General features: G+C 41.4%; 59 protein-coding genes (1 of these 59 running past the window's edge). 22 read left to right on the top strand and 37 right to left on the bottom strand.

Annotation, left to right across the window (positions count from 1 at the left end; genetic code table 11):
• From D8872_RS06795 to D8872_RS06850, 12 genes are all read left to right on the top strand, one after another.
• Nucleotides 1–1,351, top strand: a 1,351-nt coding sequence (locus tag D8872_RS06795) for an McrB family protein (protein ID WP_260471686.1), incomplete at its 5' end; no start/stop codon positions are given.
• Nucleotides 1,314–2,618: an McrC family protein gene (locus D8872_RS06800; protein WP_125390398.1), complete on the top strand. Its 1,305-nt coding sequence runs from the start codon at nt 1,314–1,316 to the stop codon at nt 2,616–2,618. The genes D8872_RS06795 and D8872_RS06800, both read left to right, overlap by 38 nt.
• A 129-nt stretch (nt 2,619–2,747) precedes the next feature.
• A complete protein-coding gene (locus D8872_RS06805; protein ID WP_125390399.1) occupies nt 2,748–3,191 on the top strand; it encodes a MarR family winged helix-turn-helix transcriptional regulator in 444 nt (147 codons plus the stop codon).
• A gap of 3 nt (nt 3,192–3,194) precedes the next feature.
• Nucleotides 3,195–3,959 carry a nuclear transport factor 2 family protein gene (locus D8872_RS06810; RefSeq protein ID WP_125390400.1) on the top strand — a complete coding sequence of 255 codons (765 nt, stop codon included), beginning with the start codon at nt 3,195–3,197 and terminating at the stop codon, nt 3,957–3,959.
• A gap of 14 nt (nt 3,960–3,973) precedes the next feature.
• Nucleotides 3,974–4,702 (top strand): ABC transporter ATP-binding protein, encoded by a 729-nt coding sequence (locus D8872_RS06815; protein ID WP_125390401.1) that lies wholly within the window; start codon nt 3,974–3,976, stop codon nt 4,700–4,702.
• Nucleotides 4,695–6,215: an ABC transporter permease/substrate-binding protein gene (locus tag D8872_RS06820; protein ID WP_125390402.1), complete on the top strand. Its 1,521-nt coding sequence runs from the start codon at nt 4,695–4,697 to the stop codon at nt 6,213–6,215. The genes D8872_RS06815 and D8872_RS06820 overlap by 8 nt, the downstream gene beginning before the upstream one ends.
• Before the next feature lie 137 nt (nt 6,216–6,352).
• Nucleotides 6,353–6,670, top strand: coding sequence for a TfoX/Sxy family protein (locus tag D8872_RS06825; protein WP_125390403.1), 318 nt, complete (start codon nt 6,353–6,355; stop codon nt 6,668–6,670).
• Nucleotides 6,671–6,766: 96 nt separating this feature from the next.
• Complete coding sequence (locus tag D8872_RS06830) at nt 6,767–7,432, top strand: SatD family protein (protein WP_125390404.1); 666 nt, start codon at nt 6,767–6,769, stop codon at nt 7,430–7,432.
• Nucleotides 7,429–8,166, top strand: coding sequence for a DUF3307 domain-containing protein (locus D8872_RS06835; RefSeq protein ID WP_125390405.1), 738 nt, complete (start codon nt 7,429–7,431; stop codon nt 8,164–8,166). Before D8872_RS06830 ends, D8872_RS06835 begins: the two co-directional genes overlap by 4 nt.
• A gap of 74 nt (nt 8,167–8,240) precedes the next feature.
• Nucleotides 8,241–8,822 carry a GrpB family protein gene (locus D8872_RS06840; protein WP_125390406.1) on the top strand — a complete coding sequence of 194 codons (582 nt, stop codon included), beginning with the start codon at nt 8,241–8,243 and terminating at the stop codon, nt 8,820–8,822.
• Between the two features lie 180 nt (nt 8,823–9,002).
• Nucleotides 9,003–9,854 carry an alpha/beta hydrolase gene (locus D8872_RS06845; protein ID WP_125390407.1) on the top strand — a complete coding sequence of 284 codons (852 nt, stop codon included), beginning with the start codon at nt 9,003–9,005 and terminating at the stop codon, nt 9,852–9,854.
• Nucleotides 9,855–10,023: 169 nt separating this feature from the next.
• Complete coding sequence (locus tag D8872_RS06850) at nt 10,024–11,004, top strand: DUF1002 domain-containing protein (protein ID WP_125390408.1); 981 nt, start codon at nt 10,024–10,026, stop codon at nt 11,002–11,004.
• A 60-nt stretch (nt 11,005–11,064) separates the two neighbouring features.
• Here the strand turns inward: D8872_RS06850 and guaA are convergent, their stop codons facing one another.
• Nucleotides 11,065–12,624, bottom strand: a complete 1,560-nt coding sequence (gene guaA / locus D8872_RS06855) for a glutamine-hydrolyzing GMP synthase (protein ID WP_125390409.1) — start codon at nt 12,622–12,624, stop codon at nt 11,065–11,067.
• A gap of 240 nt (nt 12,625–12,864) precedes the next feature.
• Here guaA and D8872_RS06860 point away from each other — a divergent pair, with 240 nt between their 5' ends.
• From D8872_RS06860 to xerS, 6 genes are all read left to right on the top strand, one after another.
• Nucleotides 12,865–13,563, top strand: coding sequence for a GntR family transcriptional regulator (locus D8872_RS06860; protein ID WP_045497347.1), 699 nt, complete (start codon nt 12,865–12,867; stop codon nt 13,561–13,563).
• Nucleotides 13,564–13,679: 116 nt separating this feature from the next.
• Nucleotides 13,680–14,012, top strand: coding sequence for a putative DNA-binding protein (locus D8872_RS06865; protein WP_005590307.1), 333 nt, complete (start codon nt 13,680–13,682; stop codon nt 14,010–14,012).
• A gap of 55 nt (nt 14,013–14,067) precedes the next feature.
• The gene (gene ffh / locus D8872_RS06870; protein ID WP_125390410.1) at nt 14,068–15,636 is read left to right on the top strand and encodes a signal recognition particle protein; all 1,569 of its coding nucleotides are present in this window, start codon (nt 14,068–14,070) and stop codon (nt 15,634–15,636) included.
• 61 nt (nt 15,637–15,697) lie between these two features.
• A complete protein-coding gene (locus D8872_RS06875) occupies nt 15,698–16,486 on the top strand; it encodes an alpha/beta hydrolase (protein WP_125390411.1) in 789 nt (262 codons plus the stop codon).
• Nucleotides 16,487–16,539: 53 nt separating this feature from the next.
• Nucleotides 16,540–16,983 carry a MepB family protein gene (locus tag D8872_RS06880; protein ID WP_125390412.1) on the top strand — a complete coding sequence of 148 codons (444 nt, stop codon included), beginning with the start codon at nt 16,540–16,542 and terminating at the stop codon, nt 16,981–16,983.
• A gap of 180 nt (nt 16,984–17,163) precedes the next feature.
• Complete coding sequence (xerS, locus tag D8872_RS06885) at nt 17,164–18,234, top strand: tyrosine recombinase XerS (protein ID WP_125390413.1); 1,071 nt, start codon at nt 17,164–17,166, stop codon at nt 18,232–18,234.
• Between the two features lie 72 nt (nt 18,235–18,306).
• Here the strand turns inward: xerS and D8872_RS06890 are convergent, their stop codons facing one another.
• From D8872_RS06890 to D8872_RS07070, 36 genes are all read right to left on the bottom strand, one after another.
• Entirely contained in the window at nt 18,307–18,939 is a 633-nt protein-coding gene (locus tag D8872_RS06890) for an ABC transporter ATP-binding protein (RefSeq protein WP_125390414.1), read from the bottom strand.
• 1 nt (nt 18,940) lies between these two features.
• The gene (locus D8872_RS06895; RefSeq protein ID WP_125390415.1) at nt 18,941–20,950 is read right to left on the bottom strand and encodes a DUF1430 domain-containing protein; all 2,010 of its coding nucleotides are present in this window, start codon (nt 20,948–20,950) and stop codon (nt 18,941–18,943) included.
• Between the two features lie 158 nt (nt 20,951–21,108).
• On the bottom strand, nt 21,109–22,098 hold the full coding sequence (gene lplA / locus D8872_RS06900) for a lipoate--protein ligase (protein ID WP_125390416.1): 990 nt from the start codon (nt 22,096–22,098) through the stop codon (nt 21,109–21,111).
• 59 nt (nt 22,099–22,157) lie between these two features.
• Nucleotides 22,158–23,861 carry a dihydrolipoyl dehydrogenase gene (lpdA, locus tag D8872_RS06905; RefSeq protein WP_125390417.1) on the bottom strand — a complete coding sequence of 568 codons (1,704 nt, stop codon included), beginning with the start codon at nt 23,859–23,861 and terminating at the stop codon, nt 22,158–22,160.
• A gap of 72 nt (nt 23,862–23,933) precedes the next feature.
• Nucleotides 23,934–24,977, bottom strand: a complete 1,044-nt coding sequence (locus D8872_RS06910; RefSeq protein ID WP_125390418.1) for a dihydrolipoamide acetyltransferase — start codon at nt 24,975–24,977, stop codon at nt 23,934–23,936.
• Between the two features lie 220 nt (nt 24,978–25,197).
• On the bottom strand, nt 25,198–26,190 hold the full coding sequence (locus tag D8872_RS06915; protein ID WP_125390419.1) for an alpha-ketoacid dehydrogenase subunit beta: 993 nt from the start codon (nt 26,188–26,190) through the stop codon (nt 25,198–25,200).
• Between the two features lie 18 nt (nt 26,191–26,208).
• Nucleotides 26,209–27,177, bottom strand: a complete 969-nt coding sequence (locus D8872_RS06920) for a thiamine pyrophosphate-dependent dehydrogenase E1 component subunit alpha (protein ID WP_125390420.1) — start codon at nt 27,175–27,177, stop codon at nt 26,209–26,211.
• Between the two features lie 391 nt (nt 27,178–27,568).
• Nucleotides 27,569–28,735: an ATP-grasp domain-containing protein gene (locus D8872_RS06925; protein WP_125390421.1), complete on the bottom strand. Its 1,167-nt coding sequence runs from the start codon at nt 28,733–28,735 to the stop codon at nt 27,569–27,571.
• A gap of 27 nt (nt 28,736–28,762) precedes the next feature.
• Nucleotides 28,763–29,503: an esterase family protein gene (locus tag D8872_RS06930; RefSeq protein WP_125390422.1), complete on the bottom strand. Its 741-nt coding sequence runs from the start codon at nt 29,501–29,503 to the stop codon at nt 28,763–28,765.
• 26 nt (nt 29,504–29,529) lie between these two features.
• A complete protein-coding gene (locus D8872_RS06935; protein ID WP_045497379.1) occupies nt 29,530–30,354 on the bottom strand; it encodes an alpha/beta hydrolase in 825 nt (274 codons plus the stop codon).
• 115 nt (nt 30,355–30,469) lie between these two features.
• Complete coding sequence (trmFO, locus tag D8872_RS06940) at nt 30,470–31,804, bottom strand: methylenetetrahydrofolate--tRNA-(uracil(54)-C(5))-methyltransferase (FADH(2)-oxidizing) TrmFO (RefSeq protein WP_125390423.1); 1,335 nt, start codon at nt 31,802–31,804, stop codon at nt 30,470–30,472.
• Nucleotides 31,805–31,897: 93 nt separating this feature from the next.
• Nucleotides 31,898–32,392 (bottom strand): phosphoribosylanthranilate isomerase, encoded by a 495-nt coding sequence (locus tag D8872_RS06945; protein WP_125390424.1) that lies wholly within the window; start codon nt 32,390–32,392, stop codon nt 31,898–31,900.
• Nucleotides 32,393–32,452: 60 nt separating this feature from the next.
• The gene (topA, locus tag D8872_RS06950) at nt 32,453–34,546 is read right to left on the bottom strand and encodes a type I DNA topoisomerase (protein WP_125390425.1); all 2,094 of its coding nucleotides are present in this window, start codon (nt 34,544–34,546) and stop codon (nt 32,453–32,455) included.
• A gap of 84 nt (nt 34,547–34,630) precedes the next feature.
• Nucleotides 34,631–35,473: a DNA-processing protein DprA gene (gene dprA, locus D8872_RS06955; protein WP_125390426.1), complete on the bottom strand. Its 843-nt coding sequence runs from the start codon at nt 35,471–35,473 to the stop codon at nt 34,631–34,633.
• A gap of 105 nt (nt 35,474–35,578) precedes the next feature.
• Nucleotides 35,579–36,142, bottom strand: coding sequence for a sugar O-acetyltransferase (locus D8872_RS06960; RefSeq protein ID WP_125390427.1), 564 nt, complete (start codon nt 36,140–36,142; stop codon nt 35,579–35,581).
• A 29-nt stretch (nt 36,143–36,171) separates the two neighbouring features.
• A complete protein-coding gene (rnhB, locus tag D8872_RS06965) occupies nt 36,172–36,939 on the bottom strand; it encodes a ribonuclease HII (protein WP_125390428.1) in 768 nt (255 codons plus the stop codon).
• Nucleotides 36,926–37,777 (bottom strand): ribosome biogenesis GTPase YlqF, encoded by an 852-nt coding sequence (gene ylqF, locus D8872_RS06970; protein ID WP_125390429.1) that lies wholly within the window; start codon nt 37,775–37,777, stop codon nt 36,926–36,928. Before ylqF ends, rnhB begins: the two co-directional genes overlap by 14 nt.
• Nucleotides 37,778–37,882: 105 nt before the next feature.
• Nucleotides 37,883–38,797 carry an MBL fold metallo-hydrolase gene (locus D8872_RS06975; protein WP_125390430.1) on the bottom strand — a complete coding sequence of 305 codons (915 nt, stop codon included), beginning with the start codon at nt 38,795–38,797 and terminating at the stop codon, nt 37,883–37,885.
• 3 nt (nt 38,798–38,800) lie between these two features.
• Nucleotides 38,801–39,913 carry an acyl-CoA dehydrogenase family protein gene (locus tag D8872_RS06980; RefSeq protein ID WP_125390431.1) on the bottom strand — a complete coding sequence of 371 codons (1,113 nt, stop codon included), beginning with the start codon at nt 39,911–39,913 and terminating at the stop codon, nt 38,801–38,803.
• Between the two features lie 12 nt (nt 39,914–39,925).
• Nucleotides 39,926–40,840: a LysR family transcriptional regulator gene (locus D8872_RS06985; RefSeq protein WP_179856417.1), complete on the bottom strand. Its 915-nt coding sequence runs from the start codon at nt 40,838–40,840 to the stop codon at nt 39,926–39,928.
• Between the two features lie 183 nt (nt 40,841–41,023).
• A complete protein-coding gene (locus D8872_RS06990) occupies nt 41,024–41,677 on the bottom strand; it encodes a 3-oxoacid CoA-transferase subunit B (RefSeq protein WP_005590348.1) in 654 nt (217 codons plus the stop codon).
• Nucleotide 41,678: 1 nt separating this feature from the next.
• Entirely contained in the window at nt 41,679–42,404 is a 726-nt protein-coding gene (locus tag D8872_RS06995; protein WP_125390432.1) for a CoA transferase subunit A, read from the bottom strand.
• A gap of 16 nt (nt 42,405–42,420) precedes the next feature.
• Nucleotides 42,421–43,200: an enoyl-CoA hydratase/isomerase family protein gene (locus tag D8872_RS07000; protein WP_005590351.1), complete on the bottom strand. Its 780-nt coding sequence runs from the start codon at nt 43,198–43,200 to the stop codon at nt 42,421–42,423.
• A 283-nt stretch (nt 43,201–43,483) separates the two neighbouring features.
• Nucleotides 43,484–44,662, bottom strand: a complete 1,179-nt coding sequence (locus D8872_RS07005; RefSeq protein ID WP_125390433.1) for an acetyl-CoA C-acetyltransferase — start codon at nt 44,660–44,662, stop codon at nt 43,484–43,486.
• A gap of 17 nt (nt 44,663–44,679) precedes the next feature.
• Entirely contained in the window at nt 44,680–45,528 is an 849-nt protein-coding gene (locus D8872_RS07010) for a 3-hydroxybutyryl-CoA dehydrogenase (RefSeq protein WP_061908982.1), read from the bottom strand.
• A 94-nt stretch (nt 45,529–45,622) separates the two neighbouring features.
• Nucleotides 45,623–46,831: an acyl-CoA dehydrogenase FadE gene (gene fadE, locus D8872_RS07015; protein ID WP_125390434.1), complete on the bottom strand. Its 1,209-nt coding sequence runs from the start codon at nt 46,829–46,831 to the stop codon at nt 45,623–45,625.
• 303 nt (nt 46,832–47,134) lie between these two features.
• A complete protein-coding gene (locus tag D8872_RS07020; RefSeq protein WP_125390435.1) occupies nt 47,135–47,473 on the bottom strand; it encodes an ATP cone domain-containing protein in 339 nt (112 codons plus the stop codon).
• A 15-nt stretch (nt 47,474–47,488) separates the two neighbouring features.
• The gene (locus D8872_RS07025) at nt 47,489–47,923 is read right to left on the bottom strand and encodes a GNAT family N-acetyltransferase (protein WP_260471687.1); all 435 of its coding nucleotides are present in this window, start codon (nt 47,921–47,923) and stop codon (nt 47,489–47,491) included.
• Between the two features lie 291 nt (nt 47,924–48,214).
• On the bottom strand, nt 48,215–48,814 hold the full coding sequence (locus D8872_RS07030; RefSeq protein WP_125390437.1) for a hypothetical protein: 600 nt from the start codon (nt 48,812–48,814) through the stop codon (nt 48,215–48,217).
• Nucleotides 48,815–48,867: 53 nt separating this feature from the next.
• Nucleotides 48,868–49,803, bottom strand: a complete 936-nt coding sequence (gene dapA, locus D8872_RS07035; protein WP_125390438.1) for a 4-hydroxy-tetrahydrodipicolinate synthase — start codon at nt 49,801–49,803, stop codon at nt 48,868–48,870.
• Between the two features lie 79 nt (nt 49,804–49,882).
• Complete coding sequence (locus D8872_RS07040) at nt 49,883–50,959, bottom strand: aspartate-semialdehyde dehydrogenase (RefSeq protein ID WP_125390439.1); 1,077 nt, start codon at nt 50,957–50,959, stop codon at nt 49,883–49,885.
• A gap of 242 nt (nt 50,960–51,201) precedes the next feature.
• The gene (locus tag D8872_RS11040; protein ID WP_260471688.1) at nt 51,202–51,327 is read right to left on the bottom strand and encodes a hypothetical protein; all 126 of its coding nucleotides are present in this window, start codon (nt 51,325–51,327) and stop codon (nt 51,202–51,204) included.
• A gap of 197 nt (nt 51,328–51,524) precedes the next feature.
• Complete coding sequence (locus tag D8872_RS07055; protein WP_125390440.1) at nt 51,525–52,178, bottom strand: DNA alkylation repair protein; 654 nt, start codon at nt 52,176–52,178, stop codon at nt 51,525–51,527.
• A gap of 3 nt (nt 52,179–52,181) precedes the next feature.
• Entirely contained in the window at nt 52,182–52,793 is a 612-nt protein-coding gene (locus tag D8872_RS07060) for a DUF5052 family protein (protein ID WP_125390441.1), read from the bottom strand.
• Complete coding sequence (locus D8872_RS07065; RefSeq protein ID WP_125390442.1) at nt 52,790–53,332, bottom strand: hypothetical protein; 543 nt, start codon at nt 53,330–53,332, stop codon at nt 52,790–52,792. Before D8872_RS07065 ends, D8872_RS07060 begins: the two co-directional genes overlap by 4 nt.
• A 133-nt stretch (nt 53,333–53,465) precedes the next feature.
• Complete coding sequence (locus D8872_RS07070; protein WP_125390443.1) at nt 53,466–55,136, bottom strand: formate--tetrahydrofolate ligase; 1,671 nt, start codon at nt 55,134–55,136, stop codon at nt 53,466–53,468.
• Between the two features lie 209 nt (nt 55,137–55,345).
• Here D8872_RS07070 and D8872_RS07075 point away from each other — a divergent pair, with 209 nt between their 5' ends.
• From D8872_RS07075 to D8872_RS07090, 4 genes are all read left to right on the top strand, one after another.
• The gene (locus D8872_RS07075) at nt 55,346–56,038 is read left to right on the top strand and encodes a phosphopantothenate--cysteine ligase (RefSeq protein WP_125390444.1); all 693 of its coding nucleotides are present in this window, start codon (nt 55,346–55,348) and stop codon (nt 56,036–56,038) included.
• Nucleotides 56,035–56,586 (top strand): phosphopantothenoylcysteine decarboxylase, encoded by a 552-nt coding sequence (gene coaC / locus D8872_RS07080; RefSeq protein ID WP_125390445.1) that lies wholly within the window; start codon nt 56,035–56,037, stop codon nt 56,584–56,586. Before D8872_RS07075 ends, coaC begins: the two co-directional genes overlap by 4 nt.
• Entirely contained in the window at nt 56,570–57,133 is a 564-nt protein-coding gene (locus D8872_RS07085; RefSeq protein WP_125390446.1) for an ECF transporter S component, read from the top strand. Before coaC ends, D8872_RS07085 begins: the two co-directional genes overlap by 17 nt.
• Nucleotides 57,134–57,325: 192 nt before the next feature.
• Nucleotides 57,326–57,671, top strand: the 5' end (the start) of a protein-coding gene (locus D8872_RS07090) for a phospho-sugar mutase (protein ID WP_125390447.1). It continues 1,373 nt past the right edge of the window; the window shows 346 of its 1,719 coding nt (coding positions 1–346); it begins with the start codon at nt 57,326–57,328; its stop codon lies beyond the right edge, outside the window.

Below are 57,671 nucleotides of genomic sequence, written 5' to 3' on the forward strand. Positions count from 1 at the left end.
GCATTGTATTGGTGTTAATTGGTTGAAAGTAGATGGTGGATGGGAATACCAAGGTAAAAAAGGTACAAGACAAACCATCAACTGGGATAGAAATTCCGAACGTATCAATTTATATAAATCTATTCTAAATGGTACATATAGAAAAAATATAGAGAAAGTTGTTATGAATAAAAATATTAATGATTATTTAGATAAATTAAGAAAATCCAAAAACCTCATCCTCCGTGGCGCTCCTGGTACAGGTAAAACCTATCTTGCTAAAGAAATTGCCAAAGAAATAACGGGTAGCAACGAAGACCAAATCGGCTTTGTACAGTTTCACCCGTCTTATGACTATACAGATTTTGTAGAGGGGCTGAGACCAGTTTCAAATGTGGATAGAGCTATTGAGTTTAGATTACAAGATGGTATTTTTAAGAAGTTCTGTCAGAGAGCGAAAGAAGTTCAAAAAACTGGAGGCCAAGATAATTTTGAGGAAGCGTGGGGTAAGCTAACGGATGCTATCAATAAGGAACAGGGGCAATATTTGTTCCCTCGTAGTTCTGTTCCAGCCAGCCTAAACAGTCAAGGGAATGTGAAGTTTGGCTCACCTGTTGCTACTAAAGAAAAAGTTTATCTATTATACAAGGGTGAAGAGACTAATTTAAAGGTCAAATTTTATCAAAAAATTGTTTTGGATCACATGAAAGAAAGTTATGGCTTATCTGATTATGTATCCCCAACGATTGACACAGACAAGAAATTCGTATTCATCATCGATGAAATTAATCGTGGTGAGATTTCTAAGATTTTTGGCGAACTTTTTTTCTCCATTGATCCGGGCTATCGTGGTGAAATGGGGAGTGTTTCTACCCAATATGCTAATCTACAGGAAACTGATGAAAAGTTTTATATCCCCGAAAATGTTTACATCATCGGAACAATGAATGATATTGACCGTTCAGTAGATACCTTCGATTTTGCTATGCGTCGTCGTTTCCGTTTTGTTGAAGTTACTGCTGAAAGCCAGCTATACATTCTAGATAAGAAACTAGACGGACATGAGGAAGAAGCGAAAAAACGTCTAAGAAACTTGAACGCTGCTATCGAAAACGTTCAGGAGTTAAACAGTCATTATCATATCGGACCAAGTTATTTCCTTAAGTTGAAGGATGTAGACTTTGACTATGAATTACTCTGGTCTGATTACCTCAAACCGCTTTTGGAAGATTACTTACGAGGTTCTTATGAAGAAGTTGAAACTTTGGAAACTTTGAAAAAGGCATTTGATAAGACAAGTAATGAGCAAACCAATCAGTCAATAACTAGTGACAATGAAAGCGATGGAAATGACGATACGGATAACAGATAATCAGCAACTTATAAAAAAAGAGGATTTTGTTGAAATCTACCCAAAAATTAGTCAGGTACTTTTAGATAGAACTTTAGAAAGTCTTTCTCAAGAGGATAGTATTTTCATTTTTCCAAATGATTTGAAAAATACTTCTGACTTGGACAAGGGACATAAAATTTTTGAAACTGTCAATCAGAACATTAAGACAGGAAATGTGATTGGTTTTCTGGGTTACGGTCAGGAAAGATTAACGATTTCCTCTCGTTTTTCAAATGCTAATAACGACTATTTTTTACATTATCTCTTGCAGAAGGTCCTCAATATCAATCTCACTAATTTGGATGTTGGTTTATCTAGCGAAGATGAACTCTATCAACTATTGGTTTACCTCTTCCCAAAATATCTGCAAGCGGCTTTGAGAAAAGGGCTTTATAAGGAATACCAGAGGTTTTTCCATAATGATAGCCATGTAAAAGGAGCGATTGATGTAGGAAATCATCTTAAGAAAAATGTTCCTTTTATGGGAAATATTTCCTACACTACTAGAGAGTTTGCTTATGATAATCTATTGATGCAACTGATTCGACACACTATTGAGTATATTAAGAATCAGAAAACAATTGGAAGCGGAGTGTTTGATGCTAATCGTGAAAATGTAACAGAAATTATCCGCGTGACTCCGTCTTATAAACTAGCTGATCGTATTAAGATTATCAGACTGAATCAAACTAAACCTGTTCGTCATGCCTATTTTCGAGAATATAGAAAATTACAGGAACTCTGTCTGTTGATTCTAAGTAGAGAAAAGCACGGTTTAGGACTTCGAGAGCAAAAAATACACGGTGTTCTCTTTGATGTTGCTTGGCTTTGGGAAGAGTATGTCCAGACATTATTGCCAGAAGGTTTTATCCATCCACGAAATAAAGAAAAGACAGATGGCATTTCTGTATTTAGCAGTCATGTTCGAAAGGTTTATCCAGACTTCTATCAAAAAGATTTAAAAATCGTACTAGATGCCAAATATAAAAAGCTAGAATTTACTGAAAAAGGAATCAATCGTGAGGATTTATATCAACTGATTTCCTATGCATACATTTTAGAAGCAAAAACAGCCGGTCTTATTTTCCCAAGCGTGGAGAAGGTTGTTGATAACGACATAGGTAAATTATCAGGTTACGGGGCGCTCTTGAAAAAGTGGTCTATTCTTATTCCTCAAGAAGCTGAAAATTATGACCATTTTGTTCAACAGATACATCAATCGGAAACAATAAATTTTAGATTTTAAAGCAGGTTTAACCTGCTTTTTTTCTTTACCCAGTTTAAAATTATTTCCAAATCGAAATAGTTGACAGTTGAAATGATAAGTGTTACAATAACTTTATTCATTTCGATATAGAAATAAATTGGAGGAAGTATGAAAGACAGTCATTTAGTAGCCTATCATATTCGTTTGTTGAATGGGCGGATTTTTCAAAAGTTACTGAGCCAGGATCCTGAAGCCCTTTATCGCAGTGAACAGGGCAAGATTCTCACCGTTTTATGGAATAGTGAGACAGGTTGCGCTACGGCGACAGACATTACGCTGGCGACAGGACTGGCTAATAATACGCTAACAACCATGATTAAGAAGCTTGAGGAGCAAAATCTGATCACCATCAGTCCATGTGGAATAGACAAGCGAAAAAAATATGTCAAGTTGACGGAGCAAGGTTGGTCCCAGAAAGAAGTTGGCCATCGTGTCAGTCAAAAGTTGGATGCGATTTTTTACAAAGGTTTCTCAGAAGATGAAATTCGCCAGTTTGAAAATTATCAGGAACGTATTTTAGCCAATCTGAAAGAGAAAGCAAATGAGGCATAAATCATGTCAAAACAAGTTGAAAATGCGCAAAATTTATATATTCATGCCATTCAAAACGGTCGTGTTGCCGAGGCTCAGGCTCAGTCTGTAGGAGATATCTACATTCAGCACTCGACAGGTGTGCCAGATGGGAAAGAAGGGTTTGCGGCTTTCTTTGCAAATTTCTTTGAGCGTCATCCCGAGCGTGAGATGAAAATTGTTCGCACCATTGAGGATGGCAATCTGGTCTTTGTTCACGTCCATCAATTTCTCAATGGTGGGGAAGCGCAATGGGTGACGACAGATACTTTACGTTCTGATGAGAATGGACGTATCGTTGAGCATTGGGATGTCATTGACTACTATCGCGCTCCAGAAAATGGCCAATTAGATCAGATTTTTGGGGATTTTGAAATCACGGATTTGGATAAGACAGCAGAAAATAAAAAAAACGTTCGTCGTTTCTTGACAGAAATTTTCCAAAATGGCGAACTAGAGCAGTGGAGTGATTATGTGGCAGAAGATTTGATTCAGCATAATCATGAGATTGGACAAGGAAGTCAGGCTTATAAAGACTATGTAGCTGAGCACGGGGTTGCTTTTGACTTTGTTTTCCAACTTTTGGGACAAGGAAACTATGTGGTCAGCTATGGGCAGACTCAGATTGATGGCGTTGCCTATGCCCAGTATGACATCTTCCGTTTGGAGAATGGCTTGATTGTTGAGCATTGGGACAATAAAGAAGTCATGCCTAAGGTAGAAGACTTGACCAACCGAGGGAAGTTTTAAATTGAGGACAAAGAATGATTGAATATAAAAATGTAGCGCTACGCTACACAGAAAAGGATGTCTTGAGAGATGTCAATTTACGAATTGAGAATGGTGAATTCATGGTTTTAGTTGGGCCATCTGGGTCCGGTAAGACGACCATGATTAAGATGATTAATCGTCTTTTGGAACCTACAGATGGCGATGTTTACATGGATGGCAAGCGCATCAAAGACTATGATGAGCGTGAACTGCGCCTTTCCACAGGGTATGTCTTACAGGCGATTGCCCTCTTTCCCAATTTAACGGTTGCGGAAAATATTGCTCTGATTCCTGAGATGAAGGGATGGAGCAAAGCAAATATTGAGCAGAAGACCGATGAATTGCTAGAGTTAGTCGGCTTACCTGCTGAAGACTATGCTCACCGTATGCCCAGTGAGCTGTCAGGCGGTGAGCAGCAACGGGTGGGAATTGTCCGTGCCATTATCGCACAACCCAAAATCCTGCTGATGGATGAACCTTTTTCGGCCTTGGATGCCATTTCGAGAAAACAACTACAAACTTTGACCAGAGAATTGCACAATGAATTTGGGATGACGACAATCTTTGTGACTCATGATACGGACGAGGCTTTAAAGTTGGGGAATCGGATTGCCGTTCTGCAGGACGGGGAGATTCGTCAAGTGGCGACACCTGAGGAAATCTTATCTGCACCTGCAACCAGCTTCGTAGCAGATTTATTTGGAGGTGTTCAACATGGCTAATTTAATTTCTACCTTTCAAGAGCGCTTTGGTGATTGGGTAACAGCCCTTGGTCAGCACCTCCAGCTCTCTCTTCTGACCTTACTAGTGGCCATCTTCCTGACCATTCCACTCGCTATCTATCTCAATAGTCACAAAAAAACAGCTAATTGGGTACTGCAAATTGCAGGAATCTTTCAAACTATTCCTTCAATGGCCTTGCTGGGACTCTTTATCCCCCTCATGGGGATTGGCACACTGCCGGCACTGACTGCCCTGGTGATCTACGCTATTTTCCCAATTTTAGAAAATACTGTCACGGCTTTGAATGGGATTGATCCTAGTTTAGAGGAAGCTGGAATCGCCTTTGGGATGACCAAGTGGGAACGACTCAAAAAGTTTGAACTGCCTCTAGCTATGCCCGTCATCGTATCAGGAGTTCGGACGGCAACGGTAATGATTATCGGAACAGCAACTCTAGCAGCCCTCGTCGGAGCTGGTGGATTAGGTTCTTTTATCCTTCTAGGAATTGACCGTCGCAATGCCAGTCTAATCTTGATTGGAGCTATTTCCTCTGCAGTTTTGGCCATTCTTTTCAACAGTCTCCTTAAATGGATGGAAAAGGCTAAGCTTCGGACTGTATTTACAGCTTTTGCGGTCTTAATCCTCGGACTAGGCGCTTCTTATACGCCGAGTTTATTACCTAAACAAAGCAAGGATCATCTGGTCATTGCTGGGAAATTGGGGCCAGAGCCAGAAATTCTCATGAATATGTATAAACTCCTCATCGAGGAAAATACGGATATGACTGTGACAGTCAAACCAAACTTTGGTAAGACTGACTTCCTTTATCAAGCACTGAAAAAAGGTGATATTGATATCTATCCTGAGTTTACCGGTACGATTACTGGAACTCTCTTGCAGCCTGCTCCAAAGGTCAGCAATGATGCTGAAGAAGTTTTTGAAGCAGCGCGTGATGGAATCAAAAAACAGGACAATCTAGTCTTGCTCAATCACATGGCTTATCAAAATACCTATGCGATTGCTGTACCCAAGAGTGTCGCCAAAGAATACAATCTTAAAACCATCTCTGATCTTAAAACAGTTCAAGACAAGCTCAAGGCAGGGTTTACCTTGGAATTTAACGACCGTGAAGATGGGAATAAGGGGCTTCAGTCGGTCTATGGACTCAATCTCAATGTATCAACTATGGAGCCAGCTCTTCGCTACCAAGCTATCCAGTCGGGTGATATTCAAATCACGGATGCCTACTCGACTGACGCAGAACTTGCGCGTTATGATTTACAAGTTTTAGAAGATGATAAGCATCTTTTCCCTCCTTATCAAGGAGCGCCTCTCATGAAGGCTGAACTGCTAGAAAAACACCCTGAATTGGAAGGTATTCTCAATAAGCTGGCTGGTAAAATTACAGAAAGCCAGATGAGCCAGATGAATTATCAAGTCGGCATTGAAGGCAAAAAAGCGGAAGCTGTCGCGCGTGATTATCTGGTCAAGGAAGGACTTTTAAAAAAATAAGAAGTAAAAGAGTTAGACTTGTTAGGTCTAGCTTTTTTGCTTACCCGAGGATAGACAGACTACGGATTGAAGAAGATACATCAGCAATCTTCATCCATTTTTGGTATAATAAAGTATCAATTCATGGAGGTGTTCCGATGGCATCTAGTCAAGAATATTTGGATTTGATCCTGAAGCAGCTGCAAGGCTTAGGCCAAGAAATTAGCTTTCGAAAGATGATGGGAGAGTATTTGCTCTATTATCGAGATCGCTTATTCGGCGGGATTTATGACAATCGCTTGCTACTCAAGCCAGTCCAGCCAGCTCTGGTTCTCTTAGAAAATCCAGTCTATGAACTGCCTTATCCAGGTGCAAAGCCGATGCTTTATATAAAAGAAGTAGAAGATGCTGCCTTTCTCTGTAGTTTGATTGAGGCTATCTATCCTGTCTTGCCAGCAGCTAAAAAGAAAAAATAGTCTTTCCGTTCTAATGGATATTTCTAAAATTTTCCGTTTTAATAGACATTTTAAGAATTTTCCTTTATAATGGACTTAAAGGAGGTTTGATCAGCTATGCTTTATATTGCTCTTATTGGAGATTTGATTGAGTCCAAACAGCTAAAAAACCGCAAGCAGGTGCAGCAAGAGTTGCAGGAATTGATGGCGGTGCTAAATCGGGATTATCGAGATTATCTGGTGTCGCCTTTTACAGTAACGACTGGAGACGAGTTTCAGGCTTTGCTGCGGCCTAATCCTGAGATCATGCGGCTCATTGATCAGATTGCCTTAGGCTTTCCTCACCCGATTCGCTTTGGTCTTGGTCTGGGTGAGATTGTGACGGATATCAATCGAGAGCAAAGTATTGGCTCGGACGGTCCAGCCTACTGGAGGGCACGCGCAGCTATTAACGCAGTCCACGAAAAAAATGATTATGGAAGCAGTCGCATAGCTGTATCCTTAGGAGATGAAGAGCTCAGTCAGGCGGTCAATACGGTGCTGGCGGCTGCGTCCTTTATCCAGAGCAAGTGGAATGCTAGCCAGAGAGAGGTGCTCGAGCGGATGCTCATGGAATATATCTATGACGAGAATTTTTCTCATGGGGAAATAGCAGAGCTGCTGCAGATTAGTCCCAGTGCGCTTAGTAAGCGGCTCAAGTCGTCTGGTCTGAAGATCTATCTGAGAAATCGCCGTTTAGCTATGAGAATGATTCTACAGGCAGCAAAGGAGGCTGAACAATGACAAATTTTATGGGATTTTCAGAATTTTTCATGCAGAATCCGATTCTTGTATTGACTTTGCTGGCTCATGTACTAGCTGATTTTCAGCTTCAAAGTCAGAAAATGGCAGACCTCAAAAGCCGGCGGTTGAATTTTTTGATTCTCCACTTGGGAATTGTTCTATTACCCTTGTTTCTCTTGGGGATAATTTCACCTAAGTATCTGCCATATTTCGCCTTGGTCTGGCTCAGCCATGCGCTTATTGACTTCTTGAAATATAAGCTGAATTCTTTGATTGTCCATCGCCAAGCTCAAAAGTCAGCCTTTTTACTGGATCAGCTCTTGCATCTGATGAGCATTTTTACTCTTTATTTTCTCTTAGGACAGCGGCACATTCCAGCTCCTAATTGGCTGTCTGAGCGCTACCTCATGCTGCAGGCTCTCTTTTTCTTCGCCCTTACTGGCAAGCCGATTAATATCCTCTTTAAACTCTTCTTCAGCAAGTATCAGGCAGGAGAAGACAGTGGGGAAACTATTGCGGGGGCTGGTGCCATGATTGGGATTTTGGAACGCTTGATTATGGGACTTTCCCTTATTTTCGGGCAGTTTACTGCCATTGGGTTAGTTTTTACAGCTAAATCTATTGCCCGCTATAATAAGATCTCAGAAAGCCAGTCTTTTGCAGAATACTATCTGATCGGTTCACTCTTTAGCATGATCAGCGTTTTACTGACTTATGGCTTGCTTTATTGGTAATAAAAACTGAGGCTGGGATAGGATTCCCGGTCTTTACTCTAATTCTCGTTTGATACAAGGTAAGGAGAAGTCACATGGCAAAGGCCCTAGAAGATATGTCTTTAGAAGAATTATGGCAGTTGTTCCCGATTTTCTTAGAGGAGCACAATAAGGATTGGGCAGCTTGGTATGTAGAGGAAAGCAGAAGAATAGTAAATTTTTTGCCAGAAAATCAATTGTATAAGATGCATCATATTGGTTCCACATCTATTGAGGGGATATGGGCTAAGCCGATTATAGACCTTCTTTTAGAAATTCCTCGAAGTGAAGATATGGGGAGCATCAAGAGAGAATTGCTAGAGCATGGCTACCTGCTTATGTCAGAGTCAGAAGGTCGCATGTCTTTTAACAAGGGCTATACACTGCAAGGTTTTGCTGAACGAGTTTTTCACTTGCATTTGCGCTACTATGGAGACAATGATGAACTCTATTTCCGAGACTATCTGAAAGATCATCCAGCTGTCGCTAAAGACTACGAGCAGTTAAAATTAATCTTATGGAAAAAGCACGAGCACAATCGTGATGCCTATACAGAAGCTAAAACTGATTTCATCAGGCAGCACACGCAAAAAGCTAAAAAACATTATAAAAGAAAGTATGACGATAAAATTGAATAGCATGATAGTTCTTGGTGCGATGATTGTCTATTCAAGTTAATACGAATAAAAACAAAATAGATCCGATTTAATACAAATTGGATTTCTTTAAATTCTTTTTAAATAGAACACTGTCTTCTTTAGTTGTTTAAGGCTATTAGAAATGTTATAATACGATCCATACAAGATAGGAGGTGGAAAATGAGTAAACGGTCTATCATAGCACTCTCAACTTTTCTGTTCATTGCTCTTGTTAGCTTATTTCTAATCTACAATCGGGAAACCAAAGGATTAAATAGTAGAGACTATATTCAGTCAAGCATACCTACCTTGTTTTTCCACGGTTATGGATCGAGTGCTAATGCTGAAAAGCATATGGCAGAAGCGGCCAGAAAAGCTGGAGTTACTCAAACCATCATCACGGCTACAGTTGATAGTCACGCTCAAGTAACTCTTAAAGGAGAGATAACAAAAGATGCTATCAATCCAATTGTTATGGTTGAGTTCAAAGACAATCGAAATGCCAACTATGCTCAGGATGGAGAGTATGCGGCAGCAGTTGTTAGAGAGTTGCAAGCAAGGTATGGCTTTAGAAAGATGAATTTTGTTGCACATTCTATGGGAAATATGTCTATTTTATTTTACCTATTAGAGCATGCTCGAAATGAAGAACTTCCTCAGTTACAAAAGCAGGTAAATATCGCCAATCATGTCAATGGTTTGGAGGGCATGGATTTGCCAGCTAATTTGACCATTCTAGATAACCATACAGGGCAGCCTAGCGCCATGAGTGATAGCTATCAAAAACTTCTGGGCTTGCGCGAAATTTATCCGCAAGATCAAGTGGATGTTCTCAATATCTATGGAGATTTTAAAAATGAATCGGATGGTTCCGTCTTAAACGTTTCTTCTCGCAGTCTCAAGTATCTTGTAATTGACAATGCCAAGTCCTATCAGGAAAAAAGAGTGACTGGCTCTCTGGCTCAGCATAGCCAGCTGCATGAAAATCCAGAAGTCGATAGATTATTGATTGATTTTCTTTGGGGCAAATGATTTTAAGAAAAGCAGGCTATTCTTCGTCTGTAAGAAAACTTTAAGCATTTTGTACTATTTTGTTCTATGGAAAGTTTTCCTTTCCTAATTTAGTGTGACAGCGCAATCCGCTGATTATAATCGAAGCTTCTCTAAAACCTTATTGTTTAGAGATAGATTGAGGAGTTAAATGAAATTTAAGAAAACATTACTGACAGCAGGAGCTTTTCTAGCTACTCTCTTTACCGTTTCTACAGCAATGGCTGACACAAACGTTCAAAAAGTCATTGACGAAACCTATGTTCAGCCTGAGTATGTCTTGGGCTATTCCTTGGATGACAGTCAAAAAGAGCAAACGCTTCAGCTCTTAGGCTACAATGCATCGAGTGATTCTAAACCTCTGAAGACAATGACACCTGATGTCTATTCAAAGATTATGAATGTGGCAAATGATCCTAGTTTGCAGCTATATTCTTCTGTTAAGATTAAGAAGTTGGGCAACAAGAAGCCGCTTCAAGTTAAGATTGTTACGCCGCAAAACATCACCAAGGTTACAGAGGATATGTATCGCAATGCGGCAGTCACCTTGGGCGTACAGCATGCAGAAATCACAGTAGCAGCACCGATCCCTGTAACTGGAGAAAGCGCCCTGGCTGGTATCTATTACTCACTGGAGGAAAATGGAGCAAGCGTCCCTCAGGAAAATAAAGATTTGGCTCAGGAAGAATTATCCGCACTTTCAAATATCAACGCTGAGAACCAGGGCAAGGAAGGTTACGATGCTGATAAATTGAATGTGGCTTTGACAGATATAAAAACAGCAGTTGCTAATGCTAAAAAGAATAACAGCAACTTGACAGAAGCTGATGTCCGTAAAATCGTTGAAGAAACACTGAAAAACTACGGTCTCAGCAGTTCCGTCACAGCTGACCAAATCAATCTGATTATTAACTTTGCTGTCAATCTTTCAAACAGCGGAGTCATCACAAATTCTGATTTCACAAAGACGCTCACCGACCTGAAAAACAGTATTGTTTCAAAGGCTGGTGACACATTCAATAATATCAACCTTAACTTTGATGCAAACGGACTTCTTGAAGATGGCGGTAATTTCTTCAGCAATATCTGGAATGCAATCGTCAATTTCTTTAAGGGCCTGCTAGGTCAATAAGACTGTCTTTAAAATATAACTAAAAAACCAGCTAGAATCTAGCTGGTTTTTGCGTATTTCTTATTCCCACTCAACAGTTGCAGGTGGTTTGCTGGTAATATCGTAGACGATGCGGTTAACATGGTCAACTTCATTGACGATACGGACAGAGATCTTTTGCAGAACATCCCAAGGAATCTTGGCAAAGTCAGCTGTCATACCATCAATAGAAGTGATAGCGCGAATTGCAATTGTGTAGTCGTAAGTCCTACCGTCGCCCATAACACCTACTGAGCGAACGCCAGTGTTGACAGTGAAGTATTGCCATATGTCGCGGTCAAGACCAGCCTTGGCGATTTCTTCGCGGAGAATAGCGTCTGACTCACGGACAGTTTCCAATTTTTCCTCAGTGATTTCACCCATGACACGAATTGCAAGTCCAGGACCTGGGAATGGCTGCCGCCAGACAATTTCATCCGGCATGCCAAGTTCTGTACCCAAAGCGCGCACTTCATCCTTGTAAAGTGTATTTAGCGGTTCAATCAGCTCAAACTGCATATCTTCTGGCAGGCCGCCAACATTATGGTGAGACTTGATCGTTTGAGCAGTGTCAGTACCAGATTCGATAACGTCAGTATAAAGTGTACCTTGAGCCAAGAATTTTACATCTTTCAGTTTGCTGGCTTCGTCGTCAAAGACATAGACAAACTCGTTTCCGATGATCTTACGTTTTTGCTCAGGATCAGATACGCCAGCAAGTTTGTCAAGGAAACGCTTCGCTGCATCTGCTTTAATGATGTTAAGACCAAATTTTCCGCCCAGCATATCCATGACCTGATCTGCTTCGCCTTTGCGCAAAAGACCGTGATCTACAAAGATACAGATCAATTGATCGCCGATAGCTTTCTGCAAGAGGACACCTACAACAGAAGAGTCAACACCACCTGATAGGCCAAGCAGGACACGTTTGTCACCGACTGTTTCACGAATTTTTTGAATCTGCATATCAATGAAGTTATCCATAGACCAGTCGCCCTTAGCTCCACAGATATTAAGAGCGAAATTGCGCAAAATATCGTAACCGTACTCAGAATGACGAACCTCAGGGTGGAACTGGATTCCGTAGATTTTCTTGTCAGGATTTTCAATAGATGCAAAAGGACAGTCTGCAGATGTACCAGTACGAACAAAGTCTGCAGGAATCTCTGTCACCGCATCACCATGGCTCATCAGGACAAGCTGCTCATCTGGTGTGCCTTCAAAAAGAGGAGAAGTAGCACGTGTCAGTTTGGATTGACCATATTCACGATTGCCGGCATCACCTGCTGGCAATACTTTCCCGCCTAATTTATGAGTCAAAAGCTGCATACCATAGCAAATCCCTAAAATTGGAATCCCCAACTCAAAGATCTCTGGGTCAATATCAAATGAACCTTCTTCATAAACTGAGTTAGGTCCACCTGAAAGGATAATACCAACAGGATGGATAGCACGGACTTCATCCGCTGTGATCTTGTGGCTCTTGAGTTCAGAAAACACACCAATTTCACGGATACGACGTGAAATCAGCTGGTTGTACTGGCTGCCGTAATCAAGCACGATGATTTTTTCAACATCTTGCAATTCAGTTGTAGTTGTCATCTTTTCCCTTTCTTAAAAGAAGTAATCTTTTCCCCTCATTCTATCACAAAAATCGAATTTTTCCAAGGTTATAGGGCTAGCTGCAAGTAAAATAAATGAAAAGCTAGGACATTTGTTCTAAAAAATGATAAACAAATAGGATTTCCCTACATTGATTGATATTTAGTTTGACTTTTAAACTAATTGATAATACAATAAATGTATAAAAAAGCTGCTTAAAATCAGAAAAGAGGGCTATTGATGTTACCTGCTTATGTGAAAATACATGATCAAATAAAAAAAGATATTGACGAGGGTATTTGGGAGATTGGCGAGCGTTTGCCAAGCGAACGTGATCTTGCTGAAACTTTCGAGGTTAGCAGAATGACCCTGCGCCAAGCTATTACGCTTCTGGTGGAGGAAGGGGTGCTAGAGCGGCGAGTCGGCAGCGGGACTTATGTCGCAAGTACACGCGTTCAGGAAAAAATGCGTGGAACAACTAGTTTTACAGAAATTATGAAGTCTCAAGGGAAAATACCATCCAGCCAGCTGATTTCCTACCGTCGGACGCTGCCTAGCGAGCGAGAAGTCGAAAAGCTGGGCATCCATAAGACAGAGAACATCATCCGCATGGAACGGGTTCGCTACGCTGACGATATCCCCGTTGTCTATGAAGTTGCCTCAATTCCAGAGAAATTTATAAAAAATTTCAAAAAAGAAGAAGTGACCAGCCATTTCTTTCAAACCCTGCAAGAGCACGGCTATAAAATTGGCAAGTCCCAACAGACCATTTACGCCCGTTTGGCCAAGGAGAAAATCGCTAAATACCTAGGAATCCCCCGTGGTCATGCCATTTTAGGCTTGACACAAGTTTCTTATTTTGATGATGGAACGGCCTTTGAGTACGTAAAAAGCCAGTATGTCGGCGAACGCTTTGAATTTTATTTGGAAAACAAATAATTACATAATTTAAATTATGTAAAAAAACTGTCGGTCGGCAGTTTTTTTACAATTCTCTATTTTCAAACCTACCGAAAGAGTGGAGTTTAAAGGGATTATTTGGTATAATATTCTTTATGGAAATTGAAAAAACAAATCGAATGAATGCTCTGTTTGAGTTTTACGCGGCTTTGCTAACCGACAAGCAGATGAACTATATTGAGCTCTACTATGCGGATGACTACAGCCTTGCTGAGATTGCCGAGGAGTTTAATGTGAGCCGCCAAGCTGTCTATGACAATATCAAGCGGACAGAGAAAATTCTGGAAGACTACGAAATGAAACTGCACATGTACTCTGACTATATCGTCAGAAGTCAGATTTTCGACCAGATTATGGAGAAATACCCTGATGATCCCTATTTGCAGGAGCAGCTTGCGGTTTTGTCAAGTATTGATAACCGAGAATAAGACGGATAGAAACCTGTCCATTTCCATTATTTGATAATTAAGAGGAGAAACATTTATGGCTTTTGAAAATTTAACTGAACGCTTACAGAACGTCTTTAAAAATCTACGCAGAAAGGGAAAAATTTCTGAAAGTGATATCCAGGAAGCGACCAAAGAGATCCGTCTTGCTCTCTTGGAGGCTGACGTTGCCCTGCCTGTTGTTAAAGATTTTATTAAAAAGATTCGTGAGCGGGCTATTGGACACGAAGTTATTGACACGCTCAATCCAGCTCAACAGATCATCAAGATCGTAGATGAAGAACTAACAGCCATTCTAGGTTCTGATACTGCCGAGATTATCAAGTCACCAAAGATTCCGACTATTATCATGATGGTTGGTTTGCAAGGGGCTGGTAAAACGACCTTTGCAGGTAAATTGGCCAATAAACTCAAGAAAGAAGAAAATGCCCGTCCTTTGATGATTGCGGCGGACATTTACCGTCCAGCGGCTATTGATCAGCTGAAAACACTGGGCCAACAGATTGATGTGCCAGTCTTTGCCTTGGGGACAGAAATTCCAGCAGTAGAGATTGTCCGTCAGGGTTTGGAGCAAGCCAAGGCTAATCACAATGACTATGTCTTGATTGATACGGCTGGTCGCCTACAAATTGACGAGAAACTCATGCAAGAGCTAGCTGATGTCAAGGCTTTAGCACAGCCAAATGAAATTCTGCTGGTTGTCGATGCCATGATTGGTCAGGAAGCAGCAAATGTAGCCCGTGAATTTAACAATCAACTCGAAGTGACCGGGGTTATCCTGACCAAGATTGATGGGGATACCCGTGGTGGTGCAGCTCTGTCAGTCCGTCAGATTACTGGCAAACCCATCAAGTTCACTGGTACCGGTGAAAAGATTACTGATATCGAAACCTTCCACCCAGACCGTATGTCTGGCCGTATCCTCGGTATGGGGGATATGCTGACCCTGATTGAAAAGGCCGCTCAAGAGTACGATGAGAAGAAATCTCTTGAAATGGCTGAAAAAATGCGGGAAAACACCTTTGATTTCAACGATTTCATCGACCAGCTGGACCAAGTGCAGAACATGGGTCCTATGGAAGAATTGCTCAAGATGCTGCCTGGTATGGCCAATAATCCTGCTCTTAAAAACATCAAAGTAGATGAAAAAGAAATTGCCCGTAAACGTGCCATCGTATCCTCTATGACACCAGCCGAGCGGGAAAATCCAGATCTGCTTAACCCAAGCCGTCGTCGTCGGATTGCAGCTGGTTCTGGTAATAGCTTTGTCGAAGTAAATAAGTTTATCAAAGACTTTAACCAAGCTAAACAGATGATGCAGGGCGTCCTATCTGGAGATATGAACAAAATGATGAAACAGATGGGGCTCAATCCTAACAATCTGCCTAAAAATATGCCGGGTGGCATGCCGGATATGTCAGCTTTAGAAGGCATGATGGGCCAAGGCGGTATGCCTGATTTATCTGCTTTAGGCGGAGCAGGTATGCCAGATATGAGTCAACTTTTTGGCGGTGGCCTCAAAGGTAAAGCAGGAGAATTCCTCATGCGCCGCAGCATGAATAAAATGGCCAAGCAAATGAAGAAAAACAAGAAAAAACGGAAGTAATCGCAAACAAGTTACATAATTTATTTTATGTAACTTGTTTTGTACACTTAGGAAAAAAGAAATGAAAAAGTTTATTAAGTACCTGATTCAGCTTTACACCAAAATACAAAACAAACTCCCTTCCCATCCTATCAGCCATCTTCCCTTGAGTAAAGTTGATATTCAGCCAATCATCATGATTCCGGGCAGTTCAGCAACAGAGAATCGTTTTAACAAAATGGTCCAAAAACTCAATCACGGCCAGCATCCACACCATAGTCTGATTCGTATAAAAGTCTGGAATGACAGCCGCATGACTTATCGAGGGCATTTGAAGCTCAAGGATAGAAATCCCATTTTTGTGGTTGGTTTTCAGAATAATCGCGATGGTTACAAAAATATCAAGAAGCAGGCTGCTATGTTCAACGCCGCCATAACTGTTTTGCGAGAGAAGTACTCTTTTACCAGCTTTAAAGGGCTGGGACATTCTAACGGAGGCCTAGTATACACAGCTTTCCTGCAGCAATACCTAGCAAACCATTCTGGATTGGAGATGGAAAAGCTCCTGACTATTGGCAGTCCTTATAATCTGAACAAGAAAAATCTTAATCGTCGAGTCCCAATGTTAGATGACTTTGTAGCCAATCAGGAAAAACTGCCTAAGAAGCTGCAGCATCTATCGATTTTAGGAATATTTTTCCGGGATGGTGACGGAATTGTCCATAGAAGCAGTGTAGAAGCAGGGCGCCTGATTTACAAAGGCAAAATTGCTTCATACAGAGAGACTATCATCGCAGGAAAGGATGCTCATCATTCATCTCTGCCGCAAAATGATCAAGCCATTGATTTAATTAGGGAGTTTTTATTCTAATAATTATATTACATAATTTATTTTGGTGAAAAATTTAGAAAGACAATAAAACAATGAAAATGACAGACATTCTTCATAGGTATTATGGTGACTTTGATCTGATAAATGAAAGATGGAATGAAAACTATGAAAGCATTTTGATTAAGCCAAAGGATGATCAAGAATATAAAAGATGTCGTTTGGCAAAGAAAACACCTAAAAAAGAAGGCTACTTTACAGTCTTTTGGAAAAAAGACCAAGACAACAAAAATATTTCTTATACCGATGAGGACTTGGGTGATGAACTGCTTATTGTCGTGATAGACGGCTGTCATTGCGGTTTATTTATGATTCCCAAAGAGGTGACTATCAGTAAAAAAATTCTTTCTACAAAGGATTGTAAAGGAAAGATGGCTATGCGGTTTTATCCGTCCTGGTGCACAAATTTAAATAAAACAGCTCGGGCAACACAAAAATGGCAACTGGATTATTTTCAAAAAATCGAATTAGAAGAATAAGTTTTAGTGAAACAAGACAGAGTTTAGTTTCTTAATTCTGTCTTGTTTTAATTATCTGTTTTGTAGTAAAGTTAGGTTGCTTACTTCCCTCCAACATCTTTCCGAAAAACTATAATTTTCTTGAAAAATATATCTAGATATGCTATACTTCTTTTATAGAAAAATCATGAGGAAGATAGAATGAAACGTGAAATTTTATTGGAAAGAATTGATAAACTCAAGGCCACTATGCCCTGGTACGTTCTAGAATACTACCAATCCAAGCTGGCGGTACCTTATAGTTTTACGACCTTGTACGAATATCTCAAAGAATACGATCGTTTTTTTCGCTGGGTTTTAGACTCTGGTATATCTGATGTTTCAGAGATTGCTGAGATTCCTCTCTCGGTCTTGGAAAATATGACCAAAAAAGACATGGAAGCCTTCATTCTTTATCTGCGCGAGCGACCGCTTCTCAATGCCAATACAACTCAAAATGGTGTTTCCCAGACAACCATCAATCGGACTCTTTCGGCTTTGTCCAGCCTCTATAAATATTTGACTGAGGAAGTGGAAAATGATCAAGGTGAGCCCTACTTCTATCGAAATGTGATGAAAAAAGTTGCTACTAAGAAGAAAAAGGAAACTCTGGCAGCCCGTGCAGAGAATATTAAGCAGAAGCTCTTTTTAGGGGATGAGACGGAAGAATTTCTCCAATATATCGATACGGAGTACCCTATGAAGCTCTCTAATCGAGCTCTGTCCTCTTTTAACAAAAATAAAGAACGAGATTTAGCCATCATTGCCTTGCTGCTAGCCTCTGGTGTGCGTCTGTCTGAGGCTGTTAATCTGGATCTGAAAGACATCAATCTAAAGATGATGGTTATTGAAGTGACAAGAAAAGGCGGAAAAAGGGACTCTGTCAATGTTGCTGCTTTTGCCAAGCCTTATTTAGAAGAGTATCTGAATATTCGTAGCAAGCGATACAAGGCCGAAAAGACGGATACAGCCTTCTTTTTGACTGAATACCGTGGCACTCCTAATCGAATCGATGCTTCCAGTGTCGAAAAAATGGTGGCCAAGTATTCTGAGGACTTCAAGGTGCGGGTGACGCCTCACAAACTCCGCCATACACTTGCTACACGTTTGTATGATGCAACTAAATCTCAAGTTCTTGTCAGCCACCAGCTAGGACACGCCAGTACACAAGTCACTGACCTCTATACTCATATCGTCAATGACGAGCAAAAGGATGCTCTGGACAAGCTCTAGTTTACAGAACTAAAATTATGACACATGCAACAGTAAATGCTCTATGAACAAAAAATCATAGAGCATTTTTACTTAAATAGTATTTAACCGAATCACTTCATCGGCCTTTTCCCAAATCGCTGGGTTATGCGTTGCAAGAATCATCAATCGGTCGGGCTTTTTCAATGATAAAAGCAAGTTCATAATTTCTTGTGAAGTTTCTGGATCGAGTGCTGCAGTCAATTCATCTGCCAAAATCAAGGGAGGATCCTTGAGGATGACTTTAGCTAAGGCGACACGTTGCGCTTCTCCGCCTGATAATTCATAGATTTTTTGATCGAGTGTGAGATAATTCAATCCCACCTTTTCTAAGACTTCTTCTTCTCGCTGCTTCTTCTCTTGTTTAGTCAATTTTTGACCAATCATTCCAAGTTCTAAATTGGCAGCTACGGTCTCGTTTTCAAGAAGACCAAAGTTTTGAAAGAGATAGCCTAATTCATCCTTAAAAAAGTGATGAGATTTGATTTGCTTAAGCTCTTGCCCTCGGTAGTTGATGATTCCCTTATCATAAGGTTCTAGTTTGGCTAGAATATTGAGTAAGGTTGTTTTGCCACAACCGCTATTTCCGATTAGAGCATAGACCTTTCCTGCTGCAAATTGCAGATTGATATCCTGAAAGACAGTCCGTTCTCCAAATGATTTTGTCAGGTGTTCTATTTTGATCATATTAGGCTCCTTTCAGAATAATGGGCAAGAAATGATCTTCTTTATGCGAGCGGTAAAGGAGAATCAGCCATGCATTGGTCGCAAATAATAAGAGCGTGACGAGAGCGATCCACCATTCCTGTGTGAGAAAGAAAATCAGGACACTACCTAATAGCAGCATGACAATCTCTGATATGAGCATGCTTTGGTGAATTTTCAAAAAGTCCATACCCGCAATCTTCTTCAGGAATATCGGTCTTCTAAACTCTTCAAAATAGAGGAAATTCATGGTGTTAAAGAGTAGAATGGAGGTCGCCATTCCGAAGACACCGCCAGCAATGGCCATGAGGTTCTCTAATTGAATGGATTGCATCATCTGCTGATAGACAGCTGCTGCATAGTCGTATTGACTCACGTTTTTTTCAAGCCCATTCTCAGCTACTAGCTTCTTGCTTTTTTCAAGTCCATCAAAATACAGATAAGAATTGAGTTGAGAGAAATAAGGATTGTCGTAGCCACCAAAGCTTTTAGGTTGAACAACAACCAAAATCGGATCGGTCAAGAATTGCTGATAGTTCATAGGTGTATTGTTATAAATAAAGCGTTTTCGGTTGTTAGGAAGATAGGTCACCCGTGCTTTCATGGGCAACTGACTCTTTCCTTTATCATCTCTAGGAGTCAGATAATCTTCATACCGTTTTTTCAACTCCTCTTCTTGACCCTTCAACTTTTCAGGGAGCAAGAGTCCAAATTCTCCAGCTTGCAAGTGATTCAAGCGCTCTTTTTCCTCAGGGGAAACTGAGATCCTTTGGATATCAAGATAATTTGGAGTGACATACAGGGTATTGGCAAGAGGATCGTAATCTGTGATCGAAAGATTTTTCCCTGTTCTAGGGTCATTCATGAAGCCTTTTGAATCAAAAGATGTGAGCTGATGATGGACCAAGAGACTACCTTTTTCGATGCCAGACTCGATGAGCTTAGACCATTTGGCTCTTTTTTCACTTTGCATCTCTTTATTTGTATTCTGTGAAAGATCCTCCCGATTTACACCAATTTGAACCCAATTCGTCTCTTTAGACCAAGCTACTTTCCCCTCTTGGTAAGTCTGCCAGCTAGAACCATAGATACTGACCCGATGAATAGCAAGGCCAATGAGAGCAACAGCGAGAAATTGACAGGTAAAGAGAAAAACTAAAATCCTTTTTACTGGAATTTTCCCTTTTAAAAGGCTAACCAAGTGCACCGTCTGGATGCTGAATGNAAATATAAAGGACAGGAGAGCAGATACGATGAGCAAGAGCGTATTATAAATGATACTACTTGAAATAATGAAGGAATAGGCAAAGGGGGTTAATTGTAAGCAATAAATCAAAATGATTCCTAGGGCACTGGCTCCAATACATCCTAAAAGCAACTCTCTGCTATCTTCCATGAGAGAACGTCCAAAGAGTTGGTACCGTCTCATCCCTGCAATGTAACGAATCCCTGCACTCCTCAATTCAAGTGTTTTTTGAATAATGGCCAATGCACTAAAGCTAAGAATAAAAATAACCAAGGCTAAGGATTGGGAACCGGAACCAAAAAATGCCATAAAATTCTGCAAGAGATTAGGCTTATTCATGAAAGTCTTTGAGAAACCAAGTTCGTGTAGTTTTTGATCCAACTTTTCGAGTGGTAACTTCCCTGATAGGATATAGTAATTGGTAAGTAAGCTTTCCTTGGAAGCAAATTCTTTACCTGCTTTTTTGATGCCCTTTGGCATCTCTCCCTCTCCGTAGAGATCATAGGAGAACTTGACCTGACCTTGCGAATCCGTTTGTTGAATCTGACGAGCGATTAAACTATTATTTTCCTTTGCTAACTGATCTAAGTTGGACGAAAGCTCCTCATGGGTGGCAGTCCTTTCTTGTTTAAAGACTCCTATCACAGGTAGGCTTCGGTGGATGAGCGTATTTGGTGAAATAAAGGCAATCCAAAGAAGAAAGCTGGTGACAAAAAGATTAGAAAGGATAATAAAGACTCGTTTCATAAGCTCACACTTTCTAAAGAGAGGTTGAAGACAGATACTTCAAGCTTTTCAAACGATTCTATACATCTATAGAATACCATAAAAACAATATATTATAAACTATTTATAGGTAAAACTGAGTTTAAAAAAAGATCCGCAAAAGCGAATCTCTTATGTTTTTATCCCACTACTGCTTCAGCGATTTCTTCACGACTAATACCAGCAAAGTAGCGTGTGATGTCAATAGTTTCTAAAGCTTTAAGGACATCTTCACGTTCGTATTTCACTCCACGAAGGACATCTTCTACAGCTGCAACGTCCTCGATACCAAAGAAGTCACCGTAAATCTTGATATCTTGGATTTTTGATTCAATGACGTTGGCAAAAACTTCAACCTTACCACTGGTGAATTTTGTTCCACGACGGACGTTAAATTCAGGTGATTTGCCGTAGTTCCAGTCCCAAGTACCAAACTTGGTATCCTTGATGCGGTTGATTTCAGCTAATTCTTCTTTTGAGAAGACGTATTCAGTCATCTCTGGGTACTCTTTTTTCATGTATTCCAATAGCAAATCACGAAATTCTTCAACTGTAATTTTCTCTGGTAATTCATCGATAATATTGGTTACACGGGCACGGACGGATTTCACGCCTTTTGATTCAAATTTATCTTTTGAAACCTTGAGGGCATTTGCTAGGACTGACAAATCAACATCAAAGAGCAAGCATCCGTGGTGCATGATACGGCCATTGATATAGGCTTGGGCATTTCCACAGAATTTCTTGCCATCAATCTCAAGGTCGTTACGGCCTGTGAATTCAGCCTTTACACCAAGTTGAGCCAAGGTATTGATTACTGGAGTTGAGAAGCTCTTGAAGTCAAAGGCCTTGTTTTCATCTTCTTTTGAGATGATCGTGTAGTTAAGGTTGTTTAAATCGTGGTAAACGGCTCCACCACCGCTAATGCGGCGCACAACTTCAATACCATGTTCCCGCACATAGTCGCGGTTGATTTCTTCAATAGTATTCTGGTGACGCCCAACAATGATAGATGGTTTATTGATCCAAAGCAGGAAGATTTGATCCTCATCCAAAAGGTGTTTAAAGGCATATTCTTCCAAGGCAATATTAAAGGCAGTGTCGTTTGAATGATTGATAATATATTTCATGATATCCCTTTATACGATAGAGACTGGAAAATATCTTTCCAGCCTAGTCTATCTTTAAATTATTTTTTCTTAGGTGAATGGATGGCCATTCCTAGTACATCTGCAAATGCTTCGTACATCACTTCAGAGTAGGTTGGGTGTCCGTGGATGGTCTTCAGCATTTCTTCAACAGTGATTTCCATTTCGATAATACTTGATGCTTCGTTGATCAATTCTGCAGCTGCAGGACCAATGATGTGAACACCAAGGATTTCTCCGTATTTCTTATCGGCGATAACTTTTACGAAACCTTGAGCAGCATCAGATGCAATGGCACGACCGTTAGCTGCAAAATTGAATTTACCAATGGCTACATCGTATTTTTCACGAGCTTGTTCTTCTGTGAGACCTACTGCTGCTACTTCAGGAAGAGTGTAGATGGCTGCCGGAGTCAAGTTCAATTTAGCAACAGCATGGTTTCCTTTGAGGGCATTTTCAGCAGCAACTTCACCCATACGGAAGGCTGCGTGNGCCAACATCTTAGTACCATTGATATCACCTGGTGCGTAGATACCTGGAACAGAAGTTTCCATGTATTCGTTGACCTTGATACGTCCACGATCCAATTCAAACTCAACATCTCCAATACCTTCAAGGTCTGGAACACGACCAATTGAGAGAAGAGCTTTGCTTGCGATGATATCATCTTTACCTTCAACCTTGATACGAAGGTGACCATTTTCCTCGATGATTTCTTGGAGCTTTGTGCCTGTCAAGATAGTCATGCCTTTGCGTTCCAAAATCAAGCGAAGATTCTTAGACACTTCCGCATCCATAGCTGGAACAATACGGTCCATCATTTCGATAACAGTTACTTTTGAACCAAATGTCATGAAGGCCTGACCGAGTTCGATACCGACAACTCCACCACCGATGATTACGAGGCTTTCTGGCACTTCGTTCATTTCAAGAATGTCATCGCTGGTCATCACAAGTGATGATTCCATACCAGGAACGTTAATCTTGCTAACTTTTGAACCACCAGCAAGGATGATCTTTTTGGTTTCAAGCAATTCTGAACCATTTACCAGTACATTCTTGTCTTTAGTAATGGTACCCACACCCTTATGAACATCTACGCCATAGCTGCGGAGAAGACCAGCAACTCCACCAACCAAGGTATTAACAACTTTAGACTTGGTTGCCAGGAGCTTGTCCATATCAACAGTAAAGTTTGGATTTTCAATGACAATACCACGATTTGCTGCATGACCGATATTTTCGATAATTTCAGCATTGTGGAGGTAAGTCTTAGTTGGGATACAGCCACGGTTCAAGCAAGTTCCGCCGAGTTCAGACTTCTCAACCAAGGCAATCTTGCCACCAAGTTGAGCCGCTTTGATGGCAGCTACGTATCCAGCAGGGCCACCACCGATAACAACGATATCGTAAGCATCATCGCTCTTACCATCTTCATTTGAGGCACTTGCTGCAGGTGCAGGGCTAGCTGCTGGCGCTGCTGCTCCTGCTGTTGGGATATTTTCGCCTTCTTCACCAAGGTAACCGATAACTTCCGTTACAGGGACAGTTTCGCCATCACCCTTTAGAATGGCAATCAGGTAGCCATCTTCTTCTGCTTCCAATTCCATGCTGACCTTGTCAGTCATGATTTCCAAAAGGATTTCCCCTTCTTTGACAAATTCGCCGACTTTTTTATTCCATTGGACAATTTGTCCTTCGGTCATATCCACGCCGGCTTTTGGCATAATTACTTCTAAAGCCATTTTTCTTTCCTTTTCTAATTAGTTCTTCATTTGCTGAGCGATTCTTTGCTTTTCAGACTAGCAAAGAAAATCTTATACCAACATTGAAATTGGGTCTTCAATCAGAGCTTTCAAGTCCTTCATAAACTTAGCTCCTGCCATTCCATCAACTACACGGTGGTCAATGGTCAAGCCCAAGCTCATAATTGGACGGATAACGATTTCTCCATTCACAACGACAGGTTTTTCAACCGTTGAGCTGACACCTAAGATAGCAGAGTTTGGCTGGTTGATGATTGGTCCAAAAGACTGTACACCAAACATTCCCAAGTTACTAATTGTGAAGGTCGAGTTTTGTAGCTCGCTCGGTGCCAACTTACCATCCAAGGTACGTCCAATTACATCTTTAAAGGCTACTACAAGCTCGGATAGGCTCATTTTTTCAGCGTTGTAGACGACTGGTGTCATCAGGCCATTGTCCATACCAACCGCCATAGCCAAATTCACATAATTGTGAGTGATGATCGTCTTACCTTCGTCCGTCAATGAAGCGTTGAGATAAGGGTGCTTCATCAATGTCTTGACAACAGCAAGAGAAAGCAGGTCTGTCACAGTTACTTTCTTGCCAGTTGCTTCCATGATTGGCTCTAGCACTTTTTTACGCAAGGCCAGCATTTCTGTCATATCGGCATCGTAGTTGAGAGTGAAGGTTGGTGCCGTCAGGTAAGATTCTACCATCCGTTGTGCGATAACCTTCCGCATAGGCGTCATTGGAATCCGCTCGATTTCACCGTAAGGAGTGAGGTTGTCTGGAACTTCTTCCACTTTCTCGATTTGAGCAGGAGACTTAATCGTATCCGACTCAATATTTTCAGGCAGAAAGGCAAGGACGTCTTTTTTCATAATCTTGCCACGATGGCCAGTTCCTTGAATTTCTTGCCAAGCGATATTATGTTCTTGGGCAATTCGTTTTGCCAGTGGTGAAATCCGCACCACGTTTGTATCTTTATAAGTTTCCACGTCTTCTTTGTGGACACGACCGTTTGCGCCTGAGCCAGAAACATCATAGAGGTTGATTCCCAAATCATCCGCTAACTTTCTAGCAGCAGGAGTCGCTCTTAGCTTATCATCAGCCATGACCTCTCCAATTCTAATTATGATACTAAGGGCACTGACTGCAAAGAAAAAATAGTTTCAATTCCTTCCAGTCGTAACCCTACAAGTTGTTTTAGTGCTATTTGTAACGACTATCAGCCATCACAAACGTTTTAACATCTTTGACCCTCTACACAAGATTAGATTACATAAAATAATCTATGTAATCTAATCCACGAGAAAGCCTTTTCTTTATTATACCTTATTCTTTATGATATGTCTTCCGAATAGCGTCTTTGATGCTTTCAACAGTCGGAATCATCGCGTTTTCCAAGTTTTGTGCATAAGGCATTGGGACATCTTCACCTGCACAACGGCGGATTGGTGCATCTAGATAGTCAAATGCTTCAGACTCAGCAATAATCGCTGAAATTTCACCAATGAAACCGCTAGTTTTGTGAGCATCATTGACCAGAACGACCTTACCAGTCTTCTTAACAGAATTGATGATAATATCCTTATCAAGCGGCACCAATGTACGTGGGTCAACGACTTCTACAGAAATACCTTCTTCTTCCAATTCTTCAGCCGCCTGCATGACACGACGCAGCATTTTTCCGTAGGTAACAACTGTTACGTCGGTACCTTCTTTTTTGATTTCACCAACGCCAAGCGGAATAACATACTCAGGATCGACTGGCACTTCGCCTTTTTGATTAAATTCAGACTTGTATTCCAAGATAATGACTGGGTTATTATCTCGAATAGAAGCTTTGAGGAGGCCTTTCATATCAGCAGGCGTGCCCGGAGCTACCACCTTAAGACCTGGAATGTGGGTAAACCAAGATTCCAAAGACTGTGAGTGCTGAGCTGCAGAGCCAACTCCGTTACCAGCCGCACAACGAATGGTCATCGGAACTTGCCCTTTCCCTCCAAACATGTAGCGCGTTTTAGCTGCTTGGTTGACGATATTATCCATGGCAATCACAGCGAAGTCCATGAAGGTCATATCGACGATTGGACGAAGGCCAGTCATGGCAGCCCCTGCTGCTGCACCTGAGATGGCCGCTTCTGAAATGGGACAGTCGCGTACACGCTCAGGTCCAAACTCTTCCAGCATACCAACAGATGTTCCGAAGTCTCCACCGAAAACTCCGACATCCTCTCCCATCAAGAGTACATTTTCATCGCGACGCATCTCCTCAGACATAGCGAGGATAATGGTGTCACGAAAAGACATAGTTTTAGTTTCCATTTTGATTTTCTCCTCTCTTTAATCTGCGTAAATATCTTCAAAGGCAGATTCAAGCGGCGGGAATGGGCTCTCTTCTGCAAACTTAACAGATGTTTCTACTGCTTCTTTGACTTGTGCTTGAATTTCTTCCAATTCTTCTGCACTTGCAATATTGTTTTCAATGAGGTATTTGCGAAGATTTTCGATTGGGTCTTTTTGTTTCCACAATTCCACTTCTTCACGAGTACGATATTTACCAGGGTCAGATGATGAGTGACCAAGCCAGCGATAAGTGATACTTTCGATCAAGACTGGTCCTTTACCACTACGAACGTGCTCGACAGCCTTTTGGAAGCCTTCATAGACATCCAGAACATTATTTCCGTCTTCGATGAACATGCCTGGAATACCATATGCAGCGCTACGTTGATGGATATGTTCTAAATTGGTCATTTTCTTAATGTCAGCAGAAATTCCATAACCATTATTGATGCAGTAGAAAATAACTGGCAGATTCCAGATAGAAGCCATGTTAACTGCTTCGTGGAAAACACCTTCGTTGGTCGCACCGTCACCAAAGAAGCAGACAACAATCTTGCCTGTCTTCTGCATTTGCTGAGTAAGAGCCGCACCGACAGCAATCCCCATACCGCCACCTACGATACCATTAGCACCAAGGTTTCCAGCGTCCAGATCGGCAATATGCATAGAGCCGCCTTTCCCTTTACAAGTACCATTGTACTTACCAAGGATCTCGGCCATCATACCATTTAGGTCAATGCCCTTGGCAATGGCTTGACCATGTCCACGGTGATTAGAAGTGATTAAATCATCCGGATTTAAAGCTAACATTGCACCAACGTTGGCCGCTTCTTCACCCACTGAAAAGTGAGTCATGCCTGGAACTTTCCCTTTTTTTACAAGTTGTGCAATTTTTAAGTCCATACGACGGATTTCTTCCATCTTACGAAACATCTCTAATAAGAGAGATTTATCTAAAGTTGCCATTTCTTTGCCTTTCTAAAACCCCATTCAATCGTGTGTACGGGCAACTGCAACTGTTTAAGTTGAACTAGGACACATGAATATTCCAAGCGCTCTAGCTGTCCTATCATTCCGAATGATACAGGGTATAAGCATTATTTATTTCCCTTCTATTCTAACGAATATTGTAAGCACTGTCAAAGTTTTTGCTCAAATTTTTTCACAAAGAAAAATCAGCATATCGCATAGATACGCTGATTGATAAAATAAAAATAAATATTTCACAAACTATCATTCTTAGATTTTTTGAATGGTTCAATAGATTCAAAACTATCTTCTCATTCTATTTCCGCAACATTATTATATATGCTGACTGGATGTTCACCGCTGTAAGGAAACTTTTTACTATAAAAGATCATTCTGCTTTCTTTCCAAAGTCAGCAATCATCTCTTCCATCTGCTCTCGACTTGGAGTGGTCAGCATGTAGAGGTAGTCACCTTGCAACTCTGCGAAGGCTGCTGGCATGTCTTTTTTGACTTTAAAGTTATCTCGATACTTCTCTAACAACTCCGCCTCTGAATAGGCATAATGTGAGCTTGCGCGACGAGACGTTGCCAGACAGAATAACGGCTCCATGTCTGACTCAGGGAAGGGCTCACCCGAAACAATATTCGCGTATCCACGATAGAGATCAATCGAATGAGCATAATTATAAACATCAATGGTGAAACCACCTGCTGGACGGTTATTGTATTCGATAGCTATGTAATCATCGTCTTTACGGAAAAATTCGATATGGAAAAAGCGCTCTTTCATGCCAAATTCTTGGACGATGGCTTCCCCATAAGCACGAAGTTTTGGATCCATCTCCTTGAGGACATAGTATGAATTATCCATTTTATAAAGCATGAGGTCTAGCGGTGTGTAGGCGTAGTCGAAAGTCGTTGAAAAGACTATATTTCCTTCGGAATCAATCAGGCCATCAAACGTACAGATCTCGCTAGAAGTCACAAATTTTTCAAAGAAATAGACAGTTTCCTGATCCCACTCAGCCTTGAAATGCTCGACATCTGCAGCTGTTTCAATTTTAAACGTGGCTGCAGCTCCTACCCCATTGTCTGGCTTGGCAATCAGAGGCAGGCCGATTTTTTTGACAGCCTGATCCACGTCCGATAGATTTTCGATAACTTGGCCTGGAACGACTGGCACACCAGCTTTCTGGAAGAGTTTCTTCATTTCAGACTTGAATTTGGTCTTTTTCAGGTCATTTGGCTTGGCTCCAAAAACGTTAAATTGTTCCCGCAACTGGGCATCTTGCTCCAGCCAATATTCATTATGAGATTCAATGCGGTCAATTGGTCCATGTTTGTAGAAAAGGAAGGCTACCGCACGTTTAACTTCGTCCAAATTTTCCAAATTGTCAACACGGAAATACTCTGTCAAAGCGTTCTGGAGACCTGGGCCCAACTGCTCATAGGGCTCCTGTCCGATACCAAGCACTGTAATACCCTTGTTAGCCAGCTCAATCGTAAACTGCTGGAAATTTTCTGGATAATAAGGTGAAATAACAATATAATTCATAGTAAGACTTCCTTTCTACTTAACATTTTAGAGGTTTAACTGGCTCAAGAAATAAGGCATCTGCTTGCGCCACCAAATCCAATCATGAGAGACATCATGGCCCCATTCAGCAAACCAAGCTGGAATATTTTTGTGCTCGCAGGCTTCTTTCAGTGTGTAGAATGAAGGCAGGCCATCCTGCTCCCAGTCGCCCAAACCAGTACAAACAATAATATCAGCTTGTCGATAGCGGTCAATAAACCAACCATCATTTTGATTCCATATATAGTCAGCTGGTGAGTTTTGATAAATGGCTTCGTCGTTCAAATTGTCACCGACAAAGAAACGTGCATCATAGACACCACTGAGGGCGATTACTTTATTGAAAACATCTGGATGCTGGAGGAAGAAATTGACGGCATGATAAGCGCCCATAGAGCAGCCTGTCGTCATCATTGGATCAAACCAGCCTGTCTTATGTTTGATAAAAGGAATCGCCTCTTCAATAACATAACGCTCATAAGCACGGTGCATCTCAGCACGGTCATGGGGATGTTTCCAGTCCGCCAGCCAGCTTTCGCTATCTACGCTACTTAAGGTAAAAAATTGCACCTTCCCTGTCTCGATGAACCAAGAGCAGGCCTCAATCATGCCGAAGTCAGCATATTCATTGTGAGAACCACCTGACGAGGCAAATACTACCACTGGAACGCCAGCATGACCGTAACGATTGATATACATTTCACGGTTCAAATGACCGCTCCAATGACTTAAAAATTCTACATGCATTTGTTTTCTCCTTTTAGCTTCTTTTCCTACCACTTTTCACTGATAAAGCGGAAACAGTCAGGTAGATTTTCCGCCCAGTCCACTTCATTGTGAATCGCTCCAGATTGGATTTTAATGTGCAGATTGTCCAGCACCACACCAGCAGCAATCAGCTGACGGTAATAACTGAGTGAAGAATCAATATAGGCTTGTTTGATATTGCCTGCCATGAGGGTCTTGTCAGTATCATCAGCTTCCTCTGTTCCAACATAGATGAAAACTCGCTGGTCTGGATGCAACTTCTGACGCTCTATGTAACGGTCAAAAGCTTCTTGGTGGAGCCAGTTGGCCGATGAAAAAACACCTAGACAGCCGACCTGATCCTGATATTCAATGCCGATAAACTGGGTAATATTGCCCCCCAGTGAAGAACCAATCATAGCCGTATGCTGGCGGTCAGGCTTAGTCCGATAGTTTTCGTCAATAAAAGGTTTGACGACATCCATGACAAACTCTGCGTACTCTGTGCCCTTGCCGCCAAACTGGACACCAGGAATATTGGACTCCTGAAACTTCCAAGCGGAATACTCATCCATCCGTCGTGGTCCATCATTATCAATGGCCACGACTATCATTTTTTCAATATCGGGATTGCGCTTGATTGTTGGAATCACTTTCCAAGAATGCCCACTGAAAGACTCCTTGCTATAGAGGACATTTTGTCCATCGTGAAAATAGACGACAGGATAGGTTTTTTTAGTATCTTGTTCATAATTTTTAGGGAGCAGCACTCGCACGCGCCGTTTTTGTTTGGTGTAAGGAACTACCAACTCATGAGTTTTCATATCAAGATAGAAATAGGATTTATTCATTTTCAGAAAACTTTCTATTTTCAAAATTTTTATTTATTATATCACAAATTAAGCAAAAAAGTTAGGAAATTCCTAACTTTTTAATGATTTTTATTAGATAATGATAGAAAATAGATTATTTATCCAAATAAGGCTGTAAATCCTTCAAAGCGCGTTCAGCAATCTTCTCATAGCGCTCTTTCTTATCACGAATCCGAGGCCCATCTAGCTCTTTGATAATACCGAAATTGACATTCATCGGTTGGAAGTGCTTGCTATCGGCGTGAGTGATATAATGCGGCAGACTGCCGATTGCTGTTGTTTCTGGGAAAACAAGTGCTTCTTCTCCATTGAAGAGTCGAGCGGCATTGATACCAGCAACCAGCCCAGAAGCTGCTGATTCGACATATCCTTCGACACCCGTCATTTGCCCTGCAAAGAAAAGATTGGGCTGTTTCTTAGAGCGGAAAGTCTGCTCTAGCAGATTCGGAGAGTCCATATAGGAGTTACGGTGCATGACACCGTAGCGGACAAATTCTGCATTTTCAAGACCAGGAATCATCTGAAAGACCCGCTTTTGCTCGCCCCACTTGAGATGAGTCTGGAAGCCGACAATGTTGTAAAGGCTACCTGCTGCATTATCCTGACGAAGCTGCACTACAGCGTATGGCGTCTTATATTCACCATCCCGAGGGCCTTGGTAATCATCTGGGTATTCCAAGCCAACCGGCTTCATCGGTCCATAAAGCATGGTTTTAATGCCTCGCTTGGCCATTACTTCAATAGGCATACAGCCTTCAAAGTATTTCTCTTTTTCAAAGGAATTGAGCGGTGCTTCCTCCGCATCGACCAAAGCTTCATGGAAATCCATAAATTCTTGCTTGGTCATCGGCGCATTAAGGTAGGCTGCTTCCCCCTTATCATAGCGGGATTTGAGATAGACCTTAGTCATATCAATGGTATTGACATCGATAATAGGCGCTGCTGCGTCGTAGAAATAAAAACCGTCGCCACCGTTGAGCGCGTGGATTTTTTCTGCCAAAGCATCGCTAGTCAGCGGACCTGTCGCAATGACTGTAATGGCATCTTCTGGAATTTCTGTGATTTCTTCACGAATGACCTCAATCAATGGATGATTGGTCACCAACTCCGTTACCATCTGAGAAAAAACTTCTCTATCAACCGCTAGAGCACCACCTGCTGGTACCCGAGTCGCTTCCGCTGACTTTAAAATGACCGAGTCCAACAGCCGCATTTCTTCCTTGAGCAGACCGACTGCATTGGTCAGTGCATCTCCTCTTAGAGAGTTAGAGCAGACCAGTTCTGCAAAGTCAGCAGTTTTGTGTTGAGGCGTTGATTTGACACCTCGCATTTCATAAAGTTTAACTGGAATTCCACGCTTAGCAATCTGATAAGCCGCTTCGCTGCCAGCAAGACCAGCACCGATAACATTGATATAGGATGATGACATGATACTCTCCCTTGGTTATTTCTAGATTTTCACTCTGACCATTATAACAAAAAGACAGTAAAAAAGACAGACAGGAGGATTCCCGTCTGTCCATCACTTTGTCATTTTTTCTAAATAAGCAATCTTAGCAAAATCCTTATGATTATTATTTTCATTTCGATAAGAATCTTGGGAAGAGGCACGGTAGATTGCTAAAAATTGCTCCGCAGTCGGCAGCAAAAACTTGACACCTTCATCTTCTTTTCGAGTCAGCTTCTCTAACGGCACACCTGAAAATGCCTCTAGCGTTTCCATGACCCCGAATTCAATAGACAAATCTTCTTTTTGAAATTCGTGCTCGTGCAGATCGACTAAACGATAACCTAGACGCCCCATCATGGGCTCGATCTTGTCCATATCATAAATACGCTCTTCGTCTGGTGCTTCCCAGCCACGCTCATCACCATGAACATGAATATCAATATCCCGCGCCTGCCAGTCCTGACCAGTAACCTGCTCCAGCCCCAAGGAGCCCATCAGCAGTGGAACAATTCCTATCTTGTTCAGTTGAGACGCGATTTTTAGAAATTCTGCAAATTTATCTGTCATAAAACTGCTCCTCTTCTTCAGGAGAAAATATTTTACGTAATATAAATTATGTAATAATAACTATTTCACTTTTTCTTCTTCGTAATCGCCATTGCTGCAGACCACTTGTTTGCCGCCACCACGAACTTTCTTTTCAATCAGATAATGGTCACATTTTGGACAGTTACGTCCAACCGGCTTGTCCCAAGATGTGAAATCACAGTCAGGATAACGATCACAGCCATAGAATATGCGATTTCGCTTAGTCTTACGCTCGATAACTTGCCCTTTCTGACACTGTGGGCAGGTCACGCCGATTTCCTTGACAATAGCTTGGGTATGACGACAGTCTGGGAAATTGCTGCAGGCATAGAACTTGCCAAATCGACCCAACTTGATGACCATGGGACTGCCACAGACCTCACAGTCAAAACCAGCTGGCTCATCCTTGATTTGGATTTTCTCCATTTCAGACTCAGCTTTAGCCACTTCCTTTTCAAAAGGCTTGTAAAACTCATCAATAACCTTCTGCCACTGTTCTTTTCCAACTTCTACATCATCCAGTTTTGCTTCCATTTCGGCTGTAAATTTCACATTTACGATGCCTGGGAAGAATTCGACAATCAGAGCATTGACTATTTCACCCAATTCTGTCGGTTCAAAGCGCTTGGAAACCAGTTTAACATAGTAGCGTTTCTGAATAGTCTCAATGGTCGGAGCATAGGTAGATGGACGACCAACGCCATTTTCTTCCAAAGTCTTGATGAGCGTTGCTTCAGAATAGCGAGCTGGCGGCTGGGTAAAGTGTTGTTCTGGATTGGTATTGACACGCTTGACGGTATCACCTTTTTCCATGTCCGGCAGCATTTTATTCTTGTCAGAGTCATTATAGATAGCCAAATAACCATCGAATTTAACTTGACTACCGTTAGCTGCAAATTGGACACCGTTTTGCTCTAATTTGACATTCATGGTGTCAAAGACCGCTGCTGTCATTTGGCTGGCTACAAAGCGATTCCAAATCAGCGTATAAAGCTTAAGCTGATCCTTGTCCAGATACTTTGCAATGCTTTCTGGTGTATTGAAGACACTGGAAGGGCGAATGGCCTCGTGAGCATCTTGAGCACCCGAAGCATTTTTCACCTTACTGCCATGTTTGGAATATTTAGCACCAAATTTATCCGTGATAAAGCTTGCCGCTTCATTCTGCGCTACTGGGCTGATCCGAGTCGAGTCGGTACGCATATACGTAATCAGACCTTGCACGCCAGAGCCGATATTAATACCTTCATAGAGCTGCTGAGCTACCATCATAGTCTTACGAGTCCGGAAATTAATCTTGTTAGCGGCATCCTGCTGCATAGAGGAAGTCGTGTAGGGCAGCGGAGCATTGCGTCGACGCTCTTTCTTTTCGACGCTGTCGACAGTAAAGTCATCACCCTTGAGGTGAGACAGGACTTCCTTGACATCTTCGTTATTAGTCAGCTTCATCTTCTTGCCGTTTATGCCGTAGAAGCTGGCCTGGAATTGACGAGTCCCCTTCTTGAAGGTTCCGTCAATTGTCCAGTACTCTTCCGGTTTGAAGGCGTTGATTTCATTTTCACGGTCGATAATCAGCTTGAGGGCGACAGACTGCACCCGACCAGCTGACAGGCCTTTTTTGACTTTCTTCCAAAGAATCGGAGAAATGGAATAACCAACCAAACGGTCCAAAACCCGACGAGCTTGCTGGGCATTGACCAAATCCATATCAATCTGACGTGGCTCTTTAAAAGCATTCTTTACCGCATCTTTGGTAATTTCGTTGAAAACGACGCGGTTTTTCTCTTTTTCATCTAGATTAAGAATGTGGGCCAAATGCCAAGAAATAGCTTCTCCTTCGCGGTCCGGGTCACTCGCCAGAAAGACTTGCTTGGCTTTCCTTGCTTCCTTTTTTAAGTCATTAATCAAAGGACCTTTACCACGAATATTAATGTATTGTGGCTCATAGTTGTTCTCAAAATCGATGGACATAGTGGACTTTTTCAAGTCGCGAATATGCCCCACACTGGCCAGAACTTTATAGTTTCGCCCCAGATACTTTTCTATTGTTTTTGCCTTGGCAGGCGACTCTACGATGACAAGATTTTTCTTAGTCGTAGACTTTTTCTTTGTTTTTGTTACCAAATTAGACACCTTCTATAAGAAATAAATCTCATAGAGTGTAAACTATTTTTTGATAGATGTCAACTCACAACATTCTCTATAGGAAAACTTGTTTTAGAATTGGAACTCAGATAGGACGGCAGAGCCTGATGTGATGCACTTTGCGCCCTCTTGAATCAAATGATGACAACCGTCAGATTTTCCATCCAAAATAGACCCTGGAATAGCAAAAACATCCCGCCCCTCTTCCATTGCCCGCTCACAGGTAATCAGACTGCCTGAGCGCATCTTGGCTTCTGCCACGATGACGCCTCGACAAAGACCTGCGATGATACGATTTCGCTCTGGAAAATGGAATTTCAATGGCTGTTCACTCGGACCATACTCCGTCAGCAATAAATGATTTTTGCCAATATAAGCCTGCAGTTTTTGATTGGCCTTGGGATAGAAGACATCTAGTCCCGTCCCAATGACAGCAATAGTTTGGCCACCATTTTGCAGGGCAGCCATATGAGCCACAGTATCAATCCCACGAGCCAGCCCGCTAACGATAACCAGTTCATTATTCAATTCCTTGATGATTTTCTGCACAGCAGCATTGCCCTGCTTACTGCTGTCTCGACTACCGACAATGGCTATCTTGGGCATTTCTAGCAAGTTTAGATTTCCTTGATAAAATAGCAAAGTCGGTGCATCGTAAATCTCGCATAGATCCCAAGGATACACATCATCCAAGATTGAAAAGGACGGAAAACGTTCAAATTCTTCTTTCAAAGCTGGTAGATCAAGTCGCTTGTATTTTTCCATAAAGAGTGCGGGATTACGACACTCAGAGACGACGGCCTTGTCTCGTAAAGATAGCTCTCCTTCTTTATTTTCTGCATACCTCAAGATATTTAAGACCTGTTGATTGGTCAAGCCAGCTTTTTTCATTTTATAAATTTCAAAATTATTCATTTCTATCACCTCACTTTCTTATTCGTAAAAAAGTTCAAAAAAAGAACTGCAATACAGTTCCTTGTTTCTTATTCGATTAATTATTGAGAAAATTGTTGAGTTCTTCTATTCTTCACGAACAGGAATTTCCTTAATAATCTTAGCAGGATTGCCGGCTAGGACTACATTATCGCCGAATGATTTAGTCACAACTGCACCTGCTCCGACTACGACATTATCTCCTAGCGTCACGCCTGGCAGAATGGTTACACCACCACCAGCCCAGAAATTGTCACCAATCTTAATCGGCACCCCGTATTCAATACCGGAATTTCTTTCCACAGGGTCAAGCGGATGCAACGGCGTCAGAAACTGGCAATTGGGCCCCAGCATGGCATTCTTTCCAATGGTAATAGGACAGACATCCAGCATAGTCAAATTCCAGTTGGAATAGAAATTCTCCCCCAAGTGAATGTTAACTCCATAATCACAGACCAAATCTGGATGCAACCACAGATTCTCCCCTGTACTGCCGAACCACTCCTTGGCGATAGCGCTGCGTTTTTCAACATCTCGTTCTTGGTTAAAACGATACTGAAACTCTCGCGAGCGAGCAGCCAACGCTCTCAATTCAGGATCTTGAGGGCTGTAGTTCTCTCCTGCAATCATTTTTTGGTATTCGCTAGTCACACTTGTCTCCTCGTAACGATTAGGATTTCTTATGAATTTGTCATAGATTTGATCGGTTCAAAACTTCTGCGATGAATCGGTGTGATACCGTATTTTTCCAAGCCTTCCAGATGTAGCTTGGTGCCATAACCAGCATTCTGGGCAAAGTCATAGCCTGGATAAACCTGATCAAATTCCGCCATCATCTTGTCCCTCGTCACCTTGGCTACGATAGAAGCCGCAGCGATGGACAGGGAATTGGCATCGCCCTTGATAATGGACTGCTGAGGCAAGGGCAAGTCTAACTTCATCGCGTCAATCAAGAGGTAATCTGGCTTAATCTTGAGCTGGGCTACAGCTTCTGCCATAGCTAGCTTGGTCGCTTCATAGATATTGACTCGGTCAATCGTTTGATTATCCATAATCCCCAGACCAATGGCTAAGGCCTGATCTAGAACTGCTTGATAAATTTCCTCATGTTTTTTCTTGGGAATCTTTTTACTGTCATTCAGACCTTTGATTTTGCAGTTAGGAGGCAGAATGACTGCTGCTGCGACTACTGGACCAGCTAAGGGACCTCGTCCGACCTCATCAATGCCAGCAATCGCCTGAAATCCTTGACTATAGAGTTCTTTTTCATAGCGCAGCATGTACTCTAGGCGTAAGTCTTCATCTAGCTCTGCTTGGATTTCTTTTTGGCGCTTGAGTAATAGCTTTTGAACACCGCTTCGCTCATCCTGCTTCAATTCTTGAAAAAGCGGATCCTGCAAGTCAGAAACTTGAGCCAGTTGCTCTTGGATTTCCTTAATCGTGGCCATCCAAATCCTCCAATGTATCCAGTGTATAGCGACCTAAGCGCCCATCACGCACTTCCTTGACAAAGAGACTGTAAAAGCGATCATAGTCCTCTCTAAAGCCCAATTTCTGGGTCATATCCATAATCATGTCTGGCGCTTCCAGCTCTAAATCCAACTGCTTAAAGCGCTCCTGCAATGCCTTCGGATAATGCTCTTTGAAATAATTGAGTCCGAAAATCGTGACCTCATCCATGGGCAGCAAATTATCCTTGATAGCACCCGTCAAAGCGAGCTTCAAAGCCACCATTTCATCTTCAAATTTTGGCCAAAGAATACCCGGTGTATCTAGAATTTCCAAATCCTTATTGGACTTGAGCCACTGCTGACCTTTGGTGACCCCTGGTTTATTGCCGACTATCGCGATTTTCTTACCAGCCAGTCGGTTCATCAGCGTTGACTTTCCAGCATTGGGAATCCCGATAATCATGGTCCGCAGAGTCTCGATTTGAATTCCTCTTTCTCGCTGGCGAGCGAGCTTATCAGCCATCAATTTCTTAGCTGCTTCGGTCACTTTTTTTACTGCAGATTGTTCCTTAGAGTTAATAGCCAACGTTTTGATTCCCTGACTTTCAAAATAGGCCCGCCATTCCTTGGTTAAGTTTGGATCCGCTAAGTCTGACTTATTTAAAATCAACAACTTAGGCTTATCTCCAACAATTTTGGTCAGCATGGGATTTTGACTGGACAAGGGCAACCTCGCATCCACCAAAATCGTCACAAAATCTACAAATTTAATACTTTCTTGAACCTGTCTCCGAGCCTTGGACATGTGTCCAGGAAACCATTGAATCGTTGCCATTAAAAACCTCTTTCTTACAATCTTCTAGTATCTCATTATACCAAAAAAATAGAGAATAAAATAGTAAAATCGCTCCCTCGAACTGATAGAAGCGATTCTCTATTCTTATAAAAATGATGGTTTGCGATCCTGCTTATCTGTGAATGGAACTCGCGGTTCACGAATCCTAGTCACATAATCAACAAACTCCTCGCCAGTCTGGTCAAACTCAGCAACTGCGAAAAACTGATCGTGGTAAAAGAAAAACTTATAGTGGTTTTCAAAAGCTTCTTTGAGCCATTTGTCCTTAGCAACGATTGAGCGCATCGGATAATCATCTACTGCAGCAACCCACAGAGGTTTCCGATGAGCATGAGTCAGCACCAAATCAGCCATATGAATCATGGTTTCCTCGCCCTGTTTAAGTAAGATGATGCTATGTCCATTACTGTGACCGCCTGTATGAACCATTTGAATTTCTGGAATGACGTTCAGATATTCAATAAAAGTTTCAACCTGATCCTGGATTGGCTCCCAATTTTCCTTCAGATAAGTTCCCCTTGTCCGACTATTAGGATTTCGCATTTCGTACCATTCCATCTCATTTACAAAAATCTTTGCATTTGGGAATTTTGAAACAAGCTGATTGTTTTCATCTAGTCTAGTCAAACCGCCAGAGTGATCATGGTGCATATGCGTCATTAAAATATGGGAAATATCTTCTGGCTTTAATCCCAAAAGTGCCAAGCTTTCTTCAACGCGGCTCTCAGAAAGAATACCGAGATTACGGCGTTGTTTATCAGAAAGCTTAGCCGTATCAAAACTCGCATCAATTAAATAATTCTGCCCCTTGTATTGAATCAAAATCGGATCTGTCAGTTCAGCCATCATATTTTCGTCTGTTGTTGGATAATAACGTGACCAAACAACCTTTGGTACCGGGCCAAACAAAGTGCCTGCATCTGTGAGCTTATCCGCTCCACGCAACCAAGTCAGCTTCATTTCCCCAAACTGATACTCTTGTAATTTGAGTTCTGTCATCTTTTACTCCTTTAACCATCTCTCTGCGATTTCTTTTCTGATCGAATTTCCTGACCGTCCATAATTTTCAATAATTTCAGCATCTTTAAAATAGCGTTTGATATTCACATGATCAAATTTTTGTAGAGGCCCGATAAGACGGAGAATTTCATCTGTAACCTCTAGCGCTACCTTAGTCATATATAGCTTTATCCGTGCAACAAACTTGGAATCTTCTTCTATTTGATTAGGATAGGATGAGAAATAGGCATCTGCAGCACAAATTTTATTGTATAGATCTGCAAACTTGTACTGATGCAACTCAACATCCATCAGTCGCTTGCCGAACCCCCTTTTTACACGTGCAAACTCAAGACCCTTATGAAAAGCACCTTCGGCAACTCCTAAAGCAACCGCACTCAAGCCAAGTTGCATATTTTTTATGATATCATTAAATTGCTCATTTCCAGCCAAGACTCCGCCTAATAAGGCAGATTCCGGCAGGTGCACATTATCTAAGGTAACAGAACTTAGTGGAAGTCCTAGTAAACCTTGCTTTTCTATCTGCTCACCAATGAGCACACCCGAAGCATTCGTCTCCACAATGAAGAAGCCGTAAGAATCAGGCTTTCCAGTTTCACTTACTTTAGCTAAGACCAAGAGAATGTCCGCAATACTGCTATTTGACACTTTGGCTTTTTCTCCCGAAAGTTGCCATCCCGTCTCTGTCTTGACCGCATTGGTCTCCAAATCTGCTAAACTATTTAGATGTTTGGACTCAGAAAATCCAAGACCTGCTTTACAAGTTCCCTTTACCAACTTGTCCAGATAACGCTCTTTCTGTTGCCCTGTACCAAACTTCAAAATCGGATAAACACCATAACAACCTTGGGTCAGCAATATAGTTGAAAGAGCTGGAAATTCATTCGAAATTATTCGAATAGAGCTGATAAAATCAGAAGCCAAAGCCTGATCGCCTTCTGACAAAATCGGTGAAAAAATATCCAAATCCGTCGTCATTACTTCCCAAATCTCCTGAGGAAAGTCGACTGACTCATCATGATTTTTCATGTAGTCTCTAATAGCTGTATTTACATATGAACTCAATGCTGCTGTTTTGGTACTGGACTTCATCATCAATTCTCCCCCCTATGGATGTGGCTCAGAAAGAGGCTGATAATAACCTTTTAAAAGCTCTTCATATACGTATGCTTCTACCTCATTGTAGCTTGCTTTATAAGGCCGGCAGAACCAAATATTGAAAGGCACCGGATCCTTAAAGCGCACAACCTTGAATTTATTCTTATCGACAAAATACTCTAAAGGACGAGGTAACAGTGCAATCATATCGTTTTGATAAGTTGACTCTATCAAGAAATCCCATGTCGATGATAAATAGGCAAAATTTGCTTTTATCTTTTTACTCTTTAATTTTTCAGTGATTAAATCGTAGGTTGTAAATGATTTATTAAAGGTTGCTAAACCGTACTGAGCGATATCTTTCCATTTCAACAATTCTTTGTTTGCCAAGGGATGATTCTTGTCCATATAGGCCACGTATTCATCAACTTGAATGATATACTGTTCATATTTTTTAGGATCCAGATTGGTAGGTTCGATTAGTACTGCAAAATTCAGATCCCCTGCAACCAGCTTTTGACGTAATTCATTACTTCCATCCTCAGTAACCTGAATGTTGACTTGCGGATTGTCTTGTAAAAATTTTGGTAAAATACTAGAAAAATATACACGTAAAATCAATGACGGAATGCCCAAGTTAAAGGTACCTTTTTGTTTAAGAGCTTCCATATGAATCATTGACTGCATCTCTTCATGCCGGTTGACAATCTCTGTGGCAAAACGGTAAATCTTACCACCAGCTTCCGTCAGACTCTCTAATCTTCCATTTCTACGATTGAAGAGCTGGACTCCTTCCGTTGATTCAAAATTTGTGACAAACTGACTCAAGGCTGACTGGCTGATATGAATTTTCTTAGCTGCGATAGAAAGATTGCATCCACATTCGACGATATTGATAAAGTAAGTCATTTGAATTATATCCACTTTTCGCCTCCCATCTTTCAAATTTCACGAGGTAATTTGCCATAAATAAAACAGCAACTGGCCCTCGAACCATGATGACCAGTTGCTAGTATTCTGATTAAAAACTAATCATCGCTCAAGTTGTTATAAACACATAGTAACACACTTTCAGAGAAAGAGGAGATTAATTGCTTACTAACCTTATTAGATTGACATCGTTTTCAAGTCTTCTGAAACAATTACTTCTCCTGCTGTCTTTTCAAGAACTTCCTCTAGGGTAACGCCGGGAGCAAGCTCTTTCAAGAGGAACTTACCATCTTGGAAACCAAAGACAGCCAACTCTGTAATGACTAAATCAAGAACTCCTTTGGCAGAAAGTGGCAAAGTACACTCTGGCAGAAGTTTAGATTGGCCATCGGCAGTAGTATGCTGGATTGCACCGATAACACGCTTCGCTCCAACCAACAAGTCCATCGCTCCACCCATTCCTGGGGCAAACTTACCTGGAATAATCCAGTTAGCAATACTACCATCTTGACTGACTTCCAAAGCTCCTAGCACGGTCGCATCAACGTGTCCACCACGGATGATTGCGAAAGAAGTCTGTAAGTCAAATAATGCTGCTCCAGGTAAGAGAGTGATTGGCGCTCCACCAGAGTTTGCTAGGTTTGGATTGTAAGTATCTTTCGTTGGTGTTTCACCAAAGCGAAGCGCTCCATTTTCAGCCTGAAGAATAACGTTTACTCCCTCAGGAATATAGTCAGCAGATGCGTTTGGAATACCAAATCCTAGATTGACAACATCTCCATCTTTAAATTCTTGTGCAACACGTCTTGCAATAATTTCTTTTGCTTTCATATTAGTTCACCCCCGCCAATTTTTTAGTCTCTGTCCAAAGATCACCCATCATCTTATGGTGTTCTTCTGGAGTCAAGCTTTGGACGACATAGTCAACAAGGATGCCCGGAACATAAATATCATTCGGATGAATTTCGCCAGCTTCAACAATTTCATTCGCTTCAACGATAACAGTATCTGCTGCGAGTGCTAATTGCAAGGAAATGTTTTTCGTAGTACCATCGATATACAAGTTGCCGTATTTGTCAGCTTTAGTCGCTTTGATTAAGGCAACATCAATTTTAAGTGGATCATAGACCAAGTATTCACGGCCATTACGTTCCACTTTTTCATAATCTTTTTCTAAGATTGTTCCGACTCCTGTCGGGGTCAAGACAGCTCCTAAGCCAGCTCCAGCTGCATGGAGACGCTCGACAACAGTTCCCATCGGTGTAAATTCGACTTCCATCTTCTTTTCAAAATACTCACGTTGAGCTGCTGCAGATGTTCCTACGTGGGCTGCAATATATTTTTTCACTTGGTGATTTTCACAAAGTCGTCCAACCCCAACTTCTTTACCAGGATGAGATGTTACCACCGATACCAAAGTCAAGTCTTGCTGGTTTTGTTTTACTAATTCTTCAATCAATTCAAAAGGTTCACCGACTCCGAGGAATCCAGAAATTCCAACGATATCACCCGATTTGACCTTAGAAATAGCGTCTGATAATGATACAACTGATTTCATGCTGATACCTCCTCTTTTACTTACGATTGAAAACAGCTTTGCGTTTTTCAACAAAAGCACGCATTCCTTCTAGTTTGTCTTCTGTAGAGAAGAGCAGGGCTTCTGCTTCTGTTTCCAGACGGATTGCATTTTTAAGAGGAAGTTCGGCACCAACTTGAATGACATGTTTTGCTTTTTCAACAGCTAACGGTGCATTCTTCATGATGGCTGCGGCTAATTCTTCAGCTGAAGACAACAATTCTTCAGCAGGAACCAGTTTGTTAAGAATACCTAAGTCATAGGCTTCTTGACCTTTCACTGTACGAGCAGTGAAGATAAGTTCTTTGGCACGGCTAGTTCCAATCAAGCGAGACATCCGTTGAGTACCAGCAAATCCTGGAATAATACCCAAGCCAACTTCTGGGAAGCCAACCACTGTTTTTTCAAATCCAATACGGATATCTGTTGAAAGTGCTAGCTCCATACCACCACCGAGTGCATAACCATTGATCACTGCAATCGTTGGTTGGCGTAAATCTGAAAGGCGAGTAAATGTATCATTTGCAAATGTCATGTATTCAAAGGCTTGAATAGGTGACATCAAATCCATTTCCTTTATGTCTGCTCCGGCGACGAATGCTTTTTCTCCTGCTCCAGTTACGATGACAACGCGAATTTCTTCGCTTTTCTCAACTTGATCAAGAACTTCATTCAAATCAGCCAAAACTTGAGAACTCAAGGCGTTCAAAGCTTCAGGACGGTTGATAGTGATATATCCAATCCCATTTTTAACTTCTAATAAAACAGTTTTACTCATTTTTATGCTCCTACTTATAAAATTGAATGACTAAGTATGATGTCAACAAATACTTAAACTACAAATGTAAGAGCTTACATTCTTATGATATACCATTTCTCACACTTCGTCTACTTAATCATCATTTATACATCGATAAGCAAAACTTATAGTTTTGATATTCAAATTAATTTTTCGAGAAATAAAACAAGCCCTATCAAGGCTTGTTTGCAAAAAACAGCTCATCGATAGGACTTGTTTATATAGTAGAAGCAAATGGAAAACTTCAAAAATGAACTAGATTCTAGCGTTCTACAATGACCGCTGTACCCATACCGCCACCGATACAAAGGGTAGCAAGACCACGTTTAACATCACGTTTTTGCATTTCGTGCAAAAGTGTTACCAAAATACGGCAGCCTGAAGCACCGATTGGGTGACCAAGAGCAATCGCACCACCATTTACATTGACTTTTTCAGGATCAAGATTCAGTTCTTTACCAACGGCACATGCTTGCGCTGCAAATGCTTCATTGGATTCAACCAAATCTAAATCTTCCACTGTAAATCCGCCTTTTTCAAGGGCTTTGCGAGATGCGTAAATCGGGCCACAACCCATAATTTTTGGATCTAGTCCAGCGCTTGCGTAAGATTTGATCGTTGCCAAAACTGGAACGCCCAATTCTTTAGCCTTATCAGCACTCATAACAACTACTGCTGCCGCACCGTCGTTAATACCTGAGGCATTACCAGCAGTCACAGTACCATCTTTCTTGAACACTGGACGCAATTTTCCCAATCCTTCAAGAGAAGCATCTTTTCTTGGGAATTCATCTGTATCAAATACGATAGGATCGCCTTTACGTTGCGGAATTTCAACAGGAACAATTTCTTCTTTGAAACGACCAGCTTCGATAGCTGCAACTGCACGTTTTTGAGATTGCACAGCAAAGTTATCTTGGTCTTCACGTGTAATGCCATATTGTTCAGCAACGTTTTCAGCTGTAATTCCCATATGGAAGGATCCAAAGGCATCTGTCAAGCCATCACGAAGCATAGTGTCTACTACTTGGGAGTCTCCCATACGGGCGCCCCAACGTTGGTTTGGAAGGACATAAGGAGCTTGGCTCATGTTTTCAGCCCCACCGGCTACAACGATATCAGCATCTCCGCACAATACAGCTTGAGCCGCCAATTGAACTGCTTTCAAACCAGAGCCACAAACTTTGTTAATAGTGAAAGCTGGAGAAGCTACTGGGACACCTGCGTTAACACTCATTTGACGAGCTACGTTTTGACCAAGACCTGCACCTAGAACATTCCCCATGATAACTTCATCAACTTGTTCTGGTTTCAAATTTGCTCGTTCAATAGCACTTTTAATAACTAAACTACCTAGATCAACAGCCGAAACATTTTTTAAAGTTCCACCAAAAGAACCTAAAGGTGTGCGGACTGCTGCTACAATAACTGCTTCTTTCATTTCTTGCTCCTTATATCTTAATATTTAAAGAATCCTTCTTTAGTCTTGCGACCAAGCTTACCAGCTTCAACCATCTTCTTCAGAAGTGGAGCAGGACGATACTTAGGATCTCCAAATCCATTGTTTAACACTCCCATGATAGCCAAGCAGACATCAAGACCGATCAAGTCAGCCAATGCCAATGGGCCAATTGGGTGATTAGCACCTAGTTTCATTGCTTCGTCAATTTCTTCTGCTGAAGCAATTCCTTCTCCTAAGATGAAAATAGCCTCATTGATCATTGGAATCAAGACGCGGTTCACAACAAAACCATAAGAATCTTTCACGTCTACAGCTGTTTTACCGATTTTTTCAGTCAATTCACGAACAGCTTTGACAACTTCATCTGACGTTTGAAGCGCACGGATAACTTCAACCAATTTCATAACTGGTGCTGGGTTGAAGAAGTGCATACCAATAACACGTTCTTGATGAACCGTCGCAGCTGCAATATCAGTAATAGATAGAGATGAAGTGTTTGAAGCCAAAATAGTTTGAGGGTCAGTCAACTCATCCAACTGTTTAAAAATGCTCAATTTGATGTCGCGATTTTCAGTAGCCGCTTCAATAACCAATTGAACATGTTTAGCATCTTCATAAGATGTAGAAGGAATCAGATTTGCCAAAATGCTGTTTTTATCTTCTTCTGACAAACGACCTTTTTCAACAGAACGAGACAATTGCTTAGTAATACCATCCAGCCCTCTTTGAACAAATTCTTCCTTAATATCATTGAGATAAACTGTGAAACCTGATTGAGCAAAGACTTGTGCAATACCGCTTCCCATTTGACCTGATCCTATGATCATCACTTTTGAAATACTCATTTTTTTCTCCTATTTACTATAAAAATATAAACTTCAAAAAGAAAGAATCGGAACGATTACTAGCAAATGCTGAGCAATCGTTCCAAATTCATTATTATACAAATGCTCCAACACCAGTAATCTCACGACCAACAATCAAGGCATTCACTTCGTGTGAACCTTCATAGGTATAGATTGATTCAGCATCTGCAAAGAAACGAGCAACGTCTGTCTCAAGTGTAATACCATTACCTCCGCAAGTTTCACGAGCAAGAGCAACTGTTTCGCGCATTACCAATGAGTTGTGCATCTTAGCAAGTGCAGAGTTAAGCATCAATTCGTTACCTGCTTCTTGCATTTCTGCAATACGAGTTGAATAAGCAATAACTGCTACAGCATTTGCTTGCATACGAGCCAATTTTTCTTGAACAATTTGGAATTTGGCGATTGGACGTTTGAACTGTTCACGATCTTTAGCATATTTAAGAGCTGCAACATATGATCCACAAGTCACTCCCATAGCAATGTGAGCAACGTCCGCACGAGTGAAGGTCAAGATACGGGCTACATCACCAAAACCATTGATATTTACCAAACGGTCTGAATCTGGAACCTCTACATTCTTCATGGTAATATGGCCATTACGGACACAACGAAGAGCAATCTTGTGTGGGATTGGTTCTGCATGATATCCAGGAGCTCCCTTACGAACGATAAAGCATTTCACTTTTCCATCTTCAACGTCGCGGGCAAATACTGGAACAACATCAGCTGTATCTGATCCACCGATCCAACGTTTTTCTCCGTTCAAGATCCATTTATCGCCAACACGCTCAGCTGTTGTAGCAAGACCTCCAGCAATGTCAGAACCTGACAACGGCTCAGTCAAAGCGAAACATCCTTGCCAGTCAAATGCAGCCAATTTAGGAAGGAATTCTTTTTGTTGACGTTCGTCACCACCAAGCAAGACTGTGTTGTAGCAAAGTCCACCATGAACTGTGAAGAAAGTTGCTATAGACGCATCAAAACGAGCTAATTCCAAATATAAGAATGCGATATAAAGTTCTGATGGTTTGTAGTTGCCTTCGCGACCTTCGAACAATTTAGGGTTGTTCATGATTTGAGCGCCTTTAGCAACTGCATAGAATTCTTCAAATGGGAAATCAGGTGCTTCCCAATATTCATTAATGACTGGACGAAGGTGTTTTTCAATCAAACGACGAGTTTCTTGTAATACTTCCGCTTCTCCCAATGTCAAGCCATCAGCATAGTGGAAAAGATCCTCAGGGTATAGTTCACGTAAAATTTCTTCTTTAGTTGCCATTTTATTGACTCCTTTTGTATAGTTTTTATTTGTATAAGAGCGCTTTCATTTTTATAGCTCAGTATTTGTTGACGCTTTCATTTTATATCTAATATGTCCTAGTGTCTACTTAAGAAAGATTAAGAAGAGCATAAGTCCAGATTATACATATTGATTTTACTGGCTTTGAAAGGTCTTTTTCTAATAAAAACTAGGAAAAAATCTTTGAATGCGGTTACAAATTTTAACGAAAAATCTACTTTGAACTGAATTTTTATATTGAGTTTTGAAAAAGAAAAAGCCCATCTGGGCTTTTCAGCATTTTTATCGGATTTGCTCAAAATGCAGATGGACAGCGATATGGTCACCGTAACCACTGCGTTCCAAATCACGCTGCAAGCGGTAGGAAATATAATGCTCAGCAATAGTGATATAGCCCGCTCCCAAGAGACGGTTTTCAACCATAGACTGAATCATACTGATAGTGGCACGCTCAACCTTGGCTTCTTCCAGATCTAATGCGACCTTTTTTGTCACCGAGGCTAGATTTTGACGGAGGTCGTCTGTCAAGACATAAACAGTCTGAGCTGCTTTTAATACCGCTTGATAGATTTTATCTGGGTCAAAGTCAACGACTTCCCCACTGCGTTTAATCACTTTCATAAAACACTCCTTTAATTATATATTTCTGATATAGTGTAAATCTCTGGCTTGACTGCTATCAATCCAATTTACAGTGGCAGACTCAAAGACAAAGCCTTCTTTTTCATAAAATGGAAGACCGATAGCATTTCCTTCCGTTACTGTAACGGCTTGCTCTCTGGCCTGATATTGTGATTTTTGATAACTTGTCAAGGTCTCCAGTAACTCATGACCGACTCCCAAACGTTGAGCCTGCGGCAAGACGTAGAGAACATAAACATTGGCTCTGCCATCCTCACTCATTCCACCACCAATGCAACCAAGCACCTGCCCATTCATTTCTGCCAGCCAATAGCCATTCCATTCAGGAGAAAGTTCTGTCAAGTCCTTCAGCAAACGTTCTTGGCTATAGAAAATGTCAAAGACTCGCTCTATGTAGGAAGATGAGTAAATATCTTTATAGGTAGTCAACCAAGTTTCTCTACATATTTTTTGGATTAGTTGCCAATCAGCCTTGCTTGCCTTACAAACCTGCATTATCATCACCTCTTAAGCAATAACTTACCCTATCATTATACAATTTTTTCTTGTTTTTTTCAAAAAGAATGAAACATTTAGAAAAAGGACTAGAGAGATGAACTAAACCTCAATCTTTAGAATGTTATCTAACGTTTGAGGCGCCATTCAACTGCAATCCTTTTGAAATATTTTTCAGAGAACTATAAGTACTGGTCCTTTTAGATCAAGCTAATAATACATATACTATATACCACTTTGCTCTAATACAATGTCTTGTTTCTTGTAACGATATTGCATTCTCCAATGATTTTCAGACACTTCTTCTAATTTCAGAGTTTTGTCAATCTTATTAAAAGGCAATTTCTCTTCCTCAACTTTCTTTAGGAGCTCAACCAATAAGTCTCCGCCAGCGTTTAGAGAAATCAAACTATCATCCTCACTATCGTGTTGAAGTAAAACTTTCTTAGTCGGTTTGTGGATGACATTATAAAGATTGAAAGCTCTTTTAATGTCAAAATTCTTCTCTTTGTCGGCTATCATTGATACAGTATGCAACTCTAACCGACCGATTTTAAAAGCCCCGAACAGACTGACAACAATCCCTAATCCAGCAAGCGTTTCCCAGATAAGAGAGAAAAGTTTTAAATCCCAATCTGTTATAAGGTTAAGAAGTAGATAAAGAGCCCCCAGACCAAATCCTAACAAAGTTAGACCTGCGCCATAAAAACTTGCCTTATCACCAGTTCGAATAATTGGCTTGTCGTAAACTTTCTTCCCCTCAAGTTTTTCCAGACTGCGCTTTGCTTTGTACTCTTCGATTCGTTGACTATGCTTTTCTGTCATACTATTTAATCACACCTTACTTATCTATATAAAATCTAAACCAAAATTGCCGATCAATAATCTGGTCTTAGAACCCCTTTAACAGTCTCTTTGGTCGCCTCATAATCGCCATCAACCACAACCTTGATAATACGTTTGGCATCTTCTTCAGGAGCTGGCACAAGCGGTAAGCGGGTTGGACCAGCTGCAAAGCCCATGTAATTGAGGACGGCCTTGACCGGAGCAGGGCTTGGGTAAGAGAACAGGGCATTGACTTTAGGGATGAATTTCCGTTGGATTGCTGCTGCTTTTTTAATGTCATTGTGCTCGATAGCATCCAGCATTTCAAACATTTCATCACCATTTGTATGAGAAGCAACGGAAATAACTCCATCAGCCCCCAGATTCATAGCATGAAAGGCATCGCCATCCTCACCCGTATAAATCAGGAACTCCTCTGGACGATGCTCAATCAAATAAGCCATATTTGCCAGACTGGTACATTCTTTCACGCCAATAATATTTGGGTGTTCTGCCAGCCTCAACATAGTCTCAGGTGTCATCTCAACCACTACCCGTCCTGGGATATTATAGATAATAATCGGCAGGTTTGAAGCATCCGCAATGGCTTTAAAATGCTGATACATGCCTTCTTGAGACGGTTTATTGTAATAGGGGACAATGGCCAAACCAGCCGCAAAACCACCAAAGGCATCTACTTCTTTGACAAATTCAATGGAGTCGCGCGTTTCGTTGGTACCGACACCAGCTATCAAAGGAACGCGCCCCTTGACAATATTTTGAACAGCCGCAAAAAGCTCTAATTCTTCATCGTGGGTCAGGGTTGGACTCTCTGCAGTCGTTCCAGCTAGCAAAATCCCATCTGTATGATGAGCCAAAAGGTGCTCAATCAAATCTGGAATGGCCTCAAAATTGATGGAGCCATCTTCATGAAAAGGCGTAATGAAAGCTGTGATGATTTTACAATTCTTCAAATCTGCGTATGCCATAGACTTACCTCTCTTTGTATGAAAAGAGGATTGAATGACAGATATTCAATCCTCGACCTGTCACGTATTTTTAGACAGCTTATTTTAATTCAAAAACGACTTCTTCTGTTGGACGAACCAAGCCACGCTCATGAAGAGTTTCAGCGATTTGGACAGAATTCCATGCCGCTCCTTTAAGAAGGTTGTCTGAAACAACCCACATGTGAATTCCTTTTTCTGCATCCAAGTCTTTGCGGATACGACCTACAAAAGTATCGCGTGAACCAACTGCATTAATTGCTTGAGGGTAGATTTGGTGAGCTACGTCATCTTCAAGAACAGCACCTGGGAAAGCTGCAATGGCTGCCTTGACTTCTTCAATTGGAGCCACTTCTTTCGTTTCGATGTAAACAGACTCAGAGTGAGCTGACAAGACGGGAATACGCACACATGTTGCAGATACTGCAATGCTGTCATCTTCCATGATTTTCTTAGTTTCCTTAGTCATCTTCATCTCTTCGTAAGTGTAGTCGTTGTCAGTAAAGACATCGATTTGTGGAAGAGCGTTGAAGGCAATTGGATAATGCTTCTTGTCACCACCAGAAGGTAGGATTTCCGCATGCAAATCACGTGGGGCAACACCATCATTCAACACTTCACGAAGTTCACGTTGCGTTTCGAGAATAGCTCCCATACCTGCACCTGAAACAGCCTGGTAAGTTGAAACGATGATACGGTCCAAGCCCCATTTTTGACGAACAGGCTCAAGAGCCACCATCATTTGGATTGTTGAACAGTTAGGGCAGGCGATAATCCCTTTATGCTGATCTAGTGCATGAGCGTTTACTTCTGGAACAACCAGAGGCACATCAGGATTTTGGCGGAAATATGAGGTATTGTCCACTACGACTGCACCAGCTTTAACTGCATACGGAGCATATTTTGCTGAAGTAGAGCCACCAGCTGAGAAAAGAGCGATGTCTACGCCTTCAAAGGCAGTTTCTGTTGTTTCTTCGATAGTAACATCTTGTCCCTTGAACTGAAGAACCTTACCAGCTGAACGAGCAGAAGCCAAATAACGGATCTTATCAATTGGAAGTGTTGATTCTTCCAGCATTTTAATCATTTGAGCGCCAACAGCACCAGTGGCACCAACTACAGCAACTGTATATCCCATACAATCCACCTCTGAATTTTCTAAAAATTTTGTATATTCTAGTATTATACTATTTTTAAGGAAAAATGCAAATATTTCTAAAGGATTATGTCCTTATTTTGTCGAAATATGCAGCTCTCACAATGCTGACCTCCTCAATATCAATGTCTCTAAGCTCAGCCGCGGATAACTGTCTTGCATTTCTAAGAGAAGTTTCAGGGTTTACAGATTTTGTTCTCACAAACAAAACTGCATCCATTGCTCTAAGACTTAACTTCGTCCTGCGGACTGGTTTCATCAAGAGCAATAGCACTCACGACGACGACCGTCTCAGTATCAATGTCTCTAGGATCAGCTTCGACCAATGGTCTCGCCAATCTAAGAGACATAGAAAAATCCCCAATCCGTAGACTGGGGATAAGGGCACTTTCGTGTGATCAGCAGGTTCACACAACTGATCAAGGTCCGCTCCTGCGTTATGACCTCCCATGCTTCAATTTGCAGAAAATCTGCATATCGACTCATCGCACCTATCTATCATAAGCTATAGCGTAGAAAATGTCAAGCCATAAAGATTGGTCAACCATCACAGATACTTACTTCCCTCTCGAATACTAAGTGCAGCCATTTCTGCCTGATGCCGCTCAATAAAATCTCTGACCCAGTCTGGATTGGTTTTGGAATAATCTCTCAGCGCCCAGCCGATGGCCTTGTTAATAAAGAATTCTGTTTGACCAAGATTATTCACTAAAATTTTCTCCAACAGCTCCGTGTCTGTTTCCTCTTTTCGCAACAGCTGATGATCAATAGCCAAGCGCCGCAGCCAGATATCCTCATCACGACTCCAAACTAAAATAATCTCTTTGGTTTCTGGAAATCGGGCAATGATGGATCCGACCAAGCGGTCCAAAAAGTCAATAGTATCCCACCAAGATTTTGTTTGGGCAAGCTTTTTCAAACGTGGCAAGTCAGATGGGGTCAAGAGCTTCTTGCGAATTTCCAGATAATCTAGCGCGGCATACTGCAATTCTCGATAGGGATTGTCCCAAGATTCATTTATAAAAGCCCAATCAATGACGGAGTCAGTCTGCTGTTTGCAAAAATTCTTTGCGAGTTTCCTCCTAGCTGGAGTCTTGACTCCTAGAAACTCAAATTTGTTTTTCATATAGGCTTTCATGGCTACCGCATCGTCAGGATTAGCTACAGCTTTCAGATTTTCAAGTAATTCCTCTACATCCATAGCTTACTCCAGCAATTCACGGTCGTAAATAGTGTAGTCACAGCGATAAATCAAGAGGCGCTTGCCGTCAATCAGCAACTCAGAGGTTTTGGGAGCATCAGATTTATCGAGAGAGACTCGGTCCCCAGCATAAGCTGCCAGTGGAGTGCCATTTTGAGAGCGAATCAGAATGACCTTCTTCTTGCCGTTAAAGTCGTTTTTAAAAGCAGAAATCATGCGATTTAAAACAGGGACTGCATGGCTATTCTCCTCAACATCTGCAGTCTTTTGATATTGAGCAAAGACATCTTTCAAGCCCTTTTCTTCTGCAATCAAGGAAGAGCCCACATGGTCAATCTCATACTTACCCAAGGTGATTTTGAGGACAGATGAGTCTTCTTTGGAATTCCCTTCTGCATCAACTGAGTCAAACTCCTCGTTACGCGAGATGGACAGGGACTTCCCTGACATCTGGTCTATGAGTTGGGAATTTTCATCATAGGTGCGAACCGTCATCTCCAGCCCCAGCCATTCTTCCTTGGCATTTTTGAACCAATTTTCAACGGCCTGACAACCGGTCAAGGTCAAAAGACCAATACTCAAAAGAGCTATTAATAGGTATTTCTTTTTCATTATTTATGCTCCATATTTTTTTCGTATAAGGAAATTTCTTTTGCAATTTGCGATTTGGCAGCTTTTCCCATCAACAATAATTTGATAGGCCTCATCACTTGCAGTCCTAGGCCACCCATTGTATAGTAAGATAGGCGATAGTAAAAATAATTAACAAATTCAATGATGGCAAACAACCAAAGTAAAACTCCAATAATAATATTACTGCTACTACTCACTCTAAAAGACCAGATCCAAATCGGTATATATGCAAGCAGCATCATTAAATCTAGCACTTTTAATCCTTTATAAAGAGGTACAAGTAGTTGAGCTTTCAGGGCCTTCTTCTTTTGGATTCGTCTTAAACAGTTAAGCCAATAGATGGAACCTTGAACCAATATCAGATTAAGAATTAACAATGGAAAATAAAGGACTGCACTAGATGTGGCAAATCGGGTCTCTGATTTCGTATACAGGACATACACGATACAAAATAACACAACACTTATTGATTCCCCTGAGGCAAGGTAAATTAATTCCTGTTTGAGACTTCTTTTTTTCAATGTTCATCCTCCTATGAGCAAAAACTAGGTGATGGGAATATGGCTTTATTATATCAAAATATCTGGAATTTAAGTCTAAAAAAGAGAGGCTAGGCTCTTTTTAGCCCAACCTCTTCTTATATCTTAAATTCAATTAGAACAAACCAATGGCTGTACCGTCTGCTGCCACATCCATATTAAGTGCAGCTGGGCGTTTCGGCAATCCTGGCATGGTCATGACATCTCCTGTCAAAGCCACGATAAAGCCTGCCCCAAGTTTTGGTACCAATTCACGAATGGTAATTTCAAAGTTTTCTGGCGCGCCTAAAGCAGCAGGATTATCTGAGAAGCTATATTGGGTTTTGGCCATGCAGATTGGCAGTTTGTCCCAGCCATTCTTGACAATTTCCCGAATCTGAGTCTGCGCTTTTTTCTCAAAGTTTACTTTTGAACCGCGATAGATTTCAGTAACAATCTTCTCGATTTTCGCTTCAATTGTTGAGTCATTGTCATAGAGACGAGTGTAGTGTGCTAGATTTTTGTCAATGGTTTTGACAACAGTCTCAGCCAGAGCCACACCACCTTCAGCGCCATCAGCCCAGACACTAGCAAGCTCAACCGGTACCCCGATTTCTGCACAGAGTTCCTTAAGAGCAGCAATTTCAGCTTCCGTATCAGAGACAAATTCATTGATAGCTACTACCGCTGGAATACCGAACTTACGGATATTTTCAACGTGACGTTTGAGATTGGCAAAGCCAGCTCGGACCGCCTCAACATTTTCTTCAGTAAGTGCATCCTTAGCAACGCCACCATTCATCTTAAGAGCACGAAGTGTTGCGACAATTACCACTGCATCTGGAGATGTTGGCAAGTTTGGAGTCTTAATATCCAAGAATTTCTCAGCACCAAGGTCCGCACCGAATCCGGCTTCTGTCACCGTATAATCAGCCAAACGCAGCGCTGTACTAGTCGCCAAGACCGAGTTACAGCCATGGGCGATATTGGCAAACGGTCCGCCGTGGACAAAGGCTGGTGTTCCGTAAATAGTCTGTACCAGATTTGGCTTAATCGCATCTTTCAAGACTAAAGCCAGAGCCCCTTCTACTTCAAGGTCGCGAACGTAGACTGGTGTGCGGTCATAACGATAACCGATAACAATGTTAGCCAAGCGATTTTTCAAATCTTCAATATCCGTTGCCAAGCAAAGAATCGCCATGATTTCAGAAGCAACCGTGATATCAAAACCATCTTCGCGCGGAATACCGTTGAGTGGGCTGCCTAAGCCAACCGTCACATGGCGCAGTGCTCGGTCATTTAGGTCCACAACACGTTTCCAGATAATACGACGTTGGTCGATACCCAGCTCATTTCCCTGATGCAAATGATTATCGATGAGAGCAGACAGAGCATTATTAGCAGTCGTAATGGCGTGCATGTCACCAGTGAAATGCAGGTTGATGTCTTCCATCGGTAAAACTTGCGCGTGACCGCCACCTGCTGCGCCTCCTTTGATTCCCATAACAGGCCCCAAAGACGGTTCGCGGATAGCAATCATCGTTTTCTTGCCAATTTTATTGAGCGCATCAGCTAGTCCAATGGTGATGGTAGACTTGCCTTCTCCAGCAGGTGTCGGATTGATTGCCGTTACCAAAATCAGCTTGCCGATAGGATTTTCTGCTACTTCACGAATCTTGTCAAAACTGAGCTTGGCCTTGTACTTTCCATACAGCTCCAAGTCCTCGTAATCAATACCAACCTTTTTTACTACATCCACAATAGGCTGTAATTCAACACTCTGAGCAATTTCGATATCTGTTTTCATTAAGGAACTCCTCTAATTTGATAAAACTATTATAACAAATATGATATAAAACTGCACATTTAAACTCCAATAGCAACATAATGTTCGGTAATTACTTCAATTTTTTTTTCATACAATACATCTTCTTTAGTGAAAAAATAAGTTTGACTAAATTGAACCTTAAGTTAATTTTATTTTACTAAATTCATTTTTTCTTGTAGAATAAAGCTATGAATATATTGATTACCTCTGGCGGAACGAGTGAAAAAATCGACCAAGTCCGCTCTATCACCAATCATTCGACGGGTCAACTTGGGAAAATGATAGCTGAGCATTGTTTGGCAGAGGGTGCTTCGGTGACTCTGCTGACAACGGCAAAAGCTGTTAAACCGGATCCGCATGAAAAACTAACGATTAAGATTATCGAAGATACAGAGCAGCTCCTGACAGCCATGGAAGAGCTGGTACCAGCTCATGATGTGCTCATTCATTCAATGGCTGTTTCTGACTATAAACCAGTGTACATGGCAAGATTTGAGGAGGTTCTTGCTAGTTCAGATGTGACAGAGTTTCTGGAAAAAAGTAATTCTGAAAGTAAGATTTCGTCTACTGATGACTATCAGGTACTTTTCCTCAAGAAAAATCCTAAAATCATCAGCAAGGTCAAGGAATGGAATCCCAATATTCGATTGGTTGGCTTTAAGCTCTTGGTAGGTGTTTCTAAAGAAGAGTTACTGTCTACTGCTAGAGCCAGCCTTGAAAAAAATCAAGCTGAATTAATTGTAGCCAACGATTTGACTGAAATTTCTAGCGGGCAACACCACGCCTATCTCCTAGGAGCAGTCACTATCACAGAAGCTTTCTCCAAGGCAGAAATTGCTGAACAATTGTTAAGCCATATCCAGAAAGGAGACAGTTCATGATCCATGTTACTCTCGCTGTCACGGGCAGTATTTCGGCCTATAAAGCAGCAGATATTACGAGCCAGCTGGGCAAGCTAGGCTACAGTGTGTCTGTTCTTATGACGGAAGCTGCCAGTCACTTTATCACCCCGCTGACCTTACAGGTTTTATCAAAAAATCCTGTTTCCCTTGACCTTATGGACGAGCCGAGGCCAGACAAAGTCAACCATATTGAAACCGGTAAAGAAACAAATCTTTTCTTAGTCGCTCCCGCAACAGCTAATACCATCGCCAAACTGGCTAATGGTCTAGCGGATAATATGGTAACCGCTACAGCCCTTGCTCTCCCATCTCATGTCAAAAAAGCCATCGCACCAGCCATGAATACCAAGATGTATGAAAATCCACTAACTCAGCACAATTTGGAAAGATTAAAAAAATTTGGCTGGGAGATTATCGAACCGCGTGAAGCTGTTCTAGCTTGCGGAGATCATGGGACTGGCGCTCTAGCTGATGTCAATATTATTATAGAAAAAGTAAAGGAAATTATAAATGAGAAAACAATCTAGTATCGCGCAAATTGCTATCTTTTTTGCTATTATGTTAGTGCTCCATCTGCTGAGCTCTGTTATTTTCAACCTACTACCGGTTCCTATTAAACCGACCATTATTCATATTCCAGTCATTATCGCTAGTATTATCTACGGACCGCGAATTGGAGCTGTTCTTGGAGCTCTGATGGGGGTAATCAGTGTTGTGACCAACACTGTTGTCCTGCTACCAACTAGCTACCTCTTCAGTCCTTTTGTAGAAAACGGAAGCATCAATTCATTGATGATTGCTATGGTTCCACGTATTCTAATCGGAATCACCCCGTATTTTGTCTACAAATGGATGAAAACTAAGCCAGGTTTAGTTTTAGCTGGTGCCGTGGGCTCAATGACTAACACCATCTTCGTTCTCGGAGGAATTTTCATTCTATTTTCATCTGTTTACAATGGAGACATCAGAGCCATGCTTGCATTGATTTTTTCAGCTAATGCAATCTCAGAAATGATTATTTCTGCTATCCTTACAGTTGCAATCGTTCCAGCACTTGAAAAACTAAAAAAATAATCACTTAAGTGATTATTTTTTTACTCTATTTTTGTTCACTTTTTCAAAGGATTTCATTATTTTTTAAGTCAGCACTTTCAAAAATTATGAAAATATGTTACAATGAAAGCGATTAAACAAACAAGAAAATCTTGCGGCTTATCCTTAAAGACGCGGTGATTTTCTATTTTAAATATAAAGGAGACTCCATCTATGACCTATCAAGAAAACTTCAAAAAATGGCTTGATTTCGCTGAACTTCCTGACTATCTTCGGAAAGAGTTAGAAGGTATGGACGAAAAAACTAAGGAAGATGCCTTTTATACAAACCTTGAGTTTGGTACTGCTGGTATGCGTGGTTTGATCGGTGCGGGTACCAACCGTATCAATATCTATGTTGTCCGTCAGGCAACCGAAGGTTTGGCACGCTTGATTGAAGAAAAAGGAGATGAGTTCAAAAAACGCGGTGTTGCGATTGCTTATGACTCTCGTCATTTCTCACCAGAATTTGCTTTTGAATCTGCTGCAGTCTTGGCTAAACATGGCATCAAGTCCTATG

This window comes from Streptococcus cristatus, assembly GCF_003943815.1.
Lineage (GTDB): Bacteria > Bacillota > Bacilli > Lactobacillales > Streptococcaceae > Streptococcus > Streptococcus cristatus_F.

What these genes read in the sequence shown, in the direction of transcription:
- D8872_RS06850 (WP_125390408.1), top strand. Translation starts at nt 10,024, where the DNA reads ATGAAATTTAAGAAAACATTACTGACAGCAGGAGCTTTTCTAGCTACT.
- D8872_RS07010 (WP_061908982.1), bottom strand. Translation starts at nt 45,528, where the DNA reads ATGAGTATTTCAAAAGTGATGATCATAGGATCAGGTCAAATGGGAAGC.
- D8872_RS06990 (WP_005590348.1), bottom strand. Translation starts at nt 41,677, where the DNA reads ATGAAAGCAAAAGAAATTATTGCAAGACGTGTTGCACAAGAATTTAAA.
- D8872_RS06945 (WP_125390424.1), bottom strand. Translation starts at nt 32,392, where the DNA reads ATGACAGATAAATTTGCAGAATTTCTAAAAATCGCGTCTCAACTGAAC.
- D8872_RS06860 (WP_045497347.1), top strand. Translation starts at nt 12,865, where the DNA reads ATGTTACCTGCTTATGTGAAAATACATGATCAAATAAAAAAAGATATT.
- D8872_RS06930 (WP_125390422.1), bottom strand. Translation starts at nt 29,503, where the DNA reads ATGCATGTAGAATTTTTAAGTCATTGGAGCGGTCATTTGAACCGTGAA.
- fadE (WP_125390434.1), bottom strand. Translation starts at nt 46,831, where the DNA reads ATGGCAACTAAAGAAGAAATTTTACGTGAACTATACCCTGAGGATCTT.
- D8872_RS07005 (WP_125390433.1), bottom strand. Translation starts at nt 44,662, where the DNA reads ATGAAAGAAGCAGTTATTGTAGCAGCAGTCCGCACACCTTTAGGTTCT.
- dapA (WP_125390438.1), bottom strand. Translation starts at nt 49,803, where the DNA reads ATGGCATACGCAGATTTGAAGAATTGTAAAATCATCACAGCTTTCATT.
- D8872_RS06840 (WP_125390406.1), top strand. Translation starts at nt 8,241, where the DNA reads ATGGCAAAGGCCCTAGAAGATATGTCTTTAGAAGAATTATGGCAGTTG.
- D8872_RS06875 (WP_125390411.1), top strand. Translation starts at nt 15,698, where the DNA reads ATGAAAAAGTTTATTAAGTACCTGATTCAGCTTTACACCAAAATACAA.
- D8872_RS06975 (WP_125390430.1), bottom strand. Translation starts at nt 38,797, where the DNA reads ATGACAGAACTCAAATTACAAGAGTATCAGTTTGGGGAAATGAAGCTG.
- D8872_RS07040 (WP_125390439.1), bottom strand. Translation starts at nt 50,959, where the DNA reads ATGGGATATACAGTTGCTGTAGTTGGTGCCACTGGTGCTGTTGGCGCT.
- D8872_RS06800 (WP_125390398.1), top strand. Translation starts at nt 1,314, where the DNA reads ATGAAAGCGATGGAAATGACGATACGGATAACAGATAATCAGCAACTT.
- D8872_RS06815 (WP_125390401.1), top strand. Translation starts at nt 3,974, where the DNA reads ATGATTGAATATAAAAATGTAGCGCTACGCTACACAGAAAAGGATGTC.
- trmFO (WP_125390423.1), bottom strand. Translation starts at nt 31,804, where the DNA reads ATGTCATCATCCTATATCAATGTTATCGGTGCTGGTCTTGCTGGCAGC.
- D8872_RS07030 (WP_125390437.1), bottom strand. Translation starts at nt 48,814, where the DNA reads ATGACAGAAAAGCATAGTCAACGAATCGAAGAGTACAAAGCAAAGCGC.
- D8872_RS06910 (WP_125390418.1), bottom strand. Translation starts at nt 24,977, where the DNA reads ATGGCTGATGATAAGCTAAGAGCGACTCCTGCTGCTAGAAAGTTAGCG.
- D8872_RS07055 (WP_125390440.1), bottom strand. Translation starts at nt 52,178, where the DNA reads ATGGATGTAGAGGAATTACTTGAAAATCTGAAAGCTGTAGCTAATCCT.
- D8872_RS06805 (WP_125390399.1), top strand. Translation starts at nt 2,748, where the DNA reads ATGAAAGACAGTCATTTAGTAGCCTATCATATTCGTTTGTTGAATGGG.
- D8872_RS06820 (WP_125390402.1), top strand. Translation starts at nt 4,695, where the DNA reads ATGGCTAATTTAATTTCTACCTTTCAAGAGCGCTTTGGTGATTGGGTA.
- D8872_RS07070 (WP_125390443.1), bottom strand. Translation starts at nt 55,136, where the DNA reads ATGAAAACAGATATCGAAATTGCTCAGAGTGTTGAATTACAGCCTATT.
- dprA (WP_125390426.1), bottom strand. Translation starts at nt 35,473, where the DNA reads ATGAATAATTTTGAAATTTATAAAATGAAAAAAGCTGGCTTGACCAAT.
- D8872_RS06835 (WP_125390405.1), top strand. Translation starts at nt 7,429, where the DNA reads ATGACAAATTTTATGGGATTTTCAGAATTTTTCATGCAGAATCCGATT.
- guaA (WP_125390409.1), bottom strand. Translation starts at nt 12,624, where the DNA reads ATGACAACTACAACTGAATTGCAAGATGTTGAAAAAATCATCGTGCTT.
- D8872_RS07000 (WP_005590351.1), bottom strand. Translation starts at nt 43,200, where the DNA reads ATGAGTAAAACTGTTTTATTAGAAGTTAAAAATGGGATTGGATATATC.
- D8872_RS07085 (WP_125390446.1), top strand. Translation starts at nt 56,570, where the DNA reads ATGAGAAAACAATCTAGTATCGCGCAAATTGCTATCTTTTTTGCTATT.
- xerS (WP_125390413.1), top strand. Translation starts at nt 17,164, where the DNA reads ATGAAACGTGAAATTTTATTGGAAAGAATTGATAAACTCAAGGCCACT.
- D8872_RS06810 (WP_125390400.1), top strand. Translation starts at nt 3,195, where the DNA reads ATGTCAAAACAAGTTGAAAATGCGCAAAATTTATATATTCATGCCATT.
- D8872_RS06830 (WP_125390404.1), top strand. Translation starts at nt 6,767, where the DNA reads ATGCTTTATATTGCTCTTATTGGAGATTTGATTGAGTCCAAACAGCTA.
- D8872_RS06980 (WP_125390431.1), bottom strand. Translation starts at nt 39,913, where the DNA reads ATGATGAAGTCCAGTACCAAAACAGCAGCATTGAGTTCATATGTAAAT.
- D8872_RS06995 (WP_125390432.1), bottom strand. Translation starts at nt 42,404, where the DNA reads ATGAAATCAGTTGTATCATTATCAGACGCTATTTCTAAGGTCAAATCG.
- D8872_RS06880 (WP_125390412.1), top strand. Translation starts at nt 16,540, where the DNA reads ATGAAAATGACAGACATTCTTCATAGGTATTATGGTGACTTTGATCTG.
- D8872_RS07020 (WP_125390435.1), bottom strand. Translation starts at nt 47,473, where the DNA reads ATGAAAGTGATTAAACGCAGTGGGGAAGTCGTTGACTTTGACCCAGAT.
- D8872_RS06825 (WP_125390403.1), top strand. Translation starts at nt 6,353, where the DNA reads ATGGCATCTAGTCAAGAATATTTGGATTTGATCCTGAAGCAGCTGCAA.
- D8872_RS06890 (WP_125390414.1), bottom strand. Translation starts at nt 18,939, where the DNA reads ATGATCAAAATAGAACACCTGACAAAATCATTTGGAGAACGGACTGTC.
- D8872_RS06915 (WP_125390419.1), bottom strand. Translation starts at nt 26,190, where the DNA reads ATGGAAACTAAAACTATGTCTTTTCGTGACACCATTATCCTCGCTATG.
- D8872_RS06925 (WP_125390421.1), bottom strand. Translation starts at nt 28,735, where the DNA reads ATGAATTATATTGTTATTTCACCTTATTATCCAGAAAATTTCCAGCAG.
- D8872_RS06920 (WP_125390420.1), bottom strand. Translation starts at nt 27,177, where the DNA reads ATGGCAACTTTAGATAAATCTCTCTTATTAGAGATGTTTCGTAAGATG.
- ffh (WP_125390410.1), top strand. Translation starts at nt 14,068, where the DNA reads ATGGCTTTTGAAAATTTAACTGAACGCTTACAGAACGTCTTTAAAAAT.
- D8872_RS07075 (WP_125390444.1), top strand. Translation starts at nt 55,346, where the DNA reads ATGAATATATTGATTACCTCTGGCGGAACGAGTGAAAAAATCGACCAA.
- D8872_RS11040 (WP_260471688.1), bottom strand. Translation starts at nt 51,327, where the DNA reads ATGTCTCTTAGATTGGCGAGACCATTGGTCGAAGCTGATCCTAGAGAC.
- ylqF (WP_125390429.1), bottom strand. Translation starts at nt 37,777, where the DNA reads ATGGCAACGATTCAATGGTTTCCTGGACACATGTCCAAGGCTCGGAGA.
- coaC (WP_125390445.1), top strand. Translation starts at nt 56,035, where the DNA reads ATGATCCATGTTACTCTCGCTGTCACGGGCAGTATTTCGGCCTATAAA.
- rnhB (WP_125390428.1), bottom strand. Translation starts at nt 36,939, where the DNA reads ATGGCCACGATTAAGGAAATCCAAGAGCAACTGGCTCAAGTTTCTGAC.
- D8872_RS06845 (WP_125390407.1), top strand. Translation starts at nt 9,003, where the DNA reads ATGAGTAAACGGTCTATCATAGCACTCTCAACTTTTCTGTTCATTGCT.
- D8872_RS06865 (WP_005590307.1), top strand. Translation starts at nt 13,680, where the DNA reads ATGGAAATTGAAAAAACAAATCGAATGAATGCTCTGTTTGAGTTTTAC.
- lplA (WP_125390416.1), bottom strand. Translation starts at nt 22,098, where the DNA reads ATGAAATATATTATCAATCATTCAAACGACACTGCCTTTAATATTGCC.
- D8872_RS06935 (WP_045497379.1), bottom strand. Translation starts at nt 30,354, where the DNA reads ATGAATAAATCCTATTTCTATCTTGATATGAAAACTCATGAGTTGGTA.